This is a genomic window from Janthinobacterium sp. J1-1 (assembly GCF_030944405.1).
Lineage (GTDB): Bacteria > Pseudomonadota > Gammaproteobacteria > Burkholderiales > Burkholderiaceae_D > Janthinobacterium.
Genome location: NZ_CP132339.1, coordinates 2,278,713 through 2,335,273 on the forward strand (window position 1 = coordinate 2,278,713; position 56,561 = coordinate 2,335,273).

General features: G+C 64.0%; 49 protein-coding genes, 1 other RNA gene and 2 pseudogenes. 23 read left to right on the forward strand and 29 right to left on the reverse strand.

Features of this window, described 5'->3' with window-relative positions:
- The first annotated feature begins 142 nt into the window (after positions 1-142).
- The 10 genes and pseudogenes from Q8L25_RS10360 (at position 143) to Q8L25_RS10405 (ending at position 10,925) form a co-directional block, all read left to right on the forward strand.
- A complete protein-coding gene (locus Q8L25_RS10360; RefSeq protein ID WP_308924746.1) occupies positions 143-1,405 on the forward strand; it encodes a sugar ABC transporter substrate-binding protein in 1,263 nt (420 codons plus the stop codon).
- A 122-nt stretch (positions 1,406-1,527) separates the two neighbouring features.
- A complete protein-coding gene (locus Q8L25_RS10365; protein ID WP_308924747.1) occupies positions 1,528-2,418 on the forward strand; it encodes a sugar ABC transporter permease in 891 nt (296 codons plus the stop codon).
- Positions 2,406-3,233 carry a carbohydrate ABC transporter permease gene (locus tag Q8L25_RS10370; RefSeq protein WP_308924748.1) on the forward strand — a complete coding sequence of 276 codons (828 nt, stop codon included), beginning with the start codon at positions 2,406-2,408 and terminating at the stop codon, positions 3,231-3,233. The genes Q8L25_RS10365 and Q8L25_RS10370 overlap by 13 nt, the downstream gene beginning before the upstream one ends.
- Before the next feature lie 16 nt (positions 3,234-3,249).
- A complete protein-coding gene (locus Q8L25_RS10375) occupies positions 3,250-4,284 on the forward strand; it encodes an NAD(P)-dependent alcohol dehydrogenase (RefSeq protein ID WP_308924749.1) in 1,035 nt (344 codons plus the stop codon).
- 24 nt (positions 4,285-4,308) lie between these two features.
- Positions 4,309-5,406: pseudogene (locus Q8L25_RS10380) on the forward strand (ABC transporter ATP-binding protein); the annotation flags it as partial.
- Positions 5,407-5,464: 58 nt separating this feature from the next.
- Positions 5,465-6,343, forward strand: coding sequence for an AraC family transcriptional regulator (locus Q8L25_RS10385; protein WP_308924750.1), 879 nt, complete (start codon positions 5,465-5,467; stop codon positions 6,341-6,343).
- Between the two features lie 28 nt (positions 6,344-6,371).
- On the forward strand, positions 6,372-7,847 hold the full coding sequence (xylB, locus tag Q8L25_RS10390; protein WP_308924751.1) for a xylulokinase: 1,476 nt from the start codon (positions 6,372-6,374) through the stop codon (positions 7,845-7,847).
- A gap of 95 nt (positions 7,848-7,942) precedes the next feature.
- Complete coding sequence (locus tag Q8L25_RS10395) at positions 7,943-8,611, forward strand: TetR/AcrR family transcriptional regulator (protein ID WP_308924752.1); 669 nt, start codon at positions 7,943-7,945, stop codon at positions 8,609-8,611.
- Positions 8,595-9,167, forward strand: coding sequence for a cytochrome b (locus Q8L25_RS10400; RefSeq protein ID WP_308924753.1), 573 nt, complete (start codon positions 8,595-8,597; stop codon positions 9,165-9,167). Before Q8L25_RS10395 ends, Q8L25_RS10400 begins: the two co-directional genes overlap by 17 nt.
- Before the next feature lie 206 nt (positions 9,168-9,373).
- Positions 9,374-10,925, forward strand: a pseudogene (locus tag Q8L25_RS10405) (methyl-accepting chemotaxis protein).
- Here Q8L25_RS10405 and Q8L25_RS10410 read toward each other — a convergent pair.
- Positions 10,922-13,084, reverse strand: a complete 2,163-nt coding sequence (locus Q8L25_RS10410; protein WP_308924754.1) for a TonB-dependent siderophore receptor — start codon at positions 13,082-13,084, stop codon at positions 10,922-10,924. The pseudogene Q8L25_RS10405 and the gene Q8L25_RS10410 overlap by 4 nt on opposite strands.
- 403 nt (positions 13,085-13,487) lie before the next feature.
- Here Q8L25_RS10410 and Q8L25_RS10415 point away from each other — a divergent pair, with 403 nt between their 5' ends.
- Positions 13,488-15,290, forward strand: a complete 1,803-nt coding sequence (locus Q8L25_RS10415; RefSeq protein ID WP_308924755.1) for an EAL domain-containing protein — start codon at positions 13,488-13,490, stop codon at positions 15,288-15,290.
- On the opposite strand, the gene Q8L25_RS10420 is transcribed toward Q8L25_RS10415, so the two are convergent.
- The 12 genes from Q8L25_RS10420 to Q8L25_RS10470 form a co-directional block, all read right to left on the reverse strand.
- Complete coding sequence (locus tag Q8L25_RS10420; protein ID WP_308924756.1) at positions 15,215-15,814, reverse strand: NUDIX hydrolase; 600 nt, start codon at positions 15,812-15,814, stop codon at positions 15,215-15,217. The genes Q8L25_RS10415 and Q8L25_RS10420 overlap by 76 nt on opposite strands.
- A gap of 62 nt (positions 15,815-15,876) precedes the next feature.
- On the reverse strand, positions 15,877-18,336 hold the full coding sequence (locus tag Q8L25_RS10425; protein ID WP_308924757.1) for a TonB-dependent siderophore receptor: 2,460 nt from the start codon (positions 18,334-18,336) through the stop codon (positions 15,877-15,879).
- Between the two features lie 80 nt (positions 18,337-18,416).
- Positions 18,417-18,992: a FecR domain-containing protein gene (locus Q8L25_RS10430; protein WP_308924758.1), complete on the reverse strand. Its 576-nt coding sequence runs from the start codon at positions 18,990-18,992 to the stop codon at positions 18,417-18,419.
- A complete protein-coding gene (locus Q8L25_RS31725; RefSeq protein WP_374694257.1) occupies positions 18,895-19,314 on the reverse strand; it encodes a DUF4880 domain-containing protein in 420 nt (139 codons plus the stop codon). Before Q8L25_RS31725 ends, Q8L25_RS10430 begins: the two co-directional genes overlap by 98 nt.
- Positions 19,296-19,784, reverse strand: a complete 489-nt coding sequence (locus tag Q8L25_RS10435; RefSeq protein WP_308924759.1) for a sigma-70 family RNA polymerase sigma factor — start codon at positions 19,782-19,784, stop codon at positions 19,296-19,298. Before Q8L25_RS10435 ends, Q8L25_RS31725 begins: the two co-directional genes overlap by 19 nt.
- Positions 19,784-20,140 carry a DUF3325 domain-containing protein gene (locus Q8L25_RS10440; protein ID WP_308924760.1) on the reverse strand — a complete coding sequence of 119 codons (357 nt, stop codon included), beginning with the start codon at positions 20,138-20,140 and terminating at the stop codon, positions 19,784-19,786. Before Q8L25_RS10440 ends, Q8L25_RS10435 begins: the two co-directional genes overlap by 1 nt.
- Positions 20,137-21,765 (reverse strand): PepSY-associated TM helix domain-containing protein, encoded by a 1,629-nt coding sequence (locus tag Q8L25_RS10445; protein ID WP_308924761.1) that lies wholly within the window; start codon positions 21,763-21,765, stop codon positions 20,137-20,139. Before Q8L25_RS10445 ends, Q8L25_RS10440 begins: the two co-directional genes overlap by 4 nt.
- Complete coding sequence (locus Q8L25_RS10450) at positions 21,762-22,100, reverse strand: DUF3649 domain-containing protein (protein ID WP_308924762.1); 339 nt, start codon at positions 22,098-22,100, stop codon at positions 21,762-21,764. Before Q8L25_RS10450 ends, Q8L25_RS10445 begins: the two co-directional genes overlap by 4 nt.
- Before the next feature lie 2 nt (positions 22,101-22,102).
- On the reverse strand, positions 22,103-22,849 hold the full coding sequence (locus tag Q8L25_RS10455) for a DUF4198 domain-containing protein (protein ID WP_308924763.1): 747 nt from the start codon (positions 22,847-22,849) through the stop codon (positions 22,103-22,105).
- A 292-nt stretch (positions 22,850-23,141) separates the two neighbouring features.
- Complete coding sequence (locus Q8L25_RS10460) at positions 23,142-25,544, reverse strand: TonB-dependent siderophore receptor (protein WP_308924764.1); 2,403 nt, start codon at positions 25,542-25,544, stop codon at positions 23,142-23,144.
- 86 nt (positions 25,545-25,630) lie between these two features.
- Complete coding sequence (locus Q8L25_RS10465) at positions 25,631-26,698, reverse strand: FecR domain-containing protein (protein WP_308924765.1); 1,068 nt, start codon at positions 26,696-26,698, stop codon at positions 25,631-25,633.
- The gene (locus tag Q8L25_RS10470; protein ID WP_308924766.1) at positions 26,698-27,207 is read right to left on the reverse strand and encodes an RNA polymerase sigma factor; all 510 of its coding nucleotides are present in this window, start codon (positions 27,205-27,207) and stop codon (positions 26,698-26,700) included. The genes Q8L25_RS10465 and Q8L25_RS10470 overlap by 1 nt, the downstream gene beginning before the upstream one ends.
- A gap of 177 nt (positions 27,208-27,384) precedes the next feature.
- On the opposite strand from Q8L25_RS10470, the gene Q8L25_RS10475 reads away from it, so the two are divergent.
- Positions 27,385-29,016: an alpha-D-glucose phosphate-specific phosphoglucomutase gene (locus Q8L25_RS10475; RefSeq protein WP_308924767.1), complete on the forward strand. Its 1,632-nt coding sequence runs from the start codon at positions 27,385-27,387 to the stop codon at positions 29,014-29,016.
- 33 nt (positions 29,017-29,049) lie between these two features.
- On the opposite strand, the gene Q8L25_RS10480 is transcribed toward Q8L25_RS10475, so the two are convergent.
- The 3 genes from Q8L25_RS10480 to Q8L25_RS10490 all read right to left on the reverse strand — a co-directional run bounded on the left by Q8L25_RS10480 (position 29,050) and on the right by Q8L25_RS10490 (position 32,728).
- Positions 29,050-30,381, reverse strand: a complete 1,332-nt coding sequence (locus tag Q8L25_RS10480; protein ID WP_308922182.1) for an IS4 family transposase — start codon at positions 30,379-30,381, stop codon at positions 29,050-29,052.
- A 123-nt stretch (positions 30,382-30,504) separates the two neighbouring features.
- Positions 30,505-32,079 carry an oligopeptide:H+ symporter gene (locus Q8L25_RS10485; protein WP_308924768.1) on the reverse strand — a complete coding sequence of 525 codons (1,575 nt, stop codon included), beginning with the start codon at positions 32,077-32,079 and terminating at the stop codon, positions 30,505-30,507.
- 82 nt (positions 32,080-32,161) lie between these two features.
- Positions 32,162-32,728 (reverse strand): GNAT family N-acetyltransferase, encoded by a 567-nt coding sequence (locus Q8L25_RS10490; protein ID WP_308924769.1) that lies wholly within the window; start codon positions 32,726-32,728, stop codon positions 32,162-32,164.
- A gap of 98 nt (positions 32,729-32,826) precedes the next feature.
- Here Q8L25_RS10490 and Q8L25_RS10495 point away from each other — a divergent pair, with 98 nt between their 5' ends.
- The 3 genes from Q8L25_RS10495 (at position 32,827) to Q8L25_RS10505 (ending at position 36,385) form a co-directional block, all read left to right on the forward strand.
- Positions 32,827-33,354, forward strand: coding sequence for a PadR family transcriptional regulator (locus Q8L25_RS10495; protein WP_308924770.1), 528 nt, complete (start codon positions 32,827-32,829; stop codon positions 33,352-33,354).
- Positions 33,351-34,601 (forward strand): MFS transporter, encoded by a 1,251-nt coding sequence (locus Q8L25_RS10500; RefSeq protein WP_308924771.1) that lies wholly within the window; start codon positions 33,351-33,353, stop codon positions 34,599-34,601. The genes Q8L25_RS10495 and Q8L25_RS10500 overlap by 4 nt, the downstream gene beginning before the upstream one ends.
- A 113-nt stretch (positions 34,602-34,714) precedes the next feature.
- Positions 34,715-36,385: a S41 family peptidase gene (locus tag Q8L25_RS10505; RefSeq protein ID WP_308924772.1), complete on the forward strand. Its 1,671-nt coding sequence runs from the start codon at positions 34,715-34,717 to the stop codon at positions 36,383-36,385.
- Positions 36,386-36,409: 24 nt separating this feature from the next.
- On the opposite strand, the gene Q8L25_RS10510 is transcribed toward Q8L25_RS10505, so the two are convergent.
- The 3 genes from Q8L25_RS10510 to groES all read right to left on the reverse strand — a co-directional run bounded on the left by Q8L25_RS10510 (position 36,410) and on the right by groES (position 39,084).
- Positions 36,410-36,907, reverse strand: a complete 498-nt coding sequence (locus Q8L25_RS10510) for a hypothetical protein (RefSeq protein WP_308924773.1) — start codon at positions 36,905-36,907, stop codon at positions 36,410-36,412.
- 184 nt (positions 36,908-37,091) lie between these two features.
- Complete coding sequence (gene groL / locus Q8L25_RS10515; RefSeq protein ID WP_065307518.1) at positions 37,092-38,741, reverse strand: chaperonin GroEL; 1,650 nt, start codon at positions 38,739-38,741, stop codon at positions 37,092-37,094.
- Positions 38,742-38,793: 52 nt separating this feature from the next.
- Complete coding sequence (gene groES / locus Q8L25_RS10520) at positions 38,794-39,084, reverse strand: co-chaperone GroES (protein ID WP_065307519.1); 291 nt, start codon at positions 39,082-39,084, stop codon at positions 38,794-38,796.
- A gap of 509 nt (positions 39,085-39,593) precedes the next feature.
- On the opposite strand from groES, the gene Q8L25_RS10525 reads away from it, so the two are divergent.
- The 5 genes from Q8L25_RS10525 to Q8L25_RS10545 all read left to right on the forward strand — a co-directional run bounded on the left by Q8L25_RS10525 (position 39,594) and on the right by Q8L25_RS10545 (position 41,836).
- Complete coding sequence (locus Q8L25_RS10525) at positions 39,594-40,343, forward strand: hypothetical protein (RefSeq protein WP_308924774.1); 750 nt, start codon at positions 39,594-39,596, stop codon at positions 40,341-40,343.
- 129 nt (positions 40,344-40,472) lie between these two features.
- Positions 40,473-40,736 (forward strand): DUF904 domain-containing protein, encoded by a 264-nt coding sequence (locus tag Q8L25_RS10530; RefSeq protein WP_308924775.1) that lies wholly within the window; start codon positions 40,473-40,475, stop codon positions 40,734-40,736.
- On the forward strand, positions 40,736-41,047 hold the full coding sequence (locus tag Q8L25_RS10535) for a cell division protein ZapA (protein ID WP_308924776.1): 312 nt from the start codon (positions 40,736-40,738) through the stop codon (positions 41,045-41,047). The genes Q8L25_RS10530 and Q8L25_RS10535 overlap by 1 nt, the downstream gene beginning before the upstream one ends.
- A 76-nt stretch (positions 41,048-41,123) precedes the next feature.
- A non-coding RNA gene (ssrS, locus tag Q8L25_RS10540) (6S RNA) lies at positions 41,124-41,301 on the forward strand.
- Between the two features lie 70 nt (positions 41,302-41,371).
- Positions 41,372-41,836 (forward strand): EVE domain-containing protein, encoded by a 465-nt coding sequence (locus Q8L25_RS10545; protein WP_308924777.1) that lies wholly within the window; start codon positions 41,372-41,374, stop codon positions 41,834-41,836.
- Here the strand turns inward: Q8L25_RS10545 and Q8L25_RS10550 are convergent.
- From Q8L25_RS10550 to Q8L25_RS10565, 4 genes are all read right to left on the reverse strand, one after another.
- Entirely contained in the window at positions 41,833-42,693 is an 861-nt protein-coding gene (locus tag Q8L25_RS10550; RefSeq protein ID WP_308924778.1) for a MurR/RpiR family transcriptional regulator, read from the reverse strand. The genes Q8L25_RS10545 and Q8L25_RS10550 overlap by 4 nt on opposite strands.
- A gap of 185 nt (positions 42,694-42,878) precedes the next feature.
- Positions 42,879-44,393 (reverse strand): GGDEF domain-containing protein, encoded by a 1,515-nt coding sequence (locus tag Q8L25_RS10555; RefSeq protein WP_308924779.1) that lies wholly within the window; start codon positions 44,391-44,393, stop codon positions 42,879-42,881.
- A 95-nt stretch (positions 44,394-44,488) separates the two neighbouring features.
- Positions 44,489-45,319, reverse strand: coding sequence for a prolipoprotein diacylglyceryl transferase (gene lgt, locus Q8L25_RS10560; RefSeq protein ID WP_308924780.1), 831 nt, complete (start codon positions 45,317-45,319; stop codon positions 44,489-44,491).
- An 11-nt stretch (positions 45,320-45,330) separates the two neighbouring features.
- Positions 45,331-46,236 carry a LysR family transcriptional regulator gene (locus Q8L25_RS10565; protein ID WP_308925699.1) on the reverse strand — a complete coding sequence of 302 codons (906 nt, stop codon included), beginning with the start codon at positions 46,234-46,236 and terminating at the stop codon, positions 45,331-45,333.
- Between the two features lie 175 nt (positions 46,237-46,411).
- On the opposite strand from Q8L25_RS10565, the gene ilvD reads away from it, so the two are divergent.
- Positions 46,412-48,277 (forward strand): dihydroxy-acid dehydratase, encoded by a 1,866-nt coding sequence (gene ilvD / locus Q8L25_RS10570; RefSeq protein ID WP_308924781.1) that lies wholly within the window; start codon positions 46,412-46,414, stop codon positions 48,275-48,277.
- Positions 48,278-48,490: 213 nt separating this feature from the next.
- Positions 48,491-48,805, forward strand: a complete 315-nt coding sequence (locus Q8L25_RS10575; protein WP_065307527.1) for a c-type cytochrome — start codon at positions 48,491-48,493, stop codon at positions 48,803-48,805.
- A 59-nt stretch (positions 48,806-48,864) separates the two neighbouring features.
- On the opposite strand, the gene Q8L25_RS10580 is transcribed toward Q8L25_RS10575, so the two are convergent.
- Complete coding sequence (locus Q8L25_RS10580) at positions 48,865-49,830, reverse strand: NAD(P)H-binding protein (RefSeq protein ID WP_308924782.1); 966 nt, start codon at positions 49,828-49,830, stop codon at positions 48,865-48,867.
- 91 nt (positions 49,831-49,921) lie between these two features.
- Between Q8L25_RS10580 and Q8L25_RS10585 the strand changes: the two genes are divergently transcribed.
- Complete coding sequence (locus tag Q8L25_RS10585) at positions 49,922-50,821, forward strand: LysR family transcriptional regulator (RefSeq protein ID WP_308924783.1); 900 nt, start codon at positions 49,922-49,924, stop codon at positions 50,819-50,821.
- Here Q8L25_RS10585 and Q8L25_RS10590 read toward each other — a convergent pair.
- From Q8L25_RS10590 to folD, 5 genes are all read right to left on the reverse strand, one after another.
- Complete coding sequence (locus Q8L25_RS10590; protein ID WP_308924784.1) at positions 50,814-51,956, reverse strand: branched-chain amino acid ABC transporter substrate-binding protein; 1,143 nt, start codon at positions 51,954-51,956, stop codon at positions 50,814-50,816. The genes Q8L25_RS10585 and Q8L25_RS10590 overlap by 8 nt on opposite strands.
- Before the next feature lie 293 nt (positions 51,957-52,249).
- Positions 52,250-52,672 carry a hypothetical protein gene (locus Q8L25_RS10595; RefSeq protein ID WP_308924785.1) on the reverse strand — a complete coding sequence of 141 codons (423 nt, stop codon included), beginning with the start codon at positions 52,670-52,672 and terminating at the stop codon, positions 52,250-52,252.
- Complete coding sequence (locus Q8L25_RS10600) at positions 52,669-53,094, reverse strand: DNA polymerase III subunit chi (RefSeq protein WP_308925700.1); 426 nt, start codon at positions 53,092-53,094, stop codon at positions 52,669-52,671. Before Q8L25_RS10600 ends, Q8L25_RS10595 begins: the two co-directional genes overlap by 4 nt.
- A 17-nt stretch (positions 53,095-53,111) precedes the next feature.
- Entirely contained in the window at positions 53,112-55,181 is a 2,070-nt protein-coding gene (locus Q8L25_RS10605) for a M3 family metallopeptidase (protein WP_308924786.1), read from the reverse strand.
- A 50-nt stretch (positions 55,182-55,231) separates the two neighbouring features.
- Complete coding sequence (gene folD, locus Q8L25_RS10610) at positions 55,232-56,077, reverse strand: bifunctional methylenetetrahydrofolate dehydrogenase/methenyltetrahydrofolate cyclohydrolase FolD (RefSeq protein WP_065307531.1); 846 nt, start codon at positions 56,075-56,077, stop codon at positions 55,232-55,234.
- Positions 56,078-56,561: the final 484 nt, after the last annotated feature.

Below are 56,561 nucleotides of genomic sequence, written 5' to 3' on the forward strand. Positions count from 1 at the left end.
CCGGCATGGAGGTCGTCTTGCTGAAAAATAGTATTTGAAAACTGGCCGCTTTTGCAGTGGTGGCGGGCCGTCTTTGTTTTTATAGTGGTGTCACCGGTGGAAAACCGCCGGACTATAAAAATGGAGACGTGTTATGAAAATCATGACTGCTATCGCATGGGGCGCCCTCATGTCCGCCGGGTTTGCCGACGCCTCGGCGCAAAGCTGCAAGGTGCCCGTGCTCAAGGTACTGGCGCAAAAAAGCCTGGGCCTCACCGTGATGGAAAAGACCCTGGCCGACTATGAAAAGGCCAGCGGCACCAAGGTGCAAATCAGCTATTTCGGCGAGAACGACCGCCGCTCCAAGGCCAGGCTCGACGCTTCCACCAAGGCCGGCTCCTACCAGGTGTATTACATCGACGAAGCCAATGTGGCCGAATTTGCCACCGCCGGCTGGGTGGTGCCACTGCTCAAATACCTGCCGAAAGAGGCCGACTACGACGATTTCCTGCCGGGCCGCCGCGCCGTCGCTTCGTACAACGGCGTGGCCTATTTCGCACCGCTGATCGGCGGCAGCGACTTCCTGTTCTACCGCCGCGACCTGCTGGAAAAGGCCGGCATCGCCGTGCCGAAGACGCTCGACGAACTGGTGGCGGCAGTGAAAAAAATGCATAGTCCTCCGAGTGTTTATGGCTGGGCCGCGCGTGGCCAGCGCGGCTCGGGCATGAATGTCTGGCGCTGGGCGCCGTTCATGCTCGCTGCCGGCGGCAAGTGGGAAAACAATGGCGTACCAAGCTTCAATTCGGCGCAGGCCGTGAAAGCCACCATCCTCTATCGCGACCTGTTCAAGTACGCGCCGCCCGGTGGCGCCACCTATGACTGGAGCAATGCGCTCGAAGCGTTCAGGTCGGGCAAGGTCGCCTTCATGATCGAGTCGACGCCGTTCGCCGACTGGATGGAAGACCCGAAAAAATCCTCGGTGGTCGACAAGGTCGGCTATGTGCGCCCGCCGGCGCCGCTGGCCTCGGCCGCCTACGGCCACGGCCTGGCCATTTCCACCTCGGGCGCGAAAGACGAATGCACGCGCCAGGCAGCCGGCAAGTTCATCGCGTTTGCCACCGGCAAGGAGCAGGAACAGGCGCGCCTGAAGGACAACGTCTTCAGCGACTACAACCGCAGCAGCACCATCAACAGCGACTACTTCCGCAAGCACGTCAAGCCGCAGATCCAGGCCGGCCTGACCGACACCACGCCGGTCTCGCGCGTCACCATCTGGCCTAGCCCCGAGTGGCCGGACATTGGCGACAACCTGGGCGTGGTGCTGGAAGAAGTGTTTACCGGCACCCGCGGCGACGTGCAAAGCGCGCTCGACGAGGCGAACGAGTATGCGACCGATGTGATGGCGCGGGCGAAGAAGCGTAAATAAGCCGATAGCGCTGACGATCCCCAGCAGCTGAAATCAGGGGGCAGACCCGGCGGGTCTGACCCCAGCTCTTGCGTTTGTGCTAAAGCCAGCGCTTGCATCTTCTCGCCTGAAAGTCACCACTTATGCCGCACTCCATCCGAAAAAAACGCCATACCTGGCTGCCAGCGGTGTTCCTCACGCTGCCGCTGCTGGTATTGCTGGTGCTGGGCCTGGTGCCCACCATTGCCGCCATCAACCTGGCCCTGCAAAACCGCGTGCTGCGCTACCGCGACAGCGAATACGTGGGGCTGGCCAATTTCATTCGCCTGTTTGGCGACCGCCGCTTCATGAACGCCGTGCAGGTCTCGGCCGTGTGGGAAGTGGTGACCGTCGCCGGTTCGCTGATTGTCGGCGTGCTGCTGGCCGTGTTCCTGTTCGAAAAAGTGAAGGGCCGCACGCGTGACGTGATCGCGCTGCTGCTGATCGTGCCGGTGCTGCTGCCGCGCGTGTCGGCCGCGTTTATCTGGAAGTTCATGTACTCGCCGCTGATGGGCATCCTCAACTGGATGCTCGAATGCGTGGGCCTGGGCGGCACGGCGCTGCTGTCCGATCCGGCCACGGCGCTGTATGCGGTGGCGCTGGTCGATATCTGGCAGTGGGGCCTGTTCTTCGGCGCCGTGATCCTGAAACTGCTGGAAACGCTGCCGCCCGAACCGCTGGAGGCGGCCCGCCTCGATTACGCGTCTACCTTGCAGGTATATGCGTATATCGCGCTGCCCATGCTCAAGGTGCCGATCATGAGCCTGGTGTTCATCAAGATGGTCGAGTCGCTGCGTTCGTTCGACCTGATCTACGTGATGACCAAGGGCGGCCCCGGCATCGCCACCGAAACGCTGGACATGTATGCGTATGCGCAGGGGATCGGCCTGATGGGCAAGATCTCGTATGCGTCCAGCATGGCCGTGCTGATGATGATCGCCACCACCATCATCTTTACCTTGCTGTGGAAACGGGTCGCCAAATGGGAAAACTGACTTTGACGCGCGGCGCGGACCGCGTTGCCACCACCGCCATCACGACCGCCATCGTGCTGGTGGCGCTGTTCCCCATCCTGTGGGCCGTGCTCAATTCCTTCAAGGATCTGATGGACATCGTCACGCCGGTGCCGCGCTTTATCTTCAGCCCGACCCTGGCCAATTACCGGCAGGTGCTGGCCAGCCCCGAAGTCCTCACGGGCCTGGGCAACAGCGTGGCCATCGTCGGCATCGCCGTGCTGCTCGGCGCCGTGCTGGGCGTGCCGGCCGCGTATGCGATCGCCCGCTATCCGGTGCCGGCCAAGAAGGATATCCAGTTCTTCCTGCTCTCGCTGCGCTTCCTGCCGCCGGTGGCCGTGGCGATACCGCTGATCTCGATCTGGATCGACCTGGGCCTGTACGACTCTCGCCTGTCGATGGTGGTGACGTATCTGCTGGTGACCCTGTCGACCATTATCTGGCTGTCGATTCCCGCCTTTGCGCGCATCCCGAAAGAGATCGAGGAAGCGGCCGCGCTGGACGGCTATGGCCCCTACCAGGTGTTCTGGAAGGTGGCCCTGCCGGTGGCCTCGAAAACCCTGATGGGCGGCATCGTCTTCAGCTTCGTGCTGGTCTGGAACGAACTGATGATCGCGCTGGCGCTGACGTCATCGAAAAGCGTGACCTTGCCGGTGATCGCCTCGGCCTTCACCTCGATGGGCCAGGAAGTGCCGTGGGGCGTGGTCAACGCCTCCACCGTGCTGCTGGCGCTGCCGCCGCTGCTGTTCGTCGGCATCCTGGGCCGGCTGCTCAACTCCATGCTCAAACACAAATAGACAAAGGACTTCAATCATGCAAGCTCTCGTACTGGAACAAGCGCATTCCATCACCCTGCGCGACATCGACATTGCCCTCGCCGTCGGTCCGCGCGACGTGAAAATCAAGATCCACACGGTCGGCATCTGCGGCAGCGACGTGCACTACTTCAAGCATGGCCGCATCGGTCCGTTCGCGGTCGAAGCGCCGATGGTGCTGGGCCATGAAGCGTCGGGCGTGGTGGCCGAAGTGGGGGCGGAAGTGACGCACCTGAAGGTGGGCGACCGCGTCTGCATGGAGCCGGGCGTGCCGCAGTTCGATTCGCCGGCCACCATGCGCGGCCTGTACAACCTGGACCCTGCCGTGCGCTTCTGGGCCACGCCGCCCATCCACGGTTGCCTCACGCCCTACGTGGTGCATCCGGCCGCGTTCACCTTCAAGCTGCCCGACAACGTCAGCTTCGGCGAAGGCGCCATCGTCGAACCATTGGCGATCGGCCTGCAGGCGGCCAAGAAGGCGGCCATCAAGCCGGGCGACGTGGCGGTGGTGATCGGCGCCGGCACCATCGGCGCGATGAATGCGCTGGCGGCGCTGGCGGGCGGCTGCTCGCGCGTGATCCTGGCCGACCTGGTGGCGGAAAAGCTGGCGCTGTTTGCCGACAATCCGGCCGTCACCACGGTCGACATACGCCAGGTGAACCTGGCGGACACGGTGCGCGAGCTGACCGGCGACTGGGGCGCCGATATCGTCTTCGAGGCCAGCGGCAGCATGCGCGCCTACGACAACATCATCGACCTGCTGTGCCCCAACGGCTGCCTGGTGCTGGTCGGCATGCCGCCCGATAAAGTCCCTTTTGACATTGTCGCCATCCAGGCCAAGGAAGTGCGCATCGAGTCGGTGTTCCGCTACGCGAACATCTTCCCGCGCGCGATCGCCTTGCTCGGCTCGGGCAAGATCGACGTCAAGCCTTTCATCTCGCGCACCTTCGGCTTTGCCGACGGCGTGCAGGCCTTCGACGAGGCGGCCAAGGCCTTGCCCGGCGACGTCAAGATACAGATAGAACTGGCCTGAGCCAGTCATCACGGAGACAATAATATGGCCAATATCGCCTGCAGGCAGCTGTACAAGACCTATGACCACAAGACGGCCGTGCTGCAGCCGTTCGACCTGGACATAGCCGACGGCGAATTCATCGTCCTGCTGGGGCCTTCGGGCTGCGGCAAATCGACCCTGCTGCGCATGATCGCGGGCCTGGAAGACATCAGCGGCGGCGAGCTGCATATCGCCGGCGCCGTCGTCAACGACCTGCCGGCGCGCGCGCGCAACGTGGCGATGGTGTTCCAGAACTACGCGCTGTACCCGCACATGACGGTGTACGACAATATCGCCTTCGGCCTGCGCCGCCTGAAGGTGCCGAACGACGAGATCGATCGCCGCGTGCGCGAGGTGGCGGCCATCCTCAGCCTCGATACGCTGCTGGAGCGCAAGCCGCGCGCCATGTCGGGCGGCCAGCAGCAGCGCACGGCGATCGCGCGCGCGATGATCAAGACGCCGCAGGTATTCCTGTTCGACGAACCGCTGTCGAACCTGGACGCCAAGCTGCGCGCGCAGCTGCGCGCCGATATCAAGCGATTGCACCGGCGCCTGCGCACCACCACTTTATACGTCACCCACGACCAGCTCGAAGCGATGACGCTGGCCGACCGCGTGGTGCTGATGAAGGGCGGCCATATCGAGCAGATCGGCACGCCGGCGGAACTCTACAACCATCCGCGCACCCTGTTTGCGGCCGGCTTTATCGGCACGCCGGCGATGAATTTCATCGATGGCGTGATCGAAAAAGAAGGGACTGACCCGGTGCTGGCGTGCGCCGGCCGGCGCTGGCGCTTGACCTCCAGCCGCTTTACCTCGCTGGTGGCCGGCACGAAGGTGGTGTTCGGCCTGCGCCCGAACCACTTGCGCACCGCCACCGCGCAGGACCGGCAGGAGGGCAGCACCAGCCACGGCCTGGACTGCACCATCGACCTGGTGGAATTGCTGGGCGCGGAAGCTTTGACCAGTTTCCAGTGCGGCGAGCTGACTTTATCGGCGCTGCTGCCGGCCAATGCCGCCAACAGCGTGGCGCAAATCGGACAGTCGCTGGCGCTGGCGTTTGACGAAGAACATATCCACCTGTTCGACGCCGAAAACGGCTTGGCGCTGGCGGCAAACCGTTAGAATACCGCCATCGAGACCGTGCAGGGGAGACGCCGTGACACCAGACCTGGAAGTGATCTACAAGCCATCGTACGAATCGTTTCGTGCGTGGGCGCACGGCTTTCCGCACACGGTGGCCAAATGGCATTTTCACCCCGAGTACGAGCTGCATTTCATCATCACCTCGACCGGCAAGTTTTTTATCGGCGACCATATCGGCAGCTACGGGCCGGGCAACCTGATACTGACCGGGCCCAATTTGCCGCACAATTGGGTCAGCGAATTGCCCGAAGGCATGGTGCTGCCCGAGCGGGACCTGGTGCTGCAGTTTTCCAGCGATTTCATCGAGCGCTGCACCTTGCTGTTTCCCGAGCTGGCGCCGTTGAAGTCCTTGATGGGCGAGGCGTCGCGCGGCTTGCAGTTTCCCGATGCGCTGGGCCTGCGCCTGGTGCCGCTGATGCAGGAGCTGACGACGGCGCAGGGCCTGCGCCGGGTCGAGCTGTTCGCGCGCCTGTTCGGCACCCTGTGCGAGTGCCGCGAACGCCGTCCGCTGGCCAGCGTCACCTATATGGCGCAGGCGGGGCGCTACATGTCGTCCACCATCAACCAGGTGCTGGCGTATATCAAGCAGAACATCACGCTGGACTTTTGCGAGCAGGACGTGGCCGACGTGGCCGAAATGAACACGCTCAAGTTCACGCGTTTCTTCCGCAAGCACACCGGCACCTCGTTCATCCAGTACGTGAACCAGGAACGCATTGCGCTGGCCTGCGAGCTGCTGATGAACACCGACCTGAAGGTGACCGATATCTGCTACCGCACTGGCTTTAACAATCTGTCCAATTTCAACCGCCAGTTTTTGGCGCACAAGCAGATGTCGCCATCGAAGTTTCGCTCCTGCCTGTTGATGAATATGTCCGACCCGTCAGCCTGACGGCCCCTAGATCACTTTTTGGAATCACATGACTTATCTTGGTATCGATATCGGCACTTCCGAAGTCAAGGCCATCCTCACAGATGACGCGCAAACCATCCTGGCCAGCAGCGGCGTGACCCTGCGCGTGGCCAGCCCCCATCCGGGCTGGTCGGAGCAGAATCCCGAGGACTGGTGGCACGCCACGCTGGACGTGATCGCGGCCATCCGTGCCGCCCAGCCGGTGGCATTTTCGGGCCTGCGCGGCATTGCGCTGTCGGGCCAGATGCATGGCGCGACCCTGCTCGACAAGCAGCAGCACGTGCTGCGCGCCGCCATTTTGTGGAACGACACGCGCTCGTTTGCCGAATGCGTGGAACTCGAAGCGCTGGTGCCCGAGTCGCGCGCCATCACGGGCAACCAGGCCATGCCGGGGTTTACGGCACCGAAGCTGCTGTGGCTGCAAAAATACGAGCCGGCGCTGTTCCGCGCCACCGCCACCGTGCTGCTGCCCAAGGATTACGTGGCGCTGCGGCTGACGGGCGACTGCGTGTCCGACATGTCCGACGCGTCCGGCACCTTGTGGCTGGACGTGGCCAAACGCGACTGGTCCGACCGCATGCTGGCCGCCACCGGCCTCACGCGCGAGCATATGCCGCGCCTGGTCGAAGGCAGCGCCGCCGCCGCCCAGGTGCGCGCTTCGCTGTGCCAGGAATGGGGCATCAGCCACCCGGTGATATTGGCCGGCGGCGCCGGCGACAATGCGGCCGCCGCCGTCGGCCTGGGCGTGGTCGAGCCGGGCGCCGGCCTGCTGTCGCTGGGCACCTCGGGCGTGCTGTTTGCCGGTAGCGACGGCTATGCGCCGAATCCCGGCCAGGGCGTGCATGCCTTCTGCCATTGCCTGCCCGAGCGCTGGCACCAGATGAGCGTGATCCTCAGCGCCGCGTCGAGCCTGTCCTGGGTGGCGCAGCTGACGCAATCGTCCGATATCGGCGAGCTGGCCAGCCTGGCCGAAAAAGTCGACGCGCGCAAGGCGCCGATCTTCCTGCCTTACCTGAGCGGCGAACGCACGCCGCACAACGACGCCACCGCGCGCGGCGTGTTTTTCGGCTTGTCGACCGAACACGGGCGCGCCGACCTGGCATATGCGGCGATGGAAGGCGTGGCGTTTGCCATGGCCGACGGCAACGAGGCGCTGCGCAGCGCCGGCACGCATTTGAGCGAAGCGTCGTTCGTCGGCGGCGGTTCGCGCAGCCGCTTCTGGGCGCAGCTGTGCGCCAATGCCTCGGGCCTGAACGTGCTGCGCCACGACCATGGCGTGGCCGGCGGCACCATGGGCGCGGCGCGCCTGGCGCAGATGGCCGTCACCGGCCGCGCGCCCGCCGAGGTCTGCACCCGTCCCGCAATACAGGAAACCATCGCGCCACAGGCGTCAAACGTGCTGGCCGACCGCCTGGCCCGCTACCGCCGCCTGTATCCGCTGCTGCGCGAGGAGTTTGCGGGCGCGACGGCGGCGGCGCGCTGACCAGAGGGAGCCGAGGCGCTCCCGGCAGGGCATTCCAATATTGACATACGTGGCGTATGTGAATAACATACGCTGCGTATGTGAAAGGAATTCCCATGCCCGTATCCACCGTATCCACCGTAGCAAGCCCGCGCCGTCGCCGCAGCACCATGATCGAGGAAACCCGCGCCAGGCTGCTGGCCGCGGCGCGCCTTGCCTTTGCCGAACAGGGCTATGCACATACCTCGATGGACGATTTCACGGCCGCCGCCGGCCTGACCCGCGGCGCGCTGTACCACCATTTCGGCAGCAAGGAAAAGCTGCTGCTGGCCGTCATCGACCAGCTCGAAGGCGAGGTCGGCGCCCGCCTGCAGGCGATTGCCGACAGCGCGCCCACCACCCGGGAAGCGTTGCGGCGCCGCTGCCAGGGCTACCTGGAGCTGGCGCTGGTGCCCGAGCTGCGCCGCATCATCCTGCAGGACGCGCGCGCCATGTTCGGCGACGTGCAGCAGGCGCACCAGCGGCTCGGCATCGCCGCGCTGGAGGCGGCCCTGCAAGGGCTGATCGACGACGGCGTGGCGCGGCCCGTGCATGCGGGCGTGACGGCGCGCATGCTGTATGGCGCCGTCACCGAAGCGGCCTTCTGGATCGCCGAAGCCGATGGCGATCCGCCGGCGCGGCTGGCCGCATCGCAGGCCGCGCTCGACCATCTGCTGAACGGCCTGCTGGTCCGCCAGGCCAACCTTCCGAACGCCCAGGAGCGCCCACATGCAATGGAAAAATAACCGCCAGCGGTTTGGCGCGCTGGCCAAGTTCTTTCACTGGACCAGCGCCGCCGCCTTTATCGGCGCCTATCTCGTTGTCTATTATGTGATCTGGTTCCTGGACGAGGAAGCGCCCGGCACGCTGCCGGTGCTGAACGTGCACTGGATGCTGGGCCTGCTGGTGGGCGCGCTGGCGCTGCCGCGCCTTGCGTGGCGGGTGCTTGACGTGCAGCCGCTGGACCCGCCCGGCTCCGCCCTGGAGCACAGGCTGGCGCATGCCGCGCACTGGGGGCTGTACGGCCTGCTGATCGTGCTGCCGCTGACCGGCTACGCGGGTACCGGCCTGCACACGGACTTCGGCCTGTTTGCCGTGCCGTCGTTTCGCGATACCGCGCTGTTCGACGCGATGGCGTCCATCTTCGGCCTGACGTGGGAAAGTTTCGAGCCGCCGGTGGACGCCGTGCACCACTTCCTGGGCAAGTGGGTGGCCTGGGGCGTGGTGGGCTTGCATGTGCTGGCGGCCCTGTATCACCACCGCGTGCGCAAGGATGACGTGTTGCGCCGCATGCTGCCTTGATGTCCTGATTGGCAAGCTTGCCTGGATCGTCATGGTCGCAGCGGAAGAGCATGGCCATCCAGTCAACCTTGTTATGTAATTTGTTGTTTCTACGCTGAAAATATTTAAGCCGATTAAACCCTGCTTGGTTTTTGGCTGTGTGCACTGCATCATTTCTGTGTCCGGTGAGAATTGGATAGTTTTTCACTGTCACACAAAGGAATGCCATGCAATTCATCAATCTTAAAATATCCGCCCGCCTCGCCTTGCTGGGCGCCTTTTTCTTTCTCGCCCTGGTCGTCGTCGGCCTGCGCGGCTGGAGCGCGCTCGACGCGGCCAGCGCGCGCAGCGCACACGCCATGCAGCGGGCCGTCGCCCTGACGGAAGCCATCGACACGGCGCGCAGCGCGCAGGTGGAATTCAAGATCCAGGTGCAGGAATGGAAAAACATCCTGCTGCGCGGCGGCGACGCGGCTGCCTTCCGGCGCTACCGCGAGGCCTTTGTCGTCAGCGGCGCGCAGACGCGCAAGGAGCTGAAACAGCTGCACACCCTGATGGCCGGCCTGCGGCTCGACACCCAGCCTGTCGAACAGGCCGTGCAGGCGCATGATGCGCTGGGCGTCGCCTACCTGGCGGCCTTGCAGCAATACGATGGCGCGCGCGCCGACAGCGCGCAGCTTGTCGATGCGCTGGTCAAGGGCAAGGACCGCGAGCCGACGCGCCAGATCGACGCCATCGTCGCCACCATCGGCAAGCAGTCGCACAGCCTGATGGCGCAGATGAAGGAAGAGGACGAGGCCGCGCACCGCAGCGCCACCATCGCCATGCTGGCCACGGTGTTGCTGACCCTGCTGATCGGCAGCGTCACCGTCTGGTGGCTGATACGCAGCATCACGCGTCCGCTTTCCGCGGCGGTCGGCATTGCGCAGCAAGTGGCGCAGGGCGACCTGCGCGCGGTGGTGGCCGATGGCGGCCGTAATGAAATCAGCGACCTGCTGCGTGCCTTGAAGGCCATGAGCGGCAACCTGGCGGCCATTGTCGGGCGCGTGCGCGACGGCACCGACGCGATTGCCACGGCCTCCAGCGAAATTGCCAGAGGTAATATGGACCTGTCTTCGCGCACCGAGGAGCAAGCCAGTTCGCTGGAAGAGACGGCCGCCTCGATGATCGAGCTGACCACCACCGTGCGGCAGAATCATGACAATGCCGACCAGGCACGCCAGATGGCCGGCAGTGCCTCGGACGTGGCCCAGCGCGGCGGTGCGGCGGTGGCGCAGATGGTGCAGACCATGGGCAGCATCAATGCGTCGTCGAAGCGCATCGTCGACATTATCGGCGTGATCGACGGCATCGCCTTCCAGACCAATATCCTGGCCCTGAATGCGGCGGTGGAAGCGGCGCGCGCGGGCGAGCAGGGACGCGGCTTTGCGGTGGTCGCCACCGAAGTGCGCAGCCTGGCGCAGCGTTCCGCCGAAGCGGCGCGCGAGATCAAGCAGCTGATCGGCGACTCGGTGCGCACGGTGGAAGCGGGCAGTGCATTGGCTGGCCAGCGTCGAGCAGCGCGACGGCATCGAGCAGATCAGCATGGCCGTCAGCCAGATGGATGGCGTAACGCAGCAGAACGCCGCCCTGGTGGAACAGGCGGCCGCCGCAGCGGACGCCTTGCAGCAGCAGGCTGCCAGCCTGGCCGACGCCGTCAGCATTTTCAAGCTGCACGCGGCGCCGGACGCGCCGGCAGCGGTCGGTATGCCCGTGGTCGCGCGCCACGTCCTCGCTTAAAACGTATATTTCGCCGTCAGCACGGCACTGCGCGGTTCGCCAAACGCATTGCCGCTGTCGATGCCGCTGATGGCCTGGTAGTAGCTGCGGTCAAACAGATTGGTCAGGCTCAGGCGCACGTCCAGCTGCTTGCTGGCCTGCCAGCCCGCGTTCAGGTCGGCGATCGCATAGCCGCCCTGGCGGATGGCGCTGTTGGTCTTGTAGATCTGGTTTTGTGCACGCAGCGCCGCGCCCACGCGCCAGGCGCTCCAATCGCCCGGCAGGCGGTAGTTGGTGGACAGGCGCAACAAACGGCTCGGGCGCTCCGCCGCATAGCGCGCGCCGGCCTGGTTGCTGCCCTGGGCCTTGGTGTATTCGGCCGTGTTGTAGGTCAGGCCCGCGCTCACCTGCCAGCGTGGCGTGATCGCGCCGGCGATGGTCAGTTCCACGCCCTGGCTGCGCACTTCGCCGGCCGCTTCCGAGCACGACAGCAGGCCCGGGCCGCACTGCGCCAGCGGCAGCGAGGTGGCCAGGTTTTCCTGCACGATGCGGAACACGGCGGCCGACGCATTCAGCGCGCCGCCGAAGTACTCGCCTTTCACGCCCGCTTCCATATTGGTGCCCGTGACCGGGTCGAGCAGCACGCCATTCTTGTCGAGCGCGCTTTGCGGATTGAAGATGCTGGTCCAGCTGCCGTACAGCGAGTGGTGGGCGTCGAGGTCGTACACCAGGCCCACGTAGGGCGTCACTTCCTGGCTCACCTTGTAGCCCGAACGCACCTGGGTCAGGGGATTGAGGGCGCCGTATTCATACCAGTCGACGCGCCCGCCCACCAGCAGGGCCAGCGGGTCGGCCAGGCTGAAGCGGGCCGTCGTGTAGACGCTTTTCTGGGTGGTTTCGGTATTTTGTCCGTAGTAGAACGTGCCGATCACGGGCTTGACGGGGGCCGCCGTATTCCAGCTGACAGGGTCGAAGGCATAGCTGTAATCGGGCACCGATTTGTAGCCCTTGTCTTCCGTGTCGCGCGTGCGGTAGTTGGCGCCGAAGACGATTTCATGGCGGCGCCCCAGCAGGCTGAATGGCCCGGACGCCTGCGCGTCCAGGATGCGCTGCTGGCGGTCATAGATAAAGGCGTTGGCCGCGCTCAGGCGGAACAGGTTGGTGCGCGGCACGCGGGCCACGCCGGTGACGATGGAATCGAGTTCATCGTCGAGCGCCTGGGCGGCAATCTTGAGCTTCCAGCCGTTGGCCAGGCGGTGTTCCACTTCGGCGAACAGCCGCGTGTTCTTCTTGTTCCAGAAAGTCCAGTCGGGCGCATTGCTGGCCGAGCGGTCCAGCGGCAGGAAGCTGCCGTCCAGCGCGGTCGGCAAGCCATACCAGGTCGAGCCGGGATTGCGCTCGTCGTTGACGTGGAAGCCCACGCCGAGGGTGGTGTCGCGCGTGATGTCGGCGTCAACGGTGGCGTACAGCAGGGCGCGCTTGTGGCCGTAGTTCGAAATAAAGGTGTCGCCGTCCTGGTAGGCGGCCACGGCGCGGCCGCGCACGGAACCGTTGGCGTTCAGCGCGCCGCGCGCATCGACCTCGCCGCGGTAGTCGTGGTAGCGGCCGACGCTGCCCGTGACCGACACTTCATTGTCGGCCGTCGGGCGCTTGCGCACGAAATTCATGGTGCCCGACGGGTTGCCCACGCCATTGAGCATGCCGGCCGCGCCGCGCAGCACTTCCACGCGGTCGTACATGGCCAGGGTGGCGAAACCGAGCGTGTCGCCGTCGCCCGACATGGTCAGTCCGTCTTCGGTGAAATTGCTGATGGCGAAACCGCGCGAATAGAAGCTGGCGCGTTCGGTGGCGCCCTTGTTCAGCGTCAAGCCCGGCGTGATATTGACGATGTCTTCCACCGAGCGGATATTCATGTCATCCATCTGCTGGCGCGTGACCACGCTGACCGACTGCGGGGTTTCGCGCACGGACAGGTTCAGGCGCGTGGCCGCATTCATGCTGCCGGTGGTGTAGGAACCGCTGCCTTCGGTGGTGGCGCCAGCTGCGGCCTGCGCGCTGACCTGGACTTCCGGCAGGCTCTGTTCCTGCGTCTGCGCCTGGACTGGTGCGGCTAAGGCGGCAAGGATGGCCACGGCCATGATCTTCGGCGCCAGCATGGCGCGCTTGTTAGTGATTGTCATTGGAACTCCCCGTATCGCTGTCTGAAAAGCAGGCCTGTGCCCGCCGCTGTCGTGTGCGTCGCTGGGGTGGTGCTGCGCCTGGCTGGCATGGCCCTGCCGCCGTATCCTGGACCAGCTGTGGAAACGCGGCGATGAACCATCTCAAGAATGAGAATTATTCTCATTTTAAGGTGGGTACTGTCATTGCAGCAATTTTTTGTGGAATTTGGTGAGAATGTTGCGCTACCTTGTTGGGCGTTTACAACAACCATGGGGGCCATCAGCCGCTTGAGCGCCATCAAGCGGGGCGCCATCAGGCAAAAAAGTGGGGAGGGATTCTTATACTATTTCCACTCGGAATCTTTTTGGCCGGTATCGTTGCGAGGAACGCCATGAGCCCACTCTTTTGTCCCGCTGGTGATCCATGATGGCGCTGCTGCTGGCGCTGTGCCTGCTGCTGGCCATGCTCGGTGCGCTGCTGGCGGGGCAGTGCTGGGGGGAGCGGCAGTGGCGCGGCCGCCATGCGCACGGTGAGGCACGGCTGGCGGCGCAGGCGCCCATGCTGGCGCTGCTGCAGGCGCTGCCGGTGGCCGTGATCGGCACCGACCGCCATGGCGTGGTGCGCTACCTGAATGCGCGCGCACTGGCGATGGGCGGCTTGCCGGCGGCGCACGGGGTGGGTGCCAGCGTGTCGCAGCTGCTGCCGCTGTTCCATGACGGCGCCGCCATCGATGCGGCGCAGCAGGTGCGCGATTGCGTGGCGCAGCAGGCCATGCTGGAAGTGGCGCGCGGCGCGGTACTGCTGCGCGAAAGCGACGGCAAGCGCATCGACGTGCATTACAGCTGCGCACCGCTGGCGCACGACGGCGCGGTGCTGCTGCTGCACGACGTGTCGGCGCGCCGCCGCGCCGAGCAGCAACTGGAATTCATCGCCCACCATGACGGCCTGACCGGCTTGCCGAACCGCCTGCACTTCCAGATCCGCTTCGAGCACGGCATCGCCTATGCGCGCCGCCACCAGAGCTTGCTGGCGGTGCTGTTCGTCGATATCGACCGCTTCAAGGCCATCAACGACAGCCTGGGCCATGACGTGGGCGACCAGGTGCTGGCGGAATTCGCGCGCCGGGTGCAGCAGTGCGTGCGCAAGGTCGACACGGTGGCGCGCCAGGGCGGCGACGAATTCATCGTCCTGCTGACCGAACTGCACGATCCGCATGATGCGACGCGCGTGGCCGAGAAAATCATCGCCGCCATCGCCGCGCCGTTCGTGATCGACCAGTACAGCCTGTCGGTGGCCGCCAGCGTGGGGGTGGCGCTGTATCCGGACGACGACGACGATGTCGACGCGCTCATCGAAAAGGCGGATCTCGCCATGTATGCGGCCAAGCGGCATGCGTCCGGTACCTGCCTGCGCTACGCGCCGCGCATGCAGACGCAATCGTATTCGCGCACCATCCTGGAGACGGCGCTGCGCCATGCGCTCGAGCGCAATGAATTCGTGCTGCAGTACCAGCCTTGCATGGACCTGGCGACCGGTGCCATCACGGGCGTGAAGGCGCTGCTGCGCTGGAAGCACCCGGAACTGGGGCTGATGATGCCGCTCGACTTTCTACCGGTACTGGAGGAGAGCGCGCTGATCCTGCCGGTCGGCGCCTGGGTGCTGGCCACCGCCGTCGAGCAGGCGAAACGCTGGATCGCGCAGGACCACAGGCTGACGGTCACCGTCAGCCTGTCGGCGCGCCAGTTCTACCAGCGCGACATCGCGCGCAATGTCGGCGCGGCTTTGGATGCGGCCGGCGTGCCGGGCCATTGCATCGAAATGGAAATCGCCGCCGGCACCCTGATCGACCATAGCCACGATGGCGAGGCGATCCTGCGCCAGTTCCGCCAACTGGGCATGACGATCTGCATCAGCGACTTCGGCACCGGCGACGGCCCGCTGCATTCCCTGCATCGTTTTCCGGTCGACGCCGTCAAGATTGAAAAGTGTTTTATCGACGAACTGGGCGAATCAGCCGATGACGGCGCCATGGTGCGCGCCATGGTGGCGATGGCCCACACCCTGAAACTGCGCGCGATCGCCGGCGGCGTGGAAAACGCGCGCCAGCTGGAACTGCTGGCGGCCATGGGCTGCGACGCCGCCTTCGGCTATCACCTGGCGCGCGCGATGGCGCCGGATGGGGTGGAGGCGCTGCTCAAGGCGCGCGCCGCCCCGGCCGCCTGCTGACGCAGCTTGGCCAGGAAGCGCCGCAGGTGCGGCTCGCCGCGTTCGAAGGGCACCTCGTCAAAGGCAAACCAGCGTATCGACGAAAATTCTGTTTCATCATGGATGATCTGCTGCCGGCGGTCGGCATGCAGCACATACCACAGCGACACATCGGTGTGGCCAGCGGTCAGGCCCACGGTGGTGGTCACGGTCAGCATCAGCGGTGCTGCGACGGGATGCGCGGGCGCCAGGCCCAGTTCCTCGGCCAGTTCGCGCAGCACGGTGGTACGTGGATGCTCGCCGGGATCGACATGGCCGCCGGGCGGCAGCCACAATTGGGCATTGCGATGGTCGACCAGCAGCACGTGATCCTCATCAACGACGACAAAGTAGGCGACCAGGTGCTTCGGCGGGGTGGCCGGCTTGGCCAGGCGGAACAGCTCGGCGCCGCTATCGATCCAGGCCAGCGTGTCGGCAAGCTGGCCGCGTTCGAGTTCGTCCAGGGGGACGATGGTGGCAACTTCTTGCCGGATTTGCTGGCGCATCTGCTGGGGCCCTGGTCAATGACAAGCCGTGAGCGTAGCAGATGTGCCGGCAAAGAGTGCCGTTAAAACCTGTAGCGCAGCGACAGCATGGCGTTGCGCGGGTCGCCATAGTAGCCGCCCATGCCGGTCGAATAGTAGCGCTTGTCGAACACATTATTGACGTTGACGGTCGCCACCAGGCGCGGGTCGAACTGGTATTGCGCCATCAGGCCCGCCACCGCGTAGGCTGGCTGCGTGAAGCGCTCGCCGTTCGGGCCACGGTCGTCCATGTAGATGCCGCTCTGCCAGTTCACGCCGGCGTCCAGCATCAATCCTGGCACGCCTTGCGACAGGCGATAGGTGGTCCACAGCTTGGCCATGGCCTGCGGCTGGCTGGTCTGGATGCGCTCGCCGGCCGCGTTGCGGATGCGGCTGTAGGCATAGCTGGCCGTCAGTTGCCAGTCCGGGCGCAGCTGGCCCGACACTTCCGTCTCCAGGCCGCAGGTGGTGGCGCCCTTCACCGTGTGATAGGCGTACGAGCCGCCGCCGGTACCGATGATCCAGATATTGCCCGGATCGGCTTCGGCCAGGTTTTCCTGGCGCAGCTGGAACACCGAAGTGCTGGTGGTCAGGGCGCCGTTGAAGAATTCGCCCTTGATGCCGGCCTCGTAGTTCTTGCCTTCCAGTGGCGGCAGGAAGCGGCTGTTGATGTCGCGCTGGCTTTGCGGCGTGAAGATGCTGGTGTAGCTGGCGTAGGCCGACCAGTGCCGTCCCAGGTCGTAGACCAGGCCCGCATACGGCGTGATCTTGCCGCTTTCGCGCATCGCGTCGTAGAGATCCGTGTCGGCATCGTAATCGCTGCGGATATCGCGCTTCCAGTACGACAGGCGCGCACCGAGGATCACGGACAGCGCATCCGTCGGGCGCAGGCGCAAGGTGGAATACACGCCGCTCTCGCGCTCCTTGTCGTACGAGGTGCCCATGCGGGTGCCGCGATAGTCGGGCACCGGCATGGCGCCATTCCATGCGTTGATGTCGGGGATGCTGTAGTCGTAGCCGTCCAGCCGCCAGCCCGGATAGATGGGGCTGTTGGTCTCGAGTTCGGAGCTGCTCACGCCGAACACCAGTTCATGCTTGCGCCCGAAGGCCTGGAACGGCCCGCTGACATAGGCGTCGAGCGAGGTTTGCTGCGGCTTGCTGTGCCAGTTGGCCAGCCACAGTTTCAGGTTGGCGCCCGTGACGCGGTCCGCATAGCCGTTGCCGGCAAAGCCCTGCAGCGCATCATATTGATTGCTGCTGCGGCTGACGGCCAGCTTGGCGATCCAGTCGTTGTCGAAATAATGGTCGAGCGTGGCGAACAACATGCTTTGTTCGCGGTCGTACGTGCTCCACGCCGCCGTGCCGTTCATCGACCGCTTGAAATGGGTCAGCGAGCCATCGCTGTAAAAGACGGGAAATTCGCGGCCCGCGCCACCCAGTTTTTCCTTCTGGTAGTTGACGCCCGCGCTGAGCACCGTGGACGGCGACAAATCGGCTTCGACGATCGCGTACAGCACGTCCTTTTTCTGGCGGTAGCGCTCGATGAAGGAATGCTGGTCTTCATGCGCCGCCACCAGGCGGGCGCGCACGCTGCCGTCCTGGTTCAGCGGACTCGAGATGTCGCCATCGATGCGGTAGCGGTCCCACGAGCCGGCCTGCACGCCGGCCGATGCGGCAAATGTGCGGCCCGGGCGCTTGCGCACCAGGTTGACGGCGGCGGACGGGCTGCCCGTGCCGCTGATCAAACCGGTGGCGCCGCGGATGATTTCGACCCTGTCGTAGATGGCCGCGTCATAGGTGCGCGCTTCGAGGTTCTTGCTGGTCGGGATGCCGTCGACCATGTAGGACGTCACTTCGAAGCCGCGCGAGAATACCTGGTCGTATTCCCGCGTGCTCGACGAGCGGTCGACCGTGATGCCGGGCGACTGCACCAGCACGTCCTGCAAGGTGCGCAGGCCCTGGTCTTCGATCTGCTGGCGCGTGATGACGCTGACGGCCTGCGGCGTTTCGCGCAGCGACAGGTTCAATCGCGTGGCGCTGGTCAGGCCCGCGTAGCTGCGCCTGCCCTCGGTGGTGCCGTCGCGCAGGGCGCTGGAGCTGACGGCCACTTCGCCGAGGGTGGCGGCGATCGGCGCGCCGGTACTGGCACCGGCGCCGCTTTTGCGCAGCACATAGCTGTTGGCGCCGCCGGGCACCGCTTCGAGTCCGGTGCCGGCCAGCAGTTGCGCCAGCGCCTGCGGCACCGTATAGCTGCCCTGCAGGCCCGGCGAGCGCACGCCCTGCAGCAGTTCGGCCGCGCCGCCCACATTGACCCTGGCGTTGATGGCAAAGGCGGCGATCGCGGCGGACAACTCGCCGGCCGGCACGCTGTAATGCGTTGGCGCGGCGCTGGCGGCGCCAGTCGTATCGGCGGCCATCGCCGGCGCATGCGCCAGCGACAGCAGCAACAGGGCGCCGCCAACGGCGCGTGCGAGGGGAGTGGGGTGCGGAGGATGCAGGTGCATGAGAGAGCCTTTCCGGTGTAGTTAAGTGACAGACATCCACAGGACAGGCGAGGCGTGAAAAAGGGGCCAAAAAAACGCAATTATTTTGCGTGGGGAGCAATCGTGACCCAGTAGCGGCTGCGGTACAGCACGTCGACCGGCAGCATGCGCGCCAGGCTGTCCAGCACCGTCTCCGTGTCGTCGAGACGGAAGGCGCCCGTCAGGCGCAGGCCTGCCACCTCAGGTTCGACGCGCAGCAGGCCGGGGCGGTAGCGCGCCAGTTCGGCGGCAAAGGCGTCCAGGCGCATGTCTTGCGCCATCAGCATGCCCTGCGTCCAGGCGCCCGTCTGCGGCGTTGCTGCCACGGGCAGGTTGGCGTGGTCGGCGTCGAAGCGGCTTTGCCAGCCGGCCTCGACCCGGCGCACGGTGGCCGAGGGCGCGCGCGGCGCGATCTGTACCGCATGTTCCAGCACCGTCACGCGGCTGCTGTCGTCATCAAGGCGCACGATAAAGCGCGTGCCGAGCGCGCGGATGCGGCCATGCCGGGTGGCGACGATAAAGGGACGGTTCCCCGCATGGTCAGGCCGCGTTTCCACCAGCAGCTCGCCGCGCCGCAACGTCAGCAGGCGCTCGTGCCCGGTATAGTTCACATCGACGGCGCTGTCGGTATTGAGCACCAGCCGGCCGCCATCGGGCAGGGACAGCTCGCGGCGCTGGCCGATGGCGCTGCGGACGGCGCAGCACGGGCGCGGCCACGCTGGCTGGCAGCAGGGCGGATGCGTGCTCCAGCTGGCCGCTGACCTGCCGCACCTTGTGCCAGGCGCGCAGGTGTTCGGGGTCGCGTGCGCGCCAGCGTGCGCTGGCCGCCAGATCTTCCGGCGTGGCCTGGCCCGACTGCTCGATCAGAAACCATTCGACGGCCTGACGCGCGATCTTGCGCGACAGCGGCGGCATCAATGGCGCGGGCAGGCCGGTGGCACTCATGCCAGCAGCACGCATTCGGTCAGCGCCTCGGCCATGTAGCGCTTGACGGAGCGTTCGCCGATACCGAGTGTTGCGGCGATGTCCGCATAGGCATGGCCCTCGATCTGCGCCATGATGAAGACGGCGCGTACCTTCGGTTTCAGTGCGTCGAGCATGGCGTCGACCGCTTGCAGCGCCTGCAGCATCTCTGCCTGCTGCTGCGCCGACGGCACCTGCTGTTCGGGCAGGGCGGCGAGGGTGGCCAGCCACGCGTGCTCCAGCGACTGGCGCCGCAGATGGTTGATCAGCAGGTGTTTGGCGATGGTCGCCAGGTAGGCCCTGGGCGCGCGCAGGGCCGGGGTTTGCGGCTGGGCCGGCGCGCCGGCCAGCAGGCGCGCAAACGTGTCCTGCATCAGGTCGGCCGCGTCAAACGCATTGCCGAGGCGCCGTTGCAGCCAGTGCGCCAGCCAGCCGTGGTAGGCGCTGTAGCAGTGCTCCAGTTGCATTACAGCACGGCCAGCAGCACCGCCGCCAGCGCCGCCGCCACGCCGGTCACGCGCGCCAGGCGCATCGCCTGGTGCGGCGCGTAGGGCAGCAGCCAGATCAGCAGCAGGCCGCAGCCGGTCAGGCTGCCAACCCAGAACACGGTGCCGTAGCCGGCGCCTGCGATATGCATGGCCCACGCCAGGCCGAAGGCCAGCGCCAGAGCGCCGCCCCACTGCAGGCGGCGGCGCAGCTGCGGCGGCGGTTCCGCGCCGCGGCCATGCAGGTCGGCGTAGTGGCGGTCCATCGCCAGGCACAGGCAGGACAGGCCCGCGTAGCACAGGGCGAAGACGAGGAAGTTCGACAGGATCTCCATCATGCGGCTCCCGGCAGCGTGGTGTTGGTCGGCGCAGCGGGGGCGGGCGCGGCTTTCTTTGCCTTCGCCGCCAGCGGCCTGAGTTTGTACGCCGCGTAGCCCAGCAGCAGGCCCAGCGCCAGCACCACCAGATCAAAAGCGGCCACCGACACGGGGCCACGGCCGAGGAACAGGGTCACGCCCAGGTGCGACTGGGTGGTGAACACGTTCAGGACAGGCAGGCCGGCCAGGAGGATCGCGCCGGCCGTCAGCTGGATGCGCCACATGGCGCGCGTCGGGCGCAGTTGGGCGACGATGGCGGCCAGCGCCCAGGCGCCGAAGAAGCAGGCGATTTCTTCTTTCGGGCGCTCTTCCATCACCACCGGCAGCAGGCGGTTGGCCCAGAAATAGGCGCCGAAGGCGATCGGGATGCCGGCGATGGCGCCGATATTGAGCGCCTCGACCAGCCGCAGTCCGAAGCTGGCGCGCTTGCCGGCGGCCAGCGCCTTGGCTTGTTTCTGGCGCGTCTTGACGGCCCACAGCAGGGCGCCGGTGGCGACCATGGCGCACCCGGCCAGGCCGGACAGGAAGAACAGGGCGCGCAGCAGCGGCCCGCCGAAGTGGGCCACGTGCAGGCCGATCATCACGCCCTGGGTGGCGGCCGCACCGGGCACCGTCTCGCCGTTCGACGACAGCAGCTTGCCGGTCACGCCATCGAAATCCATCGACGGCTGGCGGGTCGACATCTCGCGCCCCGACGAGCGGCTGAGGGTAATGACGGCATTGGCGTCGCCGGGCGCGTTGACGGAGATGCGTTCGACCTTGCCGCCCCATTGCTGTTCGGCCTGGCGCACCAGCGGCGCGAAGGGCGTCAGGGGCGCGGCCACGCCGGCCGCCTTGCGTTCTTGCGCGCGCGGAAACGCTTCGGCAAAGAAGGTGTCCTGGTCACCCTTGTAGGCGGCGGTGGCGCCGGACGGCATGTACAGGAACATCAGGGTGACCAGGCCGGTATAGGTGATCATCAGGTGGAAGGGCAGGGCCAGCACGGCTGTCACATTGTGCGCGTCCAGCCACGAGCGCTGGCCCTTTTTCGGACGGAAGGTGAACAGGTCCTTGAAGATGCGCTTGTGGGTAATGACGCCGCTGATGACGGAGACCAGCATGAACATGGCGCAAAAGCCGACGATCCAGCGGGCCCAGATGGCGGACATGTAGTGCAGGTCGAAATGCAGGCGGTACAGGAATTCGCCGCCGCGCGTGTCGCGCGGCTTGGACAGCACGTCGCCGGTGGCCGGATCGGTCTTCTCGCTATGGAAGTTGCCGCGCCGTCCCTTCTTCTTCTCGCCCGGTTTCGACGGCTTGCTCCAGCCCAGCTGCGTCGCCTGCGTGCGCTCGTCGGGCAGGCTGATGAACCAGCGCGTGGCGCCGGCCGCGCGGTCGGTCATCGCGGCCTGGGCGGCGCTGGCGGCCACTTCGCTGCTGACGGGATTGGCCGCCACGGCGTGCAGTTCGGGCTGCATCCACAAGGTGATTTCGTTGCGGTAGTAGCTGGCCGTGCCGCCGCAAAATACCAGCAGCAGCACCCAGCAGACCAGCAGGCCGGACCAGGTATGCAGCCATGCCATCGACTGGCGGAAACCTTCTTTCATGCGAGACTCCAGGACAGGGCGCCCATCGCTTGCAGGATGGCGGCGAGGACGGCGCACGGTATCAACAGGCCCAGCCAGGCGCGCAGGGCGCTGCCGGTGGCGAAGACCCACAATACGGCGCAGGTGTAGATGGTGAAGGACAGCAGGGTCGCCGTCATGACGGCTTCCGAGCGCGCCATCGGCAGGGTCACCGACAGCAGCATGGTGACCAGCGCCGCCAGCACATAGCCGCCGACGATGGCGGCCACGCCGCGCGAGGCCACGCCGAGGCGGTAGAGTGCCCCGGCGGACAGCCGCAGGCGCGGCAGTTTGGGTGTGGTGGCGGGCGCTTGCATGATCAGCCGTGGTCTTTGCTTGGTGCGACGGGAGCCGGTGCCGGCAATGGCGCCACGCCTTGCGCCTGCACCAGGCTCAGGGTGGTGACGTAGCTGGCGCTGTCATATTTCTTGCCGTCGCGCTGGCCGCCGGTCTTGTCTTCATGGTGCACTTCCAGCACATAGCCGCCCTGCCATGGCAGCGGGAAGCTGACCAGGCCCTGCTCGTCGCTGTAGGCTTCGCGCATCCAGCCCGATTGCACCACGGCGCCGACCTTGGCTTTGGGCAGCGGCTTGCCCTGGTAGGTCACCTTGAACTGGCCCGGCGTGCCGGTCGGCAGCAGGTCCAGCGTCAGGGCCGGCGCTTGTGCGCTGTGGTCGGCGACGATGCGCGCGGCCGGAGTCCAGATCGAGAACAGCACCTTGCCATCCTTCTTGCTTTCCCAGCCCGGATAGCTGTTTTCTTCGGCGATGATGGTTTCGCCGGGAGCCACTTTACCGTTCAGCACGAAGGCGCCGGCCGTCTTGCTGGCCTGCAGCGGCTTCCTGGTGCCAGCCGAAATCCAGGTGACGTTTTTCAGGGTGAATTTGTCCAGCAGGCCGGGCGACGCTTCGCGCAGGTTGTCGCCGAATTCGCCGAAGTACACGCTGGCGGCCTTGTCGTTCTGTTCCAGCCAGATCTGGTGGGCGCCGGCCGCGCCGGACAGCAGGGCGCCGCTGACTAAGGCGGTGGCGAGGACGGACAAACGCGCGATGGAGGTGATGGTCATGGTGTATCCCTTGGTGTAGTTGTTATGGCTGTCGTAAAACGGCCGCCGTCCCGCAGGAGTGGCGGCCAGCAGCATCAGTACTGGTAACGCAAGTTCAGCGTACTTGCCTGGCGTACCAGGCAAGATATGCGGCATGGGGACGGAAACGCTGGTTGAAACACAAATCGTAATGAGAACGATTCTTATTATATTGTGACGTTGCGAGACATGCAAGGGAGGAGTGAGGCAATTGCACACGGCAGCCGGAAGAAATCCGGCTGCGCGAGGGGGCAAGCAGGGGGACCTGCAGCGATCAGAGCTGGCCGCGCAGGGTCAGGGTGGCGTTACGCGGCTCGCCGTAAAAGTTGGAGCCATAGGCGGCCCATACGCGCTGGTAGTATTTTTTGTCGAACAGGTTGTTGACTGTCAGCGACAGATCGAGTTTCGGGCCCAGGCGGTAGCCGGCCTGCAGCGCGACCGTGGTGACCGGCGCCTGCTCGAATTTCACCGGACCGTTCAGGCGGTACATGCTGCTGACGCTGCGCACGCCGCCGCCCACGCTGACCTTGTCGAGTGCGCCGGCCAGCCGGTATTTGCTCCACAGGTTGAGATGATGGCGCGGTGCGATAAAGGTGTACAGCTGAGCCTTCTGGTCGGCGCTGCCTTCCAGCGTGCGCGTGCTGGTGTAGGAATAGCCGGCCGTCAGGTCCCAGCCGGGCACGGGGCTGCCGCTCAGTTCCGTTTCCACGCCCTGGCTGCGCATCTTGCCGGCGCCGATGGAAAACAGCGGATTGGCCGGATCGGGCATGACGCGGTTTTCATCTTCCATGCGAAACAGGGCCGCATGCGCGTTGGCGCGCTGCTCGAACAGTTCGGCTTTCAGGCCCAGTTCGAATTGCTGTCCCTTGCGCGGCTTGAGCGTCTGGCCGGCCGCATCCGTGGTCGACTGCGGCGAGAAGATGCGCGTGTAGCTGCCGTAGGCCGACACCTGTCTGTCGAGTTCATAGACCAGCCCCGCATAGGGCGTCAGCTTGGCGTTGATCTTGTTGCTGACATCGGTGAACTGGTTGAAATAGGCATTGCGGTTGACAGTATGGTTGTCCCAGTGGGTCACGCGCGCGCCCAGGTTGACGGCCAGCCTGTCGCTGGCCTGCAGGCGCGTGCGTGCGTACAGTCCCAGCTGTTTCGTGCGATTGTCATTGCCGTTTGAAAAAACGTAGCCGGGCTGGGGCAGATTGTTGTCCGGATTAAAAATATTGATCGGCGCCGTGTCGCCGCCGCCATACTGGAAGTTCTTGTGCACCTGCCGGTAGTCCGCACCCACCACCAATTCGTGCCGGTGGCCAAAGGCGTCGAAAGGCGTGGCCACGTAGGCGTCGGCGCCTTGCGTGGTCCAGTGGCTGCGATAGCTCCAGCTGACCAGGCAGCTGTCGCCGGTGACGGGATCGGCCGAGCAGTCGGACCAGCCGAAGTGGCGCGACGGTTCATCCTGCTCGCGGTACATGGCGCTGAGCCTGAACTGGCCGCCATTGGCCAGTTTATGGTCCAGCTCGGCAAAGTATTCGGTGACTTTTTCCGTGATGTGGTTCCAGCCCGGATCGAGGTAGGTCGAGCGCGGCACGTCGAGCAGGCGGCCGTCTTCGTAGGCGGGCAAGCCGAAGGCGGGGCGGCCCTTGTATTGCTGGTAGGTGATGCCGCCGGTCAGCACGGTGCCCGGCGCCATGTCGACGGCGACGGTGCCGTACAGCAGCGGTTTTTCCGCGTACACGTGGTCGACAAACGAGCGCCGGTGCTCGTGGGCGGCCACCAGGCGGCCACGCACCTTGCCGTCGGCCGTCAATGGCCCTGTCACGTCGGCTTCCGCGTAATAGCGGTCCCAGGAGCCGGCGCTGAGCACGCCGCTGGCGGTAAAGGTGTCGCGCGCGCGTTTGCGCACCAGGTTGATGGTGCCGCCCGGATCGCCGGCGCCCTGGAACAGGCCGGCCGGCCCGCGCAATACTTCCACGCGGTCATAGATGGCCAGGCCGAAGCCGGCCGACAGGTCGTTGCCGGTGCTGGCCGGCGTCATCACGCCATCGACCTGCACCGAGTCGAGCGCGTAGCCACGCGAATAGAAATTGCCGTGGTTGCCGCCGGTGCTGCTCGCTTCGACCGTGATGCCGGTCACGCCGCGCATGGCGTCGTCCAGGCTCAGCAGGTTCTGGTCGTTCAATTGCTGGCGCGTCAGTACCGATACCGACTGGGGAATTTCGCGCAGCGTTTGCCGGCCCTTGCCGATGCTGACCGCGTGCGCCCTGTACGATGCTGTCTGCTCGCTGTCGGCACCCGCATCCGCGCTGGCGCTGACGGTGATTTCGGCCAGGGTGGCGACCTTGCCCGACACGGCGGGCGCCGGTTTGATGATGACGGCATTGCCATCGATGGCGGCCACCAGGCCGCTGCCGGCCAGCAAACGCTCGAGTCCCTCCTGCAGACTGTAGACGCCGCCGATGGCGGGAGCCGTCTTGCCGGCCACCAGTTCTGGCGCGAACAGCAACTGCACGCCGGCCTGGCGCGCCAGTTCATTCAGGGCCTGGCCCAGCGGCTGCACGGCGATGGCCAGCCTGACGGTCGGCAGCGCCTGCGCCTGTGCGACGCTGGCGGTGCCCAGCGCCAGCATGGCGGCCAGGGCGAATGGCAGGGGATTGAGGGAAAGTGTGAAAGTCGGGTGCCACATGCTGCGTTCTCCAGGTTAATGAGTATTGCGTGCTGATTAACGAGGTATACGCAGCAGCGGTAGCAATCCTCACCTGCGAATGCGAATTATTTTGATTTATTTTCAGCCAGGCGGATTTCGCGTATTTTTCCCTGTTGCACCAGGGTCACCGGCAGCAACTGGGGCAGGGCGCCGGCAAAGCCATCGAGGCGTTGCAAGGTAAAACTGCCGCCTATGCGCAGGCGCGCGACGGCCGGATCGCGTATCACCAGTCCGCTGTCGCCATAGCGATCGAACTCGGCCAGGGCCTGGCCCAGCGGCACATTGTCGAAGGTAATCCTGCCTTCGCGCCAGGCGGCCACGCTGCCGGGGGGCAGGCTGGCCACGCTCGACAGCCTGCCGGTGGCATCGGCCGTCACGCCCTGGCCGGCCGCCAGGTCCACGCGGGCCTGCCGCGCGCCGGCCACGCGCACATGGCCATGCTGCACGGCCACGCCCAGCTGGCCGTCGTGGGCGAGGGTATTGCGCACCGAAAACTGCGTCCCTACCACCGTGACGCGCAAGGGGCCGCTGACGACGTCGAAAGGCTGGCCTTGCCTGGCCTGTACCGTGAACAGGGCCGCACCCTGCAACAGTTGCACTTCGCGCCGCTGGCGGTACAGGGCAACCTGAACGCGCGTGGCCGTGTCGAGTTGCAAACGGCTGCCGTCAGGCAGGTCGATGGCCAGCTGCTGGCCCCGCTGCGTGGCATAGCTTGCGCTGAAAATGGCTTGCTGCTGCCACCAGTGGTAACCGCCCGTGCCGACGCCGAGCGCCAGCATGGCCGCCGCCGCATAAGGCAGTGCGCGCAGCCAGTGGCGGCGCGCGCGCACGGCTGGCATGGCCGCTGGCGTGGTCCAGCGGGCGGCCACGTCGGCGGGGATGGTGCGCATGGCCCGCGCCGTGTCCTGCAGCGCGGCATACGCACGCGCATGGCCGGCATCCTGGGCCAGCCAGGCATCGAAGGCGGCCTGTTGCCGCGCATCGAGCTGGCCGCGCCGGTTGAACCAGCTGGCGGCCGCCAGCGCCACCGGATCTTGCGTGGCGGCAAAGCGTTCGTACTCGCGCAACTCCGCCTGCTCCTGGACGGAAGGGCCGAAGTCGTGGCGGGGCGGTGGCGTGGTCATGGACGGCATTATGCGGATTCCCGCAGCGATTGCAATTGCGCCTGGCAACTGAGCAGGCCGCGCGCGATATGTTTTTCCACCATGCTCACGGAAATGCCCATGCGCGCGGCGATCTGCGCCTGCGGCAGTTCCTCGAACAGATGCAGCACCAGCGCTTCGCGGCAGCGCGGCGGCAGGGCGTCGATGGCGGCCACGCAGGCTTGCCAGTCCTGGCTGTCCGCCAGCGCCTGTTCCGGTTGCAAATGCAGGGGCGCGGCCGGGTGTTCGCCTTCGGGCAAGGTCTCGAGCTCCTCATGCTGGCGCACGCTGGCGCGGCGGTGATTGTCGATGATCAGGTTGCGAGCCGTGCGATACAGCAGCGCCCGTGGTTCGCGCTCATCCCCTTCGTGCGGCGCATGCCTGTCCTGCGCGCCGAGTACGCGCGCATAGCTTTCCTGCACCAGGTCGGCAGCCTGCTCGCGGTTGCGCAGGCTGCGCCAGCAGAAATTGAGCAGTTCTTGGTAATAGCGAGCAACCACGGCATCCGATGAAAAAATCTGCAGCCCGGTGCGCCGCATATGAGAATGATTCTCATTATATTGGATCGTGTGATGATACGCGAGGTCAGTTATGCGCATTGCCGCACCGTGGCAAGCGTACAACGCTTTGCCAGCTTCTCCGCATGCGCTACCATCACCGGTTATTAAGGAGGCAAGATGGCTATTCAACTGATCAATACGGCACCGATCGCCGGCCAGCAGCCGGGCACCTCGGGCCTGCGCAAGAAAGTGGGCGTGTTCAGCGAACCGCAATACCTGGAAAATTTCGTGCAGAGCGTGTTCGATACCCTGGGCGATTGCCACGGGCAAACCCTGGTGCTGGGCGGCGATGGCCGCTATTACAACCGCACCGCGATCCAGACGGTGCTGCGCATGGCGGCCGCGCACGGCTACGCGCGCGTGCTGCTGGGCCAGGGCGGCATCCTGTCGACGCCGGCCGTCAGCTGCGTGATCCGCAAGCGCGGCGCCAGCGGCGGCCTGATTTTGTCGGCCAGCCATAATCCGGGCGGCCCGGACGGCGATTTCGGCATCAAGTACAACATCGCCAATGGCGGCCCGGCGCCCGAAAAGATCACCGACGCCATCTTTGCGCGCACGAAAGAACTCAGCGAATACCGCATCAGCGACACGGCCGACATCGATCTCGATACGCTGGGCGAAGTGCGCATCGAGCAGATGGTGGTCGAAGTCATCGATCCTGTGGCGGACTACGCCGAACTGATGCAGGAACTGTTCGACTTCGACGCCATCCGCGCCCTGTTCGCGGGCGGCCTGCGCATCTGCTTTGACGGCATGCACGCCGTCTCCGGCCCGTACGCCACCGCCATCCTGGAAGGCCTGCTGGGCGCGCCGAAGGGCAGCGTCATCAACGGCTTGCCCCTGGAAGACTTCGGCGGCGGCCACCCGGACCCGAATCCGGTCAATGCACACGAGCTGATCGCACGCATGTCGCAGGACGACGCGCCCGACTTCGGCGCCGCCTCGGACGGCGATGGCGACCGCAACATGATCGTCGGCCGGCGCTTCGACGTCACGCCGTCCGACAGCCTGGCCATCCTGGCCGCCCACGCCACCGTGGCGCCCGGCTACCGCGCCGGCTTGAAGGGCATCGCCCGCTCGATGCCGACCTCGGGCGCGGCCGACCGCGTGGCCGCCGCGCTGGGCATCCCCAGCTTTGAAACGCCGACCGGCTGGAAGTTCTTCGGCAACCTGCTCGACGCCGGGATGGCGACTTTGTGCGGCGAAGAAAGCTACGGCACCGGCTCGAACCATGTGCGCGAAAAAGACGGGTTGTGGGCCGTGCTGTTCTGGCTCAACCTGCTGGCCGCGAAACAGCAATCGGTGGAACAGATCGTGCGCGCGCACTGGGCCACGTATGGCCGCAACTACTATTCGCGCCACGACTACGAGGATATCGACAGCGCCGCCGCCGCCGGGCTGATGGACGCCGTGCGCGCCCAGCTGGCCGGCTTGCCGGGCCAACAGCTGGGCGAGTACACGGTGGCGCTGGCCGACGACTTCAGCTATACCGACCCGGTCGACGGTTCCGTCTCGCACAAGCAGGGCCTGCGCATCATCATGACGGACGGCTCGCGCATCGTGCTGCGCCTGTCGGGCACCGGCACCCAGGGCGCCACCCTGCGCCTGTACCTGGAGCGCTATGAAGCCGATGTTGCCCAGCACGATATTCCGACCCAGCAGGCGCTGGCCGGACTGATCGCGATTGCCGAGCAGCTGGCCCAGATCAGGCAGCGTACGGGGCGCGATGCGCCGACGGTGACGACGTAAAAAAAGGCGCCCGGAAGGGCTAATGCCGTTCAGTTAAGCAGGTTTTCGTAGAACGCGCGTGGCATAACGCTTTGGTTTAGCCTTGACGGCCCGGTCGAATTTTCGATCGGGCCGTTCGTCATTCAAGAGGCTAACCAGCCTTTCGCGCAGATGTTTCATTGACGCAGGCAGCTTGCCGTACGACCTAGTGACGGCGGCCCAGTGAAGTTCGAACTGGATCAGGTGGAAGGCCCGGATGAAGCTCACTTCGGTCGGTGCGCATTTGACTACCAAGGCGGCTTTGGCGATCTCCAGTCGGATCAAGTTATAGGCGATCAGGGTGCCCCAGATCTCCTGGTACACGCCATCTACCGTTTTTGAGCGCAGGGTAAGCGTGGCGCCAAGCATCGTCTGCTTGAGTTCGCGATAGCTTGTTTCGATGCCCCAGCGACGCTTGTAGCAGTTCTCGATATCGGCATGTTTGTAGCGGCGTCGGTCGCATAGCGAAGTGAGCAGGACACGCCTTCGCGCTTGTTCATCAACGACGGTAATGGCACGCGCCTCCCAAAACTCCGGCAATTGTGCACACTTGGCACGCGCCTGCGGTGACACGCGCATGCGCACTGTGAAGTCGTCGCCATCCTCAGTGCCCTCGATCACTTCCCAGCGTGTATTCGATTTGGCAGGGATGACGAAGTGGCGCTCACTTCCGCCTCGGGTTAGCGCGCACAGAATTTCAGCTGAGAGAAATCCGCGATCGAAGACGGTCAGCGAATCGTTGGGTATGCCATCGATCAGCCTTTTGGCGTACAGCATTTCGTTCGTGCCGTAAGGCCCAAACGCAGCGCTGTGAACAAGATGGGTTGACAACGCAGTGACGGTCACCCCGCGTACCTGAGGGTAGCTCGCGATGGCGCCACTGGAATAATTTTGTGCGCCGAAGTGTTCACGGGTCTCGTCATTGTCATGGGTCCGCAAAGTGGTCCCATCCATTGCAAAAAGTACCAATCCTTTGAACAGATACGAGCGACGATCCTGGCCGCACCAATGCTGTGCTGAGTGGTCGAACAGCCACTTCAACGGATCTGAGCCGAGGCGCTGGCGCGCCTGGGCAGCCGCGCTCTTGCTGACAAAAGGAGTCTGTGCATCTGGAACGGCCAAGCCGAGATCATCGAGGACCTCACTAATGGACTTGTGGCGATATAGTGCCAATGCCACCATCAGCCAGACTACCTGTTCGGCCGGTAGGCGACGATGGCGGATGCTCATTGCATCAGTATGCTGCACGGCTTGATCAATCCACTCGACCGGCAAGTGTTCGCCCAGCCGGCGCCAGTCAGGTGCTTCAAGGTGGTTAGCAAGGAAGTGGAGAGTATCGTTGAGCATAGCCAGGCAGGTTAACAGCAGACCCTGACGTTTACAAGCCCAAAATAAAAATGCCGTTCAGTCTTAACTGAACGGCATTAGCCCGGAAGGGCGCCTTTTCATTTCAAGGGCTTGCGTGCTTGATTACGCCTTGCCCGGCACCACCGCCTGGCGGTAGTTGTCGACCATCTTGTAGCGCTTCGCATACAGGCCGAAGGCCAGCATGGCCACCGCGGCAAAGGCGGCAAAGAAGAACATCTGGAAGGCCGTGACGCTGATGCCGCTCTCGGCGATCTTGCCGATCACGCCTTCGTTCATCACGCTGCGGTTGACGATCAGCACCCACAGGTTGCCCACCGTGGTCGACAGGTTCCAGAAGCTCATGATGGCGCCCTTCATCGACACGGGCGCCTGGCTGTAGGCAAATTCCAGGCCGGTGGCCGAGACCAGCACTTCGCCGAAGGTCAGCAGCGCATACGGCAGGATCTGCCACATGATGGAGACGGCGCTGCCGCTGTCCAGGGCCAGTTGCAGCAGGCCGATGACGATCCAGGCCAGCGAGGAAAAGCCGATGCCGGCCGTCATGCGGCGCAGGGCCGTCGCTTCCAGGCCGAAGCGGTTCAGCATCGGGTACAGCACCAGGTTGTTGAACGGGATCAGCAGCATCACCAGCATCGGGTTCAGCGCCTGCATTTGCGCCGGCAGGAACCAGCTCGGTTTTTCCATGGTGTTGGCCTGCACGATCCAGGTCGAGGCTTTCTGGTCGAACAGCGAGAAGAACGGCGTGACCAGCGCAAAGATGACGAGGATGCGCAGCACGGCGCGCACGCCTTCGACGGCTTCGTCCGGGTGGATGCCGCGTGCGCGTTCCAGCTGCATCGCCGTGCCGATGCTGCCGAAAGCCAGCAGCAATACCAGCGCGGTACAGGCCGAGATCACGAAGCCCCATTCAGGGATGCTGTAGAACGCATACAGGGCGCCGATCACGCCGACATAGGCGACATACAGGCCGGGGCGCGAACCGCCTTCGACACGGGCCAGCAGGGCGGTGCGGGCGACGCGGGTGAACGAATCGGGATTCGGCGGCGCCGGCGGCACGTGCACGTATTTCTTGGCACCCATCCAGAAGACGACGGTGGCGGCCAGCATCATGATGCCGGGAATGCCGAAGGCGATCGACGGACCGTAGTCGCGCAGGAACATCGGCATCAGCAAGGACGCGAAGAAAGAGCCGAAGTTGATGATCCAGTAGAACAGGTCGAACACCAGCTTGGCCTTGTGCTTGTTGGTCTGGTCGAACTGGTCGCCGACAAACGAGGCCACCAGCGGCTTGATGCCGCCCGAGCCGAAGGCGATCAGGAACAGGCCGAAATAGAAGCCGTTGACGCTGCTTTCAAAGATGGCCAGGCAGGCATGGCCGGCGCAATACACCAGGCTGAGCCAGAAGATGGTGTTGTACTTGCCAAAAAAACGGTCGGCCAGCCAGCCGCCCAGCAGCGGGAAGAAATACACGCCGATGACAAACGTATGGAACACATGCTTGGCTTCGCCCGTACGCTGGTCGATCGGTATCATCAGCAGCAAGGTGCTGATCAGGAACGGCGTCAGAATATTGCGCATGCCATAAAAGCTGAAACGTTCGCAGCCTTCGTTGGCGATAATGTACGGAATCTGCCGCGGCATCTTGCCGGTGGCGGTTTGTGTCTCGGCCGTTGACATTGGCTCTCCCAGGTAGTTTTTTTGTAAGCCGCGATGCTAAGGCCTGCCGCGTTTGCTGGCAACAGAAAAAACGGCTTCAGCCCTATTTCGCAGGGATTTGTAAGGGTTTGATTTTCAGAAAGACACTACTTTGTGGCACTTTCGCGGCAGGCACGGCAGGGCGCGGCAGCAGCAATTGCAGGTGCAGCATGCCGTCCTGCGGCGCGGCGCCATCGAGCACGAAACCGCACGCCAGATACAAGGTCAACGCCGCCTGGTTGTCCTGCGCCACGGCCAGCCGCACTGTGGCCAGCTCCGGGATGGCGCAGGCGTGTTCGACGGCCGCCTGCACCAACTGCCGGCCCAGTCCCTGGCCGCGCGCCGGCGGCGCCACATACACGCCCCACAGGCTGGCTTTGTCATGCACCACCGCGATCGCTTCGCGACGCAGGCCCGCCATGGCGATCAACTGCGCATCATTAAAAATGCCAAATATTATTTGGTTCTGGGTAGGCTGCAGGCGCTGGCGCATCTGTGCCATCGGCAAGCTGCTTTCCAGCGCATGCGTGGTGCAAAAGGCGGCCGGCAGTTCGGCGATGCCGGCCAGGCGCAGCGCGCGGTAGGCGGGCGCGTCGTCGGGGGCGAGGGGGCGGACGGGGAAGGCGGGCATGCACCGAGTATCGGGTGTTGCGGCCGGAAAGTAAACCTTGCGATCTGGTCCTTGTTTGCATAAGATATATCTTATTGCGATATATCTTAAGGAATGCCATGAGCTCTTTGTTCCGCCCCACGCCCTTGCCCCAAGCTGCCCGGCCCGGTGATGACAGCGGCGCCGGCGCCAGCGCGCGTGGCCCGAAAATGTTTGATTCCGGCACCTTGCGCTATCTGGTGCTGCAACTGATCGCCGACCAGCCGCGCCACGGCTACGACATCATCAAGGCGATCGCCCAGCGCGCCGGCGGCGCGTATGCGCCCAGTCCCGGCGCCATCTATCCGCTGATGCACGGCCTGGTCGGCCAGGGCCATGTTGCCGTCACGCTGGACGGCAACAAGAAGCTGCACAGCATCACGCCCGAGGGGCAGGCCTTCCTGGACGCCAACCGTGCCTATGTCGACGCCATCGCCGCGCGCATCGCATCGTCGCCGGAGCAGTGTGACGACCTGCGCCATCTGATGCATGAACTCAAGACGATGGTGATCGCGCGCGCGCATGCGGGCGAGCCGGGGCAGGCCAGGCTGGACGCCATCCGCGCCATCTTGCGCCAGGCGCGGCGCGATATCGAGGAGCTGGCATGACGTCAGCTCCTCATCCGACACCCTTGCTCGATCCGGCGCGTGAACGCTGGATGTTGTGGCTGCTGGCGCTTACGCAATTCACGGTGATCATGGATTTCATGGTGATGATGCCGCTGGCGCCGCAGCTGATGCAGGCTTTCGATATCGGTCCGGCCGCCGTCTCGGGCGCCGTGTCGGCCTATGCCTGGTGCGCCGGCCTGTCGGGCTTGCTGGCCGCCACGTATATCGACCGCTTTGACCGCAAGCGCCTGCTGCTGGTCATGTTCTGCCTGTTTACCGTATCGAACCTGGCGTGCGCACTGGCGCCGAACTTTCATGTGCTGCTGTGGTCGCGCGCATTCGCCGGCCTGACCGGCGGCGTGCTGGGCGCCATCACCATGGCCATTATCGGCGACGTGATTCCCGCCGAGCGGCGAGGCGCCGCCACCGGCGTGGTGATGACTTCGTTTGCCATGGCGGCCATCGGTGGCGTGCCGATCGGCGTGGTGCTGGCCGCGCATTTCGGCTGGGCCTCGCCGTTCTTCCTGCTGGTGCTGCTGTCGCTGCTGGTGTGGCTGGGCGCGGCGCGCGTGCTGCCGTCTTTGCGGTCGCACCTGGCTGGCACGCCCACGCCGCTGCGCGAAGTGCTGCCGAACCTGCTGGCGCTGTTGCGTGAACCGCGCCATGTGCAGGCGTTTGCCTTATCTGTGGTGAACATGACGGCCGGCATGCTGCTGATTCCGTTCATCTCGCCTATGCTGGTGGGCAACCAGGGCCTGGCGCCGCTGGACGTGACCTGGGTGTATCTGGCGGGCGGCTGCGCCACTCTGGTGACGGCGCGCATGGTGGGGCGCTGGGCCGACCGGGCCGGCAAGCAGACGGTCTACCGCTGGATGGCACTGTTCTCCATCGTGCCGATGCTGCTGATCACGCATTTGCCGCAGCTGCCCTTGCTGGCGCTGATGCTGGTGTTTCCGCTGTTTATGGTATTTGTTTCGGGCCGCACCATCCCGCTGCAGGCGCTGCTGACGACCATCCCCGCGCCACAGCAACGCGGCGCGTTCCTGAGCGCCAATTCGGCGCTGCAAAGCGTGGGCAATGGCCTGGGGGCGTGGCTGGGCGGGCTGACCCTGCATACCGACGCGGCCGGCCATATCAGCGGCTATGGCATCAATGGCTGGATCGCGGCGGGCTTGTCGCTGCTGACGGTGTGGTGGGCCGCGCGCGTCAGCGGCGCGGCGGGGCCGGCGGCAGTGACCATGCGGTAAAGCATGGTTATAAAGCGTGTATTTTTGATAGTTTTTTGCCGCTACACTCCAGGCTGGTTAAAAACGGAAAAAACATGCGCCCCCATTCCCTCTCGCTCTGTGTCCTGATATGTATGTCTTCAATTGCCATGGCCGCGCCAGGCAAGCCTCTGGAACGCGCCGGTGATCAGAAAGCGTACTTGCAGGGCAAGCGCAATGCAGTGCAGGACAGCATCAATGAAAGCTCAACACCAGGGCAGTTGCGCGCGGCTGCGGCGCGCTTTGAAGGTATTATTGCCGAACTGGACCAGCCTGCCATGCGCGACCTTGCCAATGGCTCCACTTACCTGCGAGCCGAGCGTCTCAACAATCTGATTCCGCTGGCCGAGGTCTACCTTCGCCTCGGCATGAAGGACCAAGCCCTGGAGGCGCTGGAGCAGAGCCAGCGCTCGAGCTGGCTTCCGGTCCCATTCGACCAGGCGCCGGCCTTCGAGGGTTTGCGCAACGAACCTCGTTTCGCGGCAATCAACGCCCGGGCCCGGCTTGGAACGACCATGTTCGATACGCCAACCCTCGCTGCGGGCGACAAGGAAAAACTGAGTGTCGAAGAGCGTATCGCCGGATTGTCCCTGTTCTGGCACGAAGCGCGCCAGCATTTCGTGTATTTCGACCATGTGCCGGACCTGGACTGGAACAAGGTCTACCTCGACTACTTGCCCAAGGTGATGGCGGCGCAAACCACGCGCGACTATTATGAGGTCCTGATGCGGCTGGCTCCCTTGCTCCAGGACGGGCACACGAATATCTATCCGCCGGAGGCGTTGACCAGCAAGTACTATTCCCGTCCGCCGATCCGGACCGCCCTGGTCGAAGACAAGGTCGTGGTGGTCCAGGTCCGCAGCCCATCGCTTGAAAACATCGTCAAGGTGGGCGACGAGATCGTGGCGATCGATGGCCTGGCCGTGAAGGCGTACGCGCAGCAAAACGTCGCGCCGTTTGTGAGCAGTTCTACCCCGCAGGACAAAATCGTGCGCACCTATACCTATCAGCTGCTCGCTGGCGATGCCGCCAAGCCGGTCCATCTTTCACTGGTGGGCGCTGACGGCGTGCAACGCGATACCAGCGTGCGGCGTAGTGGCTACCAGGATGTTGGCAAGTCGCCGGAGTTTGAGTTCAAGCTGCTCAAGGACAATGTTGCCTATATCGCGCTGGACCATTTTGAAAGTGATGCCGGTGTCCGGGCATTTGAAAAAGCATGGCCGGCTATCCAGAAAGCAGCGGCATTGGTGATTGACGTCCGCAACAACGGCGGCGGGTCAACCGGGTTCGGCCACCAGATACTGCGTCACTTGAGCAACCAGCCTGTCAGGGGTTCCGCCAGTTATGTTCGGCTGGACGATCCTGTGATGCGGGCACAGCATGGTAATTCCGTGCATTGGCTGCGCCTGGATGGCGATGCCGGTGAGCACCCACGCAACGCACAAGTGTTCACCGGTCCCGTCGCCGTGCTGGCCGGACCGCGCAGCTTTTCCGCGGCCGAGGACTTTCTGGTCGCCTTTGACCAGCTTCAGCGTGGGTTGATTGTCGGCGAGGCATCTGGCGGCAGCAGTGGCCAGCCACTGAGCTTTGAACTGCCCGGTGGCGGCATGGCGCGCATCTGCGTCAAGCGTGACACCTACCAGGACGGCCGTGAGTTCGTGGGCAAGGGCGTCATGCCGCACATCGAAGCGCGGCCCACGCTGCAAAGCGTGCGCACCGGAGAAGATCCGGTACTGGCCGCCGCATTGTCGGCCCTGGCGCGCTAACGCCGGTCGGTGGGCCGACCCGGCCTAGTTGGCGACGCGGTTCATCGGCGCGCTTTCCTTGCGCCAGCGCTCCAGGCTCAGCAATTCCCCTTCGGCCGTGTCTTCCACCAGGATGCGCTTGCCGTCTGGCGTGACCAGAAAGCTCTCCCAGCGGTGCGCCGCATCGGGCGCGTTTTCAAAAAAGCTCAGTTGAAAATAGGCCTGGCCATCGACCAGGCGCTGTTCGGGCGCCGTTTCCATCACCGCGCCATGTGAACGCCCGCCCGAGGCTTTTTCGATATGCGCCGACCAGGCGCGGATTTCCGGCAGCGCCAACAGCGCATTGACCGCCTTGTCGTCAGCCTGTGCGGCGGGCGCCTCCTGCATCGCCGGCGCTGTCGAGCTTGACGGCGGCTGATACACATAATAAGCGCCCAGTGCGGCGGCCAGCAGGCCGGCCAGGATGCCGGCGGTAATGGCGGTTTTGGAAGACGAGGCGCGTGGCGGCATGGTGGCGAACAAGAGGTGGATGATGGCGGCCATGCTAAAGCAAAACCGGGGCGCGGGCAATCGCCTGTTGGCGGCAAAAAATGGACGAAAAAAAGCCACCTTCCGTGGAAGATGGCTCTCGGGGTTGCCGCAGATAAAAGAGCAGCTTTTGGCCTGCCAGTGATCATGCGGCGATGCGGCCCGGCGACGCCGTCGCCTGCGCGCCGGGCCGCAGGGGTTACATCATGCCGTCCATGCCACCCATGCCGCCCATGCCACCCATGCCGCCGCCCATGCCGCCGCCTGCTTTGTCGTCAGCGATTTCGCAGACCATGCAGTCGGTTGTCAGCATCAGGGAAGCGATCGAAGCGGCGTTTTGCAGCGCCGAACGGGTCACTTTGGCTGGATCCAGCACGCCCATTTCGACCATGTCGCCATAGGTGCCGTTGGCGGCGTTGTAGCCGTAGTTGCCCGAGCCAGCCAGTACGGCTGCCACGACGACCGACGCTTCTTCGCCGGCGTTCTGCACGATCATGCGCAGTGGCTCTTCCATCGCGCGCAGGACGATCTTGATACCTGCGTCCTGGTCCGGATTGTCGCCCTTGACCGTGATGTTGGCGCGTGCGCGCAGCAGGGCTACGCCGCCGCCTGGCACGATGCCTTCTTCGACGGCAGCGCGGGTCGCGTGCAGTGCATCTTCAACGCGGGCTTTTTTCTCTTTCATTTCGACTTCGGTGGCTGCGCCAACCTTGATCACGGCAACGCCGCCAGCCAGTTTGGCCACGCGCTCTTGCAGTTTTTCACGGTCGTAGTCCGAGGTCGCTTCTTCGATCTGCACACGCACTTGTTTCACGCGTGCTTCGATCGAGGCAGCTTCGCCGGCGCCGTCGATGACGATGGTGTTTTCCTTGCCCACTTCGATGCGCTTGGCCTGGCCCAGCTCTTCCAGCGTGACTTTTTCCAGGGTCAGGCCGACTTCTTCGGCGATCACTTGACCACCGGTCAGGACAGCGATGTCTTCCAGCATGGCTTTGCGGCGGTCGCCGAAGCCTGGTGCTTTCACTGCGCAGGTTTTCAGGATGCCGCGGATGTTGTTCACAACCAAGGTAGCCAGTGCTTCGCCTTCGATGTCTTCCGCGATGATCAGCAGTGGACGGCCAGCTTTGGCAACTTGTTCCAGTACCGGCAGCAGGTCACGGATGTTCGAGATTTTCTTGTCGCACAGCAGGACGAATGGATTGTCCAGGATGGCAACTTGTTTCTCTTGGTTGTTGACGAAGTACGGCGACAGGTAGCCGCGGTCGAACTGCATGCCTTCCACGATGTCCAGCTCGTCGTTCAGCGACTTGCCGTCTTCCACGGTGATCACGCCTTCTTTGCCGACTTTTTCCATCGCTTCAGCGATACGCTCGCCGATCGAGTAGTCCGAGTTGGCCGAGATCGCGCCAACCTGGGCGATTTCCTTGGTGGTGGTGCAAGGACGGGCGATTTTTGCCAGCTCTTCAACCGTTGCAGCGACAGCCTTGTCGATGCCGCGCTTCAGGTCCATCGGGTTCATGCCGGCGGCAACGAACTTCATGCCTTCGCGCACGATGGCTTGTGCCAGCACGGTCGCGGTGGTGGTACCGTCACCGGCGTTGTCGCTGGTGCGGGAAGCAACTTCCTTGACCATTTGCGCGCCCATGTTCATGAGCTTGTCTTTGAGTTCGACTTCTTTCGCTACCGATACGCCGTCCTTGGTGACGGTAGGGGCGCCGAACGAGCGCTCCAGAACCACGTTGCGGCCTTTCGGGCCCAGGGTCACTTTGACTGCGTTGGCGAGAATGTTCACGCCTTCGACCATCTTGGCGCGCGCTGCGTCGCCGAATACTACTTCTTTAGCTGCCATGTTCAATTCTCCAGAAATTTCGGAATAGATCTATTTAAAACGTGGAAACGAATTACTGAACGACGATCGCCATGATGTCTTCTTCGCGCATGACCATCAGTTCCTGGCCATCGACCTTGACGGTCTGGCCGGCGTATTTGCCGAACAGGACGCGGTCGCCTACTTTGACATCCAGAGGACGGACTTTGCCATCGTCGAGAATCTTGCCATTGCCTACGGCAAGGACTTCGCCTTGATCCGGTTTTTCAGCAGCTGCATCAGGAATGATGAGGCCGGACGCAGTCTTGGTTTCCTGGTCGAGGCGTTTGACGATGACGCGATCGTTCAATGGGCGCAGATTCATACAAAACTCCTTAAAGTTCAATGGATAAGTGTTGCTCGATCCTGGCCAGCCCGGCATCGTGCCAGGCCCGCTGTCGACCGACCGCCGTATCGAGGAATCAATAACGGCATGCAACGAATCAAGCAAACCTCGATCGTCCCGTGCCTGTCCGCCTCTGGCGGGAATGCGCTGCGGCGTCGCCCACCGCGCGTACTCCTTGCCGAAAGCTGGCAAGCATCGGTATGTCATGAGGATTGCTACGAAAGAGTTTGTTAGCACTCTCTACTAACGAGTGCTAATTATAGGGACGGCAGGGGGCTTATTCAAGGGGAACATATATATACACGATCCGTGCAAGTGGCATTCGGGCTGGGGTTTGCGCTGGCGCAAGCCATCTTCCCGGGCGTCAGCGGCGGATGCGACTCTAGCATGGCCTGGGCGGCAGGGCTGTTCCTGTACACACAGGAAACATTGCATCGCGATCAAATTTGCTAAGATGATCAGTATTGCTTATCAAACACTTCACTATCATGCCTACCTTGTTTTCCCGTCATGCCCTTTGCCTGTCCCTCGCCGCCTTCGGCCTGGCCTGTTCCGGCCATGCCACCGCGCAAACTTTTCTCGACGAACTGACGGTGGTGAGCCTGCCGCCACAGGACAAGGAAGCGCTGATGAATGAACTGTTCAACGATTTGAACAAGGACGACGACGACCAGGAAGCGCATGTGTGGGACAACGCGGGCGCGAAGGCGGCCACCATGCAAGCCGTCTACAGCTTCAGCAATTCCGGCATGACCGAACACAGCCTGAAGGCGCATGTGTGCCGCGACCTGAAATTCGTCGTCACGGCCGGCGGCAGGACGCAGGACCTGAGCCGGCGCACCTGCTCGCAAAACAGCGGGCGCTGGGATATCCAGGGCAAGGATGCTCCGCCCGTCACTTATCCGCCCTTCCTGTCCGACGTCACGGTGGCCACGCTGAACGCGCAGGAAAAGAAGGATCTGCTCAACGCGGCCGTGCGCACCCTGAAGGACGAAGAGGATGGCAAGCGCCGGCAGTGGAGCAACCAGGGGCTGGGCAACAATGTTCCCCTGCGCGTGAGCCTGACGCCGTCCGACACGGGAACCAAACCCGGCAGTTTTACCACTTGCCGCGACCTGACCATGGTGTTCGACGGTAAAAACGGCAAGCAGGAACTGCGCCGCCGTTCCTGCGAAAACCGCTATGGCACGCTGGACATCGAACCGGACTACGAAGAGCCCGCGCAAAGTGGTCGTTAATACATCAGAAATAGTGACGTGATGATAAAAAGCATGTATTTACCGGCAACTACGCGTATTGATGTAATTATGTGTGTCAGCAACGTGATTCGATTGACGCCCGCATGACCTGCGCCCTATAGTGGCGGGATGATTTCCGAATTCAACGAATTATCCGACAAAATCGGCCTGCTGGCCGAAATGACCCATGCGCTGCGTCGTGAAAACGCGCAACTGCGCAAGGACAATGCCGCCCTTGCCGCGGAGAACGCGCTGTACGTGCAACGCATGCGCGAGGCGCAGGAGCGGGTCGAGGCGCTGCTGGAAAACATTCCGCAACTGGTGCAGGCGGGCCTGGAACAGGCCGCCTCCGAAGCCATGGCCCAGGCGGCTGACAACGGGAAGGAAGCGTAATGTCGCGTGTCGATGTCAATATCATGGGCCAGTCGTACAGCATGGTCTGCCGCGATGGCGAAGAGCGCGCGCTGCGCGAAGCGGCCATTTATCTGGACAGCAAGATGAAGGCCATCCGCGACGCGGGCAAGGTCAAGGGCAATGACCGCATCGCCGTGCTGGCGGCGCTGGGCGTGGCGGCGGAATTCTTGTCCGTCAAGTCGCCGCAAGGGCCGCTGTCCGAGCTGACCATCATGGAAGTGAAGCAAAAAATCTCGGCCATGCACATGGTGTTGGACAGCGCGCTGACGCCCCAGGAAAATTTATTTTAAGCAGCGCTTAAGTGCCCGGGCCGCGTTTTCTGTACGAATTCCCTTTGCGATGCGCGGACTAAGGAGTAAACTTCGGCCTACCCTGCGGTGTTCGCGATTGCCATATATTCCTTGAACCATTTATGCGCATCGGTTGCGAATTTTGTTTGATGGGAGTGAGCGTCGCTCGTTCGACGAACCCGAAATTGAACTAACGTGACCACCTTGAACCGTTTGGTTCGGGATGCCGGCATAGCGGCACAGGCGGGGCCTAATACAGAAAAAACGGTTGCGGCATGACGATGCGCAGCCGTTTTTTTACGTCCGCAGTGTTCAGGGGAAGACATGAAGCAATACTGGTTGATGAAATCCGAGCCCACCGAAGTGAGCATCGATGACCTGATGGCCGCGCCGCAGCACACCATGCCCTGGTTCGGCGTGCGCAACTACCAGGCCCGCAACTTCATGCGTGACGGCATGCGTGTAGGCGACGGCGTGCTGTTTTATCACTCCAGCTGTGCGCAGCCGGGCGTGGTGGGCGTGGCCGAAGTGGCCAGCACGGCCTATCCCGACCACAGCCAGTTCGAAAAAGACGGCCATTACTTCGACCCGAAAGCCACCCAGGAGCAGCCGCGCTGGGTCAGCGTCGACGTGCGCGGCCTGAAAAAGACGGCGCTGCTGCCGCTGTCCGAACTGCGCCAGATGCCGGCGCTGGAAGACATGCTGCTGTTGAAAAAAGGCAGCCGGCTGTCGATCACACCCGTCACGCCGGCGCAGTGGAAGGCCATCCAGGCACGCCTGAAGGACTAGTCGGGCGCCTGCGTGCCCACTTCCTCGATATCGATTTCCATGCGGTAGGCCAGCGCGATGAACAGCGCCTGGCACAGGCAGATGGTGCCGGTCAGCGAGCGGAAGGCAAAGGCGCTGCCTTCGGTCACTGTCAGCAGGGCGTCGGCGCTGCGCGCCAGCGGCGCCAGCGTGCTGTCGGTGATCACCAGCGTCTTGGCGCCATTGTCATGTGCCATGCGCGCGCACTCCAGGGTTTCCTTGCCATACGGCGCGAAGCTGATGGCAATCGCCACGTCGCCTTCGCGCACGCTGCGCATCTGGTCGCGGTGGCCGCCACCCAAGCCTGTCACCAGGTGCACGCGCTTGCTGGTGTGCTGCAGGGCGTAGGCGATATACGAGGCCACCGGAAACGCGCGCCGCACGCCGACCACATAGATATTGTCGGCCTGCTGCAGCAAGGTGACGGCCGCGTCGAGCTGTTCGTCATCGAGGCCGGCCGCCAGTTCATCGAGGCCGCTGCGGCTCGCGCCGATGAATTCGCGCGTCAGGTCGCCCGTGCGCACCTTGCTGTCGCGCGAGGAAATAAGCTTGCGGATGCGCTGGCGGTAATTAGGCGCGGCGCGCGCCTGGTCGGTGTAGGCCTGGCGGAACACGTCCTGCATTTCGCTGAAGCCGGAAAAGCCGAAGCGCTGGGCGAAGCGCACGATAGCCGACGGCTGCACGTCGCAGGCGGCGGCGATGTCGCTGATGCGCTCGAGCATCAGGCTGGCGCGATTTTGTTCGATATGCTTGGCGATCAGTTTCAACTGGCGCGACAGGCTGTCGTATTCATCGACGATTTGCTGCATTAGCTGGTCGATTGCGGCTGCTTGTGCCATCTCTTTACTCTCTTGTCAGGGTGACTGGTGTCGCACCTTGCCTGGCAAGGCAAGGGCACGGGCGTCGGCCCGGAGTAAATTATAGAATCGAATACCGAAAATGAAAAGGATTTTCTAATTTTTCAAATTTAGAAAAAATTATTTCAAGATCCTGCCTTGTGCCTGGTTGTGCATGTCGGCGTGATTCACTCCATCCACTCTTGCTCGATGCGGTTGCGGCCATTGTGCTTGGCGCGGTACAGGGCCTGGTCGGCGGCGGCCAGCAGCTGTTCCGGCGCGTGAGCGGCGCCACTGACCGTGCTGAGCGCCAGGCCGATGCTGGCCGTCACCTTGCCACCGCGTTGGGGCGCGTGGTTGATCGCGGCAGCCGCGATGGCTTCCTGCATTTTTTGCGCCACCGCCAGCGCGCCAGGCTGGCCGGTAGCGGGCAGGATGGCGGCAAATTCCTCGCCACCGTAGCGCGCCACGAGGTCGCTGGCGCGCGGCAGCGCCGAGTGCAGGGCGGCGGCGATTTTCACCAGGCAGGTGTCGCCGTAGGGATGGCCCAGCTCGTCGTTGATGCTCTTGAAGAAATCGATATCGATGATCAACAGCGCCAGCCCGGTGCCGTTGCGGTTGTTGCGCTGCCATTCCAGCTGCAAGGTCTGGTCGAAGCAGCGCCGGTTGGCGATGCCCGTCAGGCCGTCCGTCAGCGACAGCTTTTCCAGCTTGTCAAGCGCGGCCCGCAAGTCGTTCTCGCTTTGCATGTAACGGCTTTGCAAGGTGGCCGAGCGCAGCGCGTGCACGGCCAGCGCGACGAACAGGGCGGTGGCGGCCAGGTAAAAATGCTCGCGCATGATGACGAACCCCAGGCCCAGCAAGGACGCCGTGAAAAAGATCGGGCTGAAATTGTCGATCAATAAGGTCAGTTGCTGGCGCGGCCGCGGTATACGCGTTTCTTCCCGGCCAGGCACGGTGGTCGAGGCCAGCGCTGCCAGCAGCAAAAAGGGCAGCACCGGCAGCAGTTCGGCCAGGCCGGCGCTCTCGATGGCATGCAGGGTCAGGTAGTTATAGCTGCCGGCGCAAATGCCATAGCACCACAGGAAGCTGGTGAGCAGCAGGTAGAAGCGTCCCTGCTCGCCATCGGCGCGGTGGGCCAGCAGGCGCAGGCTGGCGCAGCAGGCCAGCACCAGGTTTTCCACGTGGTACGTCACCACCAGCAGTTCGATCGGTATCGGCGCGGCCGAGCGCCGGTCAAATGGCGAGACGTTGAAGATGGCCGTATAGGCCAGGTAGCCGGCTAGCAGGATCTGCACGGCGTCCAGCCATTGCAGCGTGCGCGATGGGCGCTGCTCGCCGATAGAGGAGATCGCCAGCAGGATGGGGGCGCCGTACATGAAGTAGGCGAAGTCGGAAAAATAGGTGGCGCGCGAGGCCACCAGGTCGCTTATGTCCTGCCAGGCCGACAGCGTCATGCCGCTGGTCCACAGCAGCATGGCCGCCGCCAGCAAGGCCCAGCCATTGCGCGCCACGCCCGGCGCGCTAAGCCAGGCGCAGCGGCAGCAGGCCAGCAGCGCCAGCGCCGGCGCAAGTGTGCAGAACAGATAGGAGACGGCTTCGGCATGGCTGCCGGCCAGCGCGGTCATGCCGGCCTGCAGCAGCAGGTAGGCCGGCACCAGCAGTATCCACAGCAGAGGCTTGCGTTGCACGGCTTGCATCATCGTGACTCCCGGGGTGATCGTATCGCCGAGGCTGGCAAAACTATGATACTGAACTCCGGAAGTCAAGTCTATCTATCAGGAAACATTGATCCTGATCAAGCGTCGGCGATGCGGGCCTTGCTCGGCGGCGTGGCCATGATGCGGCTTTTGTACGACCACACCAGCAGCAGGATGGCGCCGACGATCATCGGCAGCGACAGCATCTGGCCCGAGGTGATCGGTACGCCGAACCAGACGACTTCCCAGTCCGGCGTGCGGAAGTACTCGGTAAAGAAGCGGGCGCAGCCATACAGCAGGGTGAACATGGCGCCGACCGCCACCCGCGGATGGGGCTTGCGCGCAAACAGCCACAGGATGATGAACACCAGGATGCCGTCGACCAGCATCTGGTAGAGCGGCGATGGGTGCACGGGGTAGGCAATGCCGGGCCACTGCATGGCCCATGGCAGTGTCTCGGGGGCGATGCGGCCCGGCAGTTCGGCGTTGATGAAGTTGCCCAGGCGGCCGGCGGCGTAGCCCAGCGGCACCAGCGGCGCGATAAAGTCCAGCACGTCGAACAGGTTGCGGCCCGCCTTGCGGCCCCACAAGTACATGGCCAGGATCACGCCCAGGAAGCCCCCGTGGAAGGACATGCCGCCATGCCAGACCATGAAGATCTCGAGCGGGTTGTGGAAGAAATATTCGGGACGGTAGAACAGCACTTCGCCGAGGCGCCCGCCGATCACCACCCCCAGCATGCCGTAGAACAGCATGTCGTCGAGGTCCTCCTTCTTCCAGCCCAATGCAAAGATATGGGGCTGTTTGATGCGTACGCGTCCCAGCGCGATAAACAGGGCAAAGGCCAGCACATACATCAGGCCATACCAGTGTACGGCCAGCGGGCCGATCTGGATGGCGATCGGGTTGGGCATCGGGTGGATCAGCATCGGTATTCCTTCTAAAAATCAGGCAGGGTGCCGCGCAGCAGGGTCAGAAAACCCTGCAGCACGGGCGAAGTATTGTCGCGGCGCCAGGCAAGCCCCGTCTCCACCAAGGGCGTTGGGTCTTGCAGCGGCCTGTATTCTACGCCGGGGCGCATCAGATTCGACACCGATTGTGGCACAAGCGCGATGCCCATGCCAGCCGAGACCAGGCTGACGATGGTTTGCATCTGGATCGCCTGCTGGCCGATCAGCGGCGTGATGCCGGCCGCGCGAAAGACGCCCAGGATGGCGTCGTGCAGCGCCGGCGAAATGGCGCGCGGGAAAATGATCAGGGGCAGCGCCGGCACGTCGCGCAGCCGCAGGGGACCTGGCGTGTTCAATATGGCCAGCCCGGCCGGCGCGGCCAGCACCAGCGGTTCGGCCAGCACCGGCAGGTAGTCGAGCGCCAGCCTGGCCTTGTCGGGCAGTGGCGGGATCAACAGGCCGGCGTCGATGCGACCGGCCAGCAGTTCGTCCAGCTGCAAGTCCGAGGTCGCTTCCTGCAGCTGGATCTGCACCTGCGGGTAGCTGGTTTGATAAGCGCGCAGCAGCGGCGGCAGCACGCTGTAGTCGGCCGACGAGACAAACGCCAGCGACAGCCGGCCCGCTTCCCCTTGCGCCGCGCGCCGCACCAGCGCCGGCAGGTCCTGCGCTTGGGCCAGCAGCCGGCGCGCCTCGGGCAGCAGGGCGGTGCCGGCCGGCGTCAGGCTCACTTCCCTGCGCGTGCGGACAAACAGCGGCGCGCCCAGCAGCTCTTCGAGTGCCATGATGGTTTGCGACAGCGGCGGCTGCGTCATGTGCAGGCGCAGCGCGGCGCGGCCGAAGTGCAGTTCCTCGGCGACGGTGACGAAATAGCGCAGCTGGCGCAGCTCGAGCGGCATCATTGATATGTATTTCCATGTTGAACAATTGCTGTGATATCTATTTCGACTCACAGATGCGTGCATCATATATTTGACACGGGGGCGTGCGCAAGGCAATCTGGCGTACCCCCACTGCGCACAGGGCTTTCATCATCCAGGCCCGGCAGTCAGGCAACTCTTTTGAAAGACCATCATGCCGCAATACCGCTCACGCACCACCACCCACGGCCGCAACATGGCCGGCGCCCGCGCCCTGTGGCGCGCCACCGGCATGAAGGACGGCGACTTCGACAAGCCCATCGTGGCCGTCGTCAACTCGTTCACCCAGTTCGTGCCTGGCCACGTGCACCTGAAGGACCTGGGCCAGATGGTGGCGCGCGAGATCGAGGCGGCCGGCGGCGTGGCCAAGGAATTCAACACCATCGCCGTCGATGACGGCATCGCCATGGGCCACGGCGGCATGCTGTACTCGCTGCCCTCGCGCGACCTGATCGCCGACTCGGTCGAATACATGGTCAACGCCCACTGCGCCGACGCCATGGTCTGCATCTCGAACTGCGACAAGATCACGCCGGGCATGCTGATGGCCGCCATGCGCATCAATATTCCCGTGGTGTTCATTTCCGGCGGCCCGATGGAAGCGGGCAAGGTGATCAAGGTGGTCAACGGCGCCCAGAAGATCATCAAGCTCGACCTGGTCGACGCCATGATCAAGGCCGGCGACAGCAGCGTGTCCGACGCCGACGTGGCCGAAATCGAACGTTCGGCCTGTCCGACCTGCGGTTCGTGTTCCGGCATGTTTACCGCCAACTCGATGAACTGCCTGACCGAAGCGCTGGGCCTGGCCCTGCCCGGCAACGGCACGATTTTGGCCACCCACTCGGACCGCCAGCAGCTGTTCCTGCGCGCCGGCCGGCTGATCGTGGAACTGGCCAAGCGCCACTACGAGCAGGACGATTATTCTGTGCTGCCGCGCTCGATCGCCACCAAGGCCGCGTTCGAGAACGCGATGGCGCTCGATGTGTCGATGGGCGGCTCGACCAATACGGTGCTGCATCTGCTGGCCGCCGCGCATGAGGCGGAAGTGGAATTCACGATGGCCGATATCGACCGCATTTCGCGCAAGGTGCCGTGCCTGTGCAAGGTCGCGCCGATGACCGACAAATACCATATCGAAGACGTGCACCGCGCCGGCGGCATCGTGGGCATCCTCGGTGAGCTGGCGCGCGCCGGCCTCTTGAACACCACCTTGCCGACCATCCACGCGCCGACCATGGCCGACGCCATCGCGCAGAACGACATCAAGTGCACCGATGACCCGGCCGTGCATGAACTGTTCCGCGCCGCACCCGGCGGCGTGCCGACCCAGACGGCGTTCTCGCAATCGGAGCGCTTCGCTTCGGTCGACACCGACCGTTCCACCGGCTGCATCCGCGACAAGGCGCACGCCTATTCGCAGGACGGCGGCCTGGCCGTGTTGTACGGTAACCTGGCCGAGAAGGGCTGCATCGTCAAGACGGCCGGCGTCGACGAAAGCATTTTGAAATTCTCGGGCAAGGCGCGCGTGTTCGAAAGCCAGGATGCGGCCGTGGCAGCGATCCTGGAAGATACCGTGCATGAAGGCGACGTCGTCATCATCCGCTACGAAGGCCCGAAAGGCGGCCCCGGCATGCAGGAGATGCTGTACCCGACCTCGTACATCAAATCGAAGGGTCTGGGCAAGGCCTGCGCGCTGTTCACGGACGGCCGCTTCTCGGGCGGTTCCTCGGGCCTGGTGATCGGCCATGCGTCGCCGGAAGCGGCCGAAGGCGGCGCCATCGGCCTGGTGGAAGAGGGCGACTTCATCGATATCGATATTCCCGAGCGCACCATCAATCTGCGCATTTCCGACCTTGACCTGGCCGCGCGCCGCGCCGCCATGGAAGCGAAGGGCGATGCGGCCTGGCTGCCGGTCAACCGCGAGCGCTATGTGTCGCAGGCGCTGCAGGCGTATGCGGCCCTGACCACCTCGGCCGACCGCGGCGCCGTGCGCGATCTGTCGCAGCTGAAAAAGCGCTGATCGTTGTAAAAACGCCGCACCGGCCGCGCCGCTTTCAGGGGCTGCGCGGCCGGCGTTACATCGCCTTACAAACAACATGGTTATGTCTGTCCAGATGCGGCAAAATGGATCTGCCTCAAGTGTTAGCCTGTTTAAAACGCTTGATCTGGGCTCGTGGTGAACCTGCCGAAACACGGTAGAATGCCGGCAGGAAGTTACTCTGGAGAAAAGACAATGAAACGTTCCATGATGTTGGTAGGTGTGTTGGCTGTATCGGCGTTGACCTCGCAAGTGGCGATGGCCAATCCCGACCTGGCGAAAGCAAAGAATTGCATGGCTTGCCACGCCGTCGGCAGCAAGCTGGTCGGTCCTGCGTACAAGGACGTGGCCGCCAAGTATGCCGGTCAAAAAGACGCGGAAAACAAGCTGGTGGCGAAAGTCATGAAGGGTGGCTCCGGTACCTGGGGCGCGATCCCGATGCCAGCCAACCCGCAGGTGAGCGAAGCGGAAGCCCGCACCCTCGTCAAATGGATCCTGGCGCAGAAATAATCTGTGCCGAAACCGCAGTAGCACCGCAATCAGCGCGCCGGCATGCCCGGCGCTTTTTTTTACGCGCGCAGATTGCCCATCCCCTCCAGCGTCGCCTTGACCGCCACGTCCAGCGGCGTATGCGGCTCGTGCCCCAGCACCGCCAGCAGCTTTGCATTGTCCATGCGCACCGGCGTCTGCCACAGGTAACGCATCTCGCGCAGTTCGCGCAAGGTCGCCACGAACGGCGCCGCCAGGGCCATCAGCCACCACGGAAACGTTGTCACGCGCGGCGTGCGGCGCGTCGCTTGCGCCACCACGCGCGCAATCGCGTCCGTCATCTGGTGCCCGTCGTGATCCCAGTGGCCAGCCAGGTGAAAGCGGGCAAATGGCGGCAAGCGTTCGCGCAGTGCCAGCAGTTCGACCATGGTGCGCGCCACGTCGGGCAGGTAGGACCATTGATGTCCCACGCCATGCGCGCCCGGATAGGTGATGGTGCGCACCGGCCGGCCCGGCTTGACCAGGCCCTGTGCAAACCAGCTGTTGCCGGCATGGGGACCGAAGAAGTCGCCGGCGCGCACGATCAGCACCCGCGCGCCTTGCGCTGAAGCACCTTGCAGCCGTGCTTCCAGCTCCACGCGGATCGCGCCCTTGCGCGTGGACGGCTGCTGGGCTGCGTCCTCCAGCAACACGGGAAACGCGTCGCTGCCGTAGTTGTAGATGGTGCCGGGCAGCACGATGGTGGCGTGCTCCAGCCTGGCGGCGGCGATGGTGTTGTCCAGCATCGGCAGCACCAGCTTGTCCCAGTCGCGGTAGCCGGGCGGATTGACGGCGTGCACGATCACCGCACAGCCTTTGCTTGCCGCCAGCACATCGGCAGCCACCATGGCGTCGCCACGCAGCCAAATGACGCCATCGTTGCGCGGCGATGGCAGCTCGCCCCGCGTCAGCGCGCGTACCTGCCAGCCCGCCGCCAGCAGCTGGCGCACCATTTCGCCGCCGATGCCGCCCGTCGCGCCCAATACCAGTGCCGTGTTGTCGTTCATGCCGTCCTCCCTGTGGTTGAAAACCCCAGTATCGGCGCTGGCCGGCTAATTGAAAATTGACGAACATCGCTGATCGGCTATACATTTATGCATGATTAAACATATAGGCTGGGAATACTACCGCTCGCTGCTGGCCGTGCTGGAGCATGGCTCGCTGTCGGGCGCCGCGCGCGCCATCGGCATCACCCAGCCCACTGCCGGCCGGCATATCGCCGCGCTGGAACGGGAACTGGGCGTGGCGCTGTTTATCAGGTCGCAACAGGGCTTGCTGCCGACCGATATCGCGCTGGCTTTGCGGCCCCATGCGCAGGCGATGGCGGATACGGCGGCGCTGATGGCGCGCGCGGCCGGCGGCGACGGGCCGGGCGTGGCCGGCGTGGTACGCATCTCGGCCAGCGAAGTGGTGGGGGTGGAAGTGCTGCCGCCCATCCTGGCGCGGCTGCGCGAAAAGCATCCGGCGCTGGTGGTGGAACTGGTGCTGAGCAACCGGGTGCAGGACCTGCTGCGGCGCGAAGCCGATATTGCCGTGCGCATGGTGGCGCCGCGCCAAGAGCGGCTGCTGATGCGCAAAATTGGCGTGATCGAGGTGGGACTGCACGCGCACGAGGATTACCTGGCGCGCCATGGCGAACCGCTGGAACTGGCCGAGCTGGCGCAACATGCGCTGATCGGCTACGACACGCCCAGCGCGCTGGTGCGCAGCGTGGGCGGCAACTGGCAGGCGTTTTCACGCGACCGCTTTGCCCTGTGCTGTGACAGCGATCTGGCCCAACTGGCCTTGATACGCGCCGGTGCCGGCATCGGCGGCTGCCAGGTGGCGCTGGCGGCAAGGAATCCCGCCTTGCGGCGCATCCTGCCGCAGGCGTTTACCCTGCCATTGGAAACCTGGGTCACCATGCACGAAGACCTGCGCGCCAGCGCGGGCTGCCGCGCCGTCTTCGATGCGCTGGTAGCGGGGTTGCAGTCTTATACCGCCGGCGCGCTTACTTGACCACTTCCATCTTGGTTTTCTTGCCGTCACGGTAGGTGAACAGGGTCAGCGCGCCGTCCTTGATGTCGCCATTCGCGTCAAACGCGATCGGCCCTGTCACGCCCTGGTATTTGACCTTGGCCAGGAAGGGCAGGTAGACCGACGGCTTCGACGATTTGGCGTCGGCCATGGCGGTGGCCATGGTCATCACGGCGTCGTACACATACGGTGCGTACAGCTGCACTTCCATATTGTATTTCTGCTTGTAGCGGGCGCGGAAATCGTCCATGCCCTTCTGCTGCTCGCCCGTCACGCCGCCCGCTTCCGCGCAGGTGACCAGGTTTTCGCCGATGGCGTCGCCAGCCAGCTTGCCCAGCGGCTCGGTGCAGACGCCGTCGCCGCCCATGAACTTGGCCTTGATGCCCAGCGCCTTCATCTGGCGCAGCATCGGGCCGCCCACCGAATCCATGCCGCCGAAGAAGACCAGGTCGGGATTCTTCGATTTGATGCTGGTGAGAATCGCGTTGAAGTCGGTCGCGTTGGCATTGGTAAATTCCTTGCCGACGATCTGCACGCCCGGCAGCGCCTTCTTCGCGCCCTTGACGAACTGCTCCGCCACGCCTTGGCCATACGCCGTGCGGTCGTCGATCACGGCGATCTTCTTGGCGCCCAGCTTGCCCACCGCATACGCGCCCAGGGTGCCGCCCAGCTTGTTGTCATTGGCCACCACGCGGAAGGCCGTATTGAACTTCTGCTGGGTGTAGGTGGGGTTGGTGGCGGCCGGCGAAATCTGCGGAATGCCGGCATTGAAATAGATGCGCGAGGCGGGAATGGTGGTGCCGGAATTCAAGTGACCGATCACGCCGTTGACCTTGGCGTCGACCAGCTTCTGCGCCACCGCCGTGCCCTGTTTCGGGTCGCCCGCATCGTCCTCGCCCACCAGCACGAACTTGACGGCCTTGCCGTCGATCTTGAAGCCCTTGGCGTTCAGGTCGTCGATGGCCATCTTGGCCGCGTTTTCATTGTCCTTGCCCAGGTGGGAGCTGGCGCCCGAGACCGGTGCCACATGGCCTATCTTGATGACTTCCTGCGCGCCCGCAGTGCCGGCAAAGGCAAAGGCGATGGCGAGGGAAACGGTGGTGGTCTTGAGCAGCATGAACATTCTCCAATGGATAATAAATACGGCGGCGTCTCGTGAAAACCGCTTCGACGGGCGGTGCGTGTGGAGAAAGGTACAATAAAAATCAGGCCGCGCAAAGCCGCAATTGCGGCTTTTTGCATTTTGTCGCGACAATCACCAAAGTGAGGCGCGATGCACCAATTTCACGGGTGTGGGTGCACCAAACAATGGCGTGGGGAAAGGTTTGGGTGTAACGAAGTTCAACCTAAATATCCAGCAAACTTACGACACCTGACAAAACCGACGCGCAGTAGGTTTTGACAGGTGTCTTATCGCGGCGGATGCAGATGCCCCAACTCATGACTCACCGCATGCGCCACGATCTGTTCCAGCGACTGCTGCAAGTCTTCGCGCAGCGCGCCACGCATGCCGATCAGGGCGTTTTGCAGCGCCGTTTGCAGCACGTGGGCGATGCGCTCTTCCAGCAGGTGGTCGATCTTGCCCTGCACCTGATGCAGGATGCGCTGGGTCAGGCGCTGTTCGATAGTGTCCCAGTCGGGCTGGACAATTGCCGGAACCGGTGTGACCTCAATCTCTGCAATGTCGGCCATCTCGATAATGTCGACCTTGCCGATAGAGGGCGCCTGTTCCGGTTCGGCCGTCGTCTCATGCAAGGCTTCCGGCCCCGACAGCACTTCCGTCAGCAGCGGGATACCCTGGTCGAATGGCTGCTGGTTCATGTTGTCGCTCATGACTTGCCCGCCACAAAGTGCGTCGGCTGCAGGTTCTGCTTGCGGTAGTGCAAAAAGCGCTGGCGGCCCGCCTGGGCGTCCTGTTCATCCATGGAAACGATCTCGAACACGCGCTGAAAGTCGGCGTAGTGGCCGGGGATCAGCTGCGACACATTGACCAGGATATCGTGGTGCGGCAGCTCCACGTCCTCGCTGTCGGTCAGCACGATCGGCGTCTGCGCGGCCAGCGGGTCGCCGGCCAGCACATGCGGCACGAAGTCGGTCGGCGACAGGGTCCACATGGCCGCGTTCATGGCGTCGAGCTGGGCGCTGTTCCCCGCCAGCACCACGACCTTGTTGCCGGCCATATAGGCTTTGCGTGCCAGGCGGCAGGCGTAAGCCAGCTTGTCCGGCACATTGGTATGAAAGTCGACGCGCGTCATGTCTGCCATGTCGTCCTTCAGGCCGCCATGCCGCTGTGGCGCAGCAGGGCGTCGATGCTCGGCTCGCGGCCGCGGAAGGCCGTGAACGATTCCAGCGCCGGGCGCGAACCGCCGACCGACAGGATTTCCTGCAGATAGCGCTTGCCGGTTTCGGTTGATGCTTCCGGTCCCAGCGCCTTGGCTTCCTCGAAGGCCGCATAGGCGTCGGCGGACAGCACCTCGGCCCATTTGTAGCTGTAGTAGCCGGCCGCGTAGCCGCCGGCAAAGATATGGCCGAACGAGTTCTGGAAGCGGTTGAATGATGGCGGCACGATCAGCGCGAACTGGGCGCGCACGCCGTCGATCAGCTGCTGCACGCTCTGGCCGCTGGCCGCGTCGTAGTCATAGTGCAGATGCATGTCGAGCAAGGAAAATTCCACCTGGCGCAAGGTCTGCAGGCCGGACTGGAAGTTTTTCGCCGCCAGCATCTTGTCGTACAGCGCGCGCGGCAGCGGCTCGCCGGTGACGGCGTGGGCCGTCATATGTTCGAGCACTTCCCATTCCCAGCAGAAGTTTTCCATGAATTGCGACGGCAGTTCCACCGCGTCCCATTCGACGCCGGAAATACCCGACACGCCCAGTTCATCGACGGCCGTCAGCATATGGTGCAGGCCGTGGCCGAATTCGTGGAACAGAGTGATCACTTCGTCGTGGGTAAACAGCGCAGGCTGGATCTTGCCGTCGACCACCGCCGGTTCCGTGAAGTTGCAGGTGAGGTAGGCGATCGGGGTTTGCACGTGCTGCGCGTCGGCACGGCGGCCGCGCGCGTCGTCCATCCAGGCGCCGCCGCTCTTGCCCGCGCGCGCGTACAGGTCCAGGTAGAACTGGCCGACCAGCTTGCCGTCGCGCTCGATGCGGTAGAAACGCACATCCTTGTGCCAGACGGAAGCGGTGTCAGGCTTGATCTCGACCGCAAACAGATTCTGGATCTGGCGGAACAGGCCGTCGATTACTTTATGTTCAGGGAAATACTGTTTCACTTCCTGGGCCGAGAACGCATAGCGGCGTTCCTGCAGCTTTTCGGAGGCGTACGGTACGTCCCACGCCTGCAGGTCGGCGATGCCGAGTTCTTCCTGCGCGAATTGTTTCAGTTCGGCCAGGTCTTTTTCGGCGTACGGGCGCGCGCGGCGGGCCAGGTCTTCCAGAAATGCGATCACCTGGTCTGGCGAGGTGGCCATTTTCGGCACCAGCGACACTTCGGCGAAATTGGCGTAGCCCAGCAGTTTGGCTTCTTCGTCGCGCAGTTTCAACAGCGTGACGATGTTCTGCGTATTGTCCCAGTCTTCTTTCTTGCTGAACACCGTGCCCTGATCGGACGCCTTGGTGGCGTTGGCGCGGTAGATGGTTTCGCGTAATTCGCGCTGGTCGGCGAACTGCAAAATAGGGAAATACGAAGGGAAGTGCAGCGAGAACTCGAAGCCCTGCTTGCCGGCTTTCTCGGCGGCGGCGCGCGCGGCCGCTTTCACGTCGTCGGGCAGGCCGGCCAGATCCGCTTCATTGTCGACCAGCAGTTTGTAGTCATTGGTGGCGTCGAGCACGTTTTCGGAAAAGCGCGTCGAGACGGCCGCGTGTTCTTCCTGGATGGCGCCGAAGCGTTCCTTCTGGTCGTCCGGCAACTCGGCGCCGCCGAGGCGGAAATCGCGCACGGCATTGTCGACGATGCGGCGGCGCGCCGGCGACAGGCTGGCAAACGCGGCGCTAGCCTGCAGCTGCTTGTATTTGCCGAACAGGATTTCATTCTGGCCCAGCTCGGTCCAGAATTCCGTCACCTTGGGCTGGTTCGCATTGTAGGCGGCGCGCAGCTCGGGCGTGTCGACCACGCTGTTGAGGTGATTGACGATGCTCCAGGCACGGCCCAGGGTTTCGCCGATCTGGTCCAGTGGCGTGACGAAGTTATCCCAGCTCACTTCTTCCATCGGCGCTTCGAGCTGCGCCACGGTGGCGCGCGCCTGGGCCAGCAGGGTGTCGATGGCGGGCGTGACATGCTCGTGCGTAATCGCGTCGAAGCGTGGCAGTCCGGAGAAATCAAGCAAAGGATTGGCGGTCATCAAGCAGCTCCATAGTAAATAAAAGGGCGGTCATGCCGCCCCGGTGATTCTTATACGCGCTCGGCGGCTTCAACGGTGTTCATCAATAACATCGTGATCGTCATCGGACCGACACCACCCGGTACCGGCGTGATATGCGAAGCAATCTCTTGCACACCAGCAAAGTCCACGTCGCCGCACAGCTTGCCGTTGTCGTCGCGGTTCATGCCCACGTCGATCACGATGGCACCCGGGCGGACCATGTCGGCCGTCAGGGTGTTGCGGCGGCCGACGGCGGCGACGATCACGTCGGCGTTGCGCGTGTGGTGGCCCAGGTCCGGTGTCGCACTATGGCAGATGGTGACGGTGGCGTTCGCTTGCAAGAGCAGCAGGGCCATCGGCTTGCCGACCGTGTTGCTGCGGCCGATGACGACGGCATGCTTGCCGCGCAGGTCGACGCCGGTGCTTTCGATCAGCTTCATGCAGCCGTATGGCGTGCACGGACGGAAGCCGGGCAGGCCCGTCATCAGTTCGCCGGCGCTCAGCACCGAATAACCGTCGACATCCTTGGTGGTGGCGATCGCTTCGATCACCTTGTGCGGGTTGATATGCTTCGGCAATGGCATCTGCACCAGGATGCCGTGGATGGCCGGGTCGGCGTTCAGGCTGGCGATGCGCGCCAGCAGATCGGCTTCCGACAGGTCCGCTTCGTATTTTTCCAGCACCGAGTGGAAACCGACATCGCCGCAGGCCTTGACCTTGTTGCGGACATATACCTGGCTGGCCGGGTCTTCGCCGACCAGGATCACGGCCAGGCCGGGCTGGGTGCCTTTGGCGGTGAGGGCGGCGGCGCGCGTGGCGATCTCGCTGCGCAGTTTTTGGGAGAGGGCGATTCCGTCGATCAGTTGTGCTGGCATGGTAGGGGCTAAGAGCTGTGGCAGGGAAAACCAGATTATAAAGCCGGGCGGGGCAAACGGGCGGTTTTGGCGCCAATGCCGCCACGTTGCTGTGCCATGTATTTGAAAGCGCAAGGCGTAACAATAGCGGGCCGGAGACGCGGGCCCGAGAAAATGCCGATGGCGGCGTTGCAGCTCCTTGCCGTACTGACGTACTGTCTGCGTCGCTGCGCCTTGCCCTCGACATTTTTCAGGCCCGCTTGGCCCGGAGTGCCTTTGCGGGCGATTGGGGTGTGAATGCGTTTTGCTGGTGTGCTGATGGAGCAGGAAGCGCAAGGGCCTGCGAGTTTTTTGGCGCCGACTTTGGTACTTTGATCACGCTAATTTCCGGTCAGAATTTGCGGCGGTGCAGCATATTCTCCGAGGGGAATTTCACAATATGAAATCTTATATCGTAATTTGAAAAATACAAAATACACTGTTAGAATCCCCACACTTATCGACC

Bases quoted from the DNA above. Each gene is read 5' to 3' on its own strand.
- Q8L25_RS10495 (WP_308924770.1), top strand. From the start codon at position 32,827: ATGAGCTCTTTGTTCCGCCCCACGCCCTTGCCCCAAGCTGCCCGGCCC.
- Q8L25_RS10555 (WP_308924779.1), bottom strand. From the start codon at position 44,393: ATGATGCAAGCCGTGCAACGCAAGCCTCTGCTGTGGATACTGCTGGTG.
- lgt (WP_308924780.1), bottom strand. From the start codon at position 45,319: ATGCTGATCCACCCGATGCCCAACCCGATCGCCATCCAGATCGGCCCG.
- Q8L25_RS10445 (WP_308924761.1), bottom strand. From the start codon at position 21,765: ATGAAAGAAGGTTTCCGCCAGTCGATGGCATGGCTGCATACCTGGTCC.
- Q8L25_RS10485 (WP_308924768.1), bottom strand. From the start codon at position 32,079: ATGTCAACGGCCGAGACACAAACCGCCACCGGCAAGATGCCGCGGCAG.
- Q8L25_RS10580 (WP_308924782.1), bottom strand. From the start codon at position 49,830: ATGAACGACAACACGGCACTGGTATTGGGCGCGACGGGCGGCATCGGC.
- Q8L25_RS10480 (WP_308922182.1), bottom strand. From the start codon at position 30,381: ATGCTCAACGATACTCTCCACTTCCTTGCTAACCACCTTGAAGCACCT.
- Q8L25_RS31725 (WP_374694257.1), bottom strand. From the start codon at position 19,314: ATGCGTGCTGCTGGCATGAGTGCCACCGGCCTGCCCGCGCCATTGATG.
- Q8L25_RS10365 (WP_308924747.1), top strand. From the start codon at position 1,528: ATGCCGCACTCCATCCGAAAAAAACGCCATACCTGGCTGCCAGCGGTG.
- Q8L25_RS10435 (WP_308924759.1), bottom strand. From the start codon at position 19,784: ATGCAACTGGAGCACTGCTACAGCGCCTACCACGGCTGGCTGGCGCAC.
- Q8L25_RS10375 (WP_308924749.1), top strand. From the start codon at position 3,250: ATGCAAGCTCTCGTACTGGAACAAGCGCATTCCATCACCCTGCGCGAC.
- Q8L25_RS10475 (WP_308924767.1), top strand. From the start codon at position 27,385: ATGGCTATTCAACTGATCAATACGGCACCGATCGCCGGCCAGCAGCCG.
- folD (WP_065307531.1), bottom strand. From the start codon at position 56,077: ATGCCAGCACAACTGATCGACGGAATCGCCCTCTCCCAAAAACTGCGC.
- xylB (WP_308924751.1), top strand. From the start codon at position 6,372: ATGACTTATCTTGGTATCGATATCGGCACTTCCGAAGTCAAGGCCATC.
- Q8L25_RS10395 (WP_308924752.1), top strand. From the start codon at position 7,943: ATGCCCGTATCCACCGTATCCACCGTAGCAAGCCCGCGCCGTCGCCGC.
- Q8L25_RS10420 (WP_308924756.1), bottom strand. From the start codon at position 15,814: ATGCGCCAGCAAATCCGGCAAGAAGTTGCCACCATCGTCCCCCTGGAC.
- Q8L25_RS10600 (WP_308925700.1), bottom strand. From the start codon at position 53,094: ATGACGCGCGTCGACTTTCATACCAATGTGCCGGACAAGCTGGCTTAC.
- groL (WP_065307518.1), bottom strand. From the start codon at position 38,741: ATGGCAGCTAAAGAAGTAGTATTCGGCGACGCAGCGCGCGCCAAGATG.
- Q8L25_RS10530 (WP_308924775.1), top strand. From the start codon at position 40,473: ATGATTTCCGAATTCAACGAATTATCCGACAAAATCGGCCTGCTGGCC.
- Q8L25_RS10605 (WP_308924786.1), bottom strand. From the start codon at position 55,181: ATGACCGCCAATCCTTTGCTTGATTTCTCCGGACTGCCACGCTTCGAC.
- Q8L25_RS10510 (WP_308924773.1), bottom strand. From the start codon at position 36,907: ATGGCCGCCATCATCCACCTCTTGTTCGCCACCATGCCGCCACGCGCC.
- Q8L25_RS10415 (WP_308924755.1), top strand. From the start codon at position 13,488: ATGATGGCGCTGCTGCTGGCGCTGTGCCTGCTGCTGGCCATGCTCGGT.
- Q8L25_RS10565 (WP_308925699.1), bottom strand. From the start codon at position 46,236: ATGCCGCTCGAGCTGCGCCAGCTGCGCTATTTCGTCACCGTCGCCGAG.
- Q8L25_RS10535 (WP_308924776.1), top strand. From the start codon at position 40,736: ATGTCGCGTGTCGATGTCAATATCATGGGCCAGTCGTACAGCATGGTC.
- Q8L25_RS10575 (WP_065307527.1), top strand. From the start codon at position 48,491: ATGAAACGTTCCATGATGTTGGTAGGTGTGTTGGCTGTATCGGCGTTG.
- groES (WP_065307519.1), bottom strand. From the start codon at position 39,084: ATGAATCTGCGCCCATTGAACGATCGCGTCATCGTCAAACGCCTCGAC.
- Q8L25_RS10550 (WP_308924778.1), bottom strand. From the start codon at position 42,693: ATGGCACAAGCAGCCGCAATCGACCAGCTAATGCAGCAAATCGTCGAT.
- Q8L25_RS10425 (WP_308924757.1), bottom strand. From the start codon at position 18,336: ATGCACCTGCATCCTCCGCACCCCACTCCCCTCGCACGCGCCGTTGGC.
- ilvD (WP_308924781.1), top strand. From the start codon at position 46,412: ATGCCGCAATACCGCTCACGCACCACCACCCACGGCCGCAACATGGCC.
- Q8L25_RS10370 (WP_308924748.1), top strand. From the start codon at position 2,406: ATGGGAAAACTGACTTTGACGCGCGGCGCGGACCGCGTTGCCACCACC.
- Q8L25_RS10505 (WP_308924772.1), top strand. From the start codon at position 34,715: ATGTCTTCAATTGCCATGGCCGCGCCAGGCAAGCCTCTGGAACGCGCC.
- Q8L25_RS10490 (WP_308924769.1), bottom strand. From the start codon at position 32,728: ATGCCCGCCTTCCCCGTCCGCCCCCTCGCCCCCGACGACGCGCCCGCC.
- Q8L25_RS10545 (WP_308924777.1), top strand. From the start codon at position 41,372: ATGAAGCAATACTGGTTGATGAAATCCGAGCCCACCGAAGTGAGCATC.
- Q8L25_RS10455 (WP_308924763.1), bottom strand. From the start codon at position 22,849: ATGACCATCACCTCCATCGCGCGTTTGTCCGTCCTCGCCACCGCCTTA.
- Q8L25_RS10360 (WP_308924746.1), top strand. From the start codon at position 143: ATGACTGCTATCGCATGGGGCGCCCTCATGTCCGCCGGGTTTGCCGAC.
- Q8L25_RS10585 (WP_308924783.1), top strand. From the start codon at position 49,922: ATGATTAAACATATAGGCTGGGAATACTACCGCTCGCTGCTGGCCGTG.
- Q8L25_RS10595 (WP_308924785.1), bottom strand. From the start codon at position 52,672: ATGAGCGACAACATGAACCAGCAGCCATTCGACCAGGGTATCCCGCTG.
- Q8L25_RS10440 (WP_308924760.1), bottom strand. From the start codon at position 20,140: ATGATGGAGATCCTGTCGAACTTCCTCGTCTTCGCCCTGTGCTACGCG.
- Q8L25_RS10525 (WP_308924774.1), top strand. From the start codon at position 39,594: ATGCCTACCTTGTTTTCCCGTCATGCCCTTTGCCTGTCCCTCGCCGCC.
- Q8L25_RS10465 (WP_308924765.1), bottom strand. From the start codon at position 26,698: ATGCCGTCCATGACCACGCCACCGCCCCGCCACGACTTCGGCCCTTCC.
- Q8L25_RS10450 (WP_308924762.1), bottom strand. From the start codon at position 22,100: ATGCAAGCGCCCGCCACCACACCCAAACTGCCGCGCCTGCGGCTGTCC.
- Q8L25_RS10500 (WP_308924771.1), top strand. From the start codon at position 33,351: ATGACGTCAGCTCCTCATCCGACACCCTTGCTCGATCCGGCGCGTGAA.
- Q8L25_RS10400 (WP_308924753.1), top strand. From the start codon at position 8,595: ATGCAATGGAAAAATAACCGCCAGCGGTTTGGCGCGCTGGCCAAGTTC.
- Q8L25_RS10590 (WP_308924784.1), bottom strand. From the start codon at position 51,956: ATGCTGCTCAAGACCACCACCGTTTCCCTCGCCATCGCCTTTGCCTTT.
- Q8L25_RS10460 (WP_308924764.1), bottom strand. From the start codon at position 25,544: ATGTGGCACCCGACTTTCACACTTTCCCTCAATCCCCTGCCATTCGCC.
- Q8L25_RS10410 (WP_308924754.1), bottom strand. From the start codon at position 13,084: ATGACAATCACTAACAAGCGCGCCATGCTGGCGCCGAAGATCATGGCC.